At 68.7% G+C, this 44,711-nt stretch carries 41 protein-coding genes; 17 read left to right on the top strand and 24 right to left on the bottom strand.

The window, feature by feature from the left end; genetic code table 11:
- From D7W82_RS14940 to D7W82_RS14895, 10 genes are all read left to right on the top strand, one after another.
- Positions 1 to 1,499, top strand: a 1,499-nt coding sequence (locus D7W82_RS14940) for an NAD(P)/FAD-dependent oxidoreductase (protein ID WP_120618998.1), incomplete at its 5' end; no start/stop codon positions are given.
- Positions 1,496 to 2,530 carry a phytoene/squalene synthase family protein gene (locus D7W82_RS14935; RefSeq protein WP_120618997.1) on the top strand — a complete coding sequence of 345 codons (1,035 nt, stop codon included), beginning with the start codon at positions 1,496 to 1,498 and terminating at the stop codon, positions 2,528 to 2,530. The genes D7W82_RS14940 and D7W82_RS14935, both read left to right, overlap by 4 nt.
- Entirely contained in the window at positions 2,527 to 3,978 is a 1,452-nt protein-coding gene (locus D7W82_RS14930; RefSeq protein WP_120618996.1) for an NAD(P)/FAD-dependent oxidoreductase, read from the top strand. Before D7W82_RS14935 ends, D7W82_RS14930 begins: the two co-directional genes overlap by 4 nt.
- Positions 3,975 to 4,934: a carotenoid 1,2-hydratase gene (locus D7W82_RS14925; RefSeq protein ID WP_120618995.1), complete on the top strand. Its 960-nt coding sequence runs from the start codon at positions 3,975 to 3,977 to the stop codon at positions 4,932 to 4,934. Before D7W82_RS14930 ends, D7W82_RS14925 begins: the two co-directional genes overlap by 4 nt.
- Entirely contained in the window at positions 4,931 to 6,049 is a 1,119-nt protein-coding gene (locus D7W82_RS14920) for a glycosyltransferase (protein WP_120618994.1), read from the top strand. The genes D7W82_RS14925 and D7W82_RS14920 overlap by 4 nt, the downstream gene beginning before the upstream one ends.
- A complete protein-coding gene (locus D7W82_RS14915) occupies positions 6,046 to 6,429 on the top strand; it encodes a lycopene cyclase domain-containing protein (protein WP_120618993.1) in 384 nt (127 codons plus the stop codon). Before D7W82_RS14920 ends, D7W82_RS14915 begins: the two co-directional genes overlap by 4 nt.
- A complete protein-coding gene (locus D7W82_RS14910) occupies positions 6,426 to 6,773 on the top strand; it encodes a lycopene cyclase domain-containing protein (RefSeq protein ID WP_120618992.1) in 348 nt (115 codons plus the stop codon). The genes D7W82_RS14915 and D7W82_RS14910 overlap by 4 nt, the downstream gene beginning before the upstream one ends.
- Entirely contained in the window at positions 6,770 to 7,447 is a 678-nt protein-coding gene (locus D7W82_RS14905; RefSeq protein ID WP_120618991.1) for a lysophospholipid acyltransferase family protein, read from the top strand. Before D7W82_RS14910 ends, D7W82_RS14905 begins: the two co-directional genes overlap by 4 nt.
- Positions 7,444 to 8,304, top strand: a complete 861-nt coding sequence (locus tag D7W82_RS42180) for a MerR family transcriptional regulator (protein WP_120618990.1) — start codon at positions 7,444 to 7,446, stop codon at positions 8,302 to 8,304. The genes D7W82_RS14905 and D7W82_RS42180 overlap by 4 nt, the downstream gene beginning before the upstream one ends.
- Positions 8,305 to 8,316: 12 nt before the next feature.
- Positions 8,317 to 9,219: a MerR family transcriptional regulator gene (locus D7W82_RS14895; protein ID WP_120618989.1), complete on the top strand. Its 903-nt coding sequence runs from the start codon at positions 8,317 to 8,319 to the stop codon at positions 9,217 to 9,219.
- A gap of 12 nt (positions 9,220 to 9,231) precedes the next feature.
- On the opposite strand, the gene D7W82_RS14890 is transcribed toward D7W82_RS14895, so the two are convergent.
- From D7W82_RS14890 to D7W82_RS14800, 19 genes are all read right to left on the bottom strand, one after another.
- A complete protein-coding gene (locus D7W82_RS14890; RefSeq protein ID WP_199727757.1) occupies positions 9,232 to 9,582 on the bottom strand; it encodes a DUF2019 domain-containing protein in 351 nt (116 codons plus the stop codon).
- Between the two features lie 72 nt (positions 9,583 to 9,654).
- A complete protein-coding gene (locus D7W82_RS14885; protein ID WP_120618987.1) occupies positions 9,655 to 10,029 on the bottom strand; it encodes a DUF2019 domain-containing protein in 375 nt (124 codons plus the stop codon).
- A complete protein-coding gene (locus D7W82_RS14880; RefSeq protein WP_120619003.1) occupies positions 10,026 to 11,348 on the bottom strand; it encodes a hypothetical protein in 1,323 nt (440 codons plus the stop codon). The genes D7W82_RS14885 and D7W82_RS14880 overlap by 4 nt, the downstream gene beginning before the upstream one ends.
- A 25-nt stretch (positions 11,349 to 11,373) precedes the next feature.
- A complete protein-coding gene (locus tag D7W82_RS14875; protein ID WP_120618986.1) occupies positions 11,374 to 14,493 on the bottom strand; it encodes a type I restriction endonuclease subunit R in 3,120 nt (1,039 codons plus the stop codon).
- The gene (locus tag D7W82_RS14870; protein WP_120618985.1) at positions 14,490 to 15,848 is read right to left on the bottom strand and encodes a restriction endonuclease subunit S; all 1,359 of its coding nucleotides are present in this window, start codon (positions 15,846 to 15,848) and stop codon (positions 14,490 to 14,492) included. Before D7W82_RS14870 ends, D7W82_RS14875 begins: the two co-directional genes overlap by 4 nt.
- Positions 15,845 to 17,587 (bottom strand): class I SAM-dependent DNA methyltransferase, encoded by a 1,743-nt coding sequence (locus D7W82_RS14865; protein ID WP_120618984.1) that lies wholly within the window; start codon positions 17,585 to 17,587, stop codon positions 15,845 to 15,847. Before D7W82_RS14865 ends, D7W82_RS14870 begins: the two co-directional genes overlap by 4 nt.
- Positions 17,588 to 17,865: 278 nt before the next feature.
- Positions 17,866 to 18,513, bottom strand: a complete 648-nt coding sequence (locus tag D7W82_RS40950) for a hypothetical protein (RefSeq protein WP_199727756.1) — start codon at positions 18,511 to 18,513, stop codon at positions 17,866 to 17,868.
- Complete coding sequence (locus D7W82_RS14855; protein ID WP_120618983.1) at positions 18,510 to 19,001, bottom strand: AHH domain-containing protein; 492 nt, start codon at positions 18,999 to 19,001, stop codon at positions 18,510 to 18,512. The genes D7W82_RS40950 and D7W82_RS14855 overlap by 4 nt, the downstream gene beginning before the upstream one ends.
- Positions 19,002 to 19,039: 38 nt before the next feature.
- Complete coding sequence (locus D7W82_RS40945; RefSeq protein WP_199727755.1) at positions 19,040 to 19,942, bottom strand: hypothetical protein; 903 nt, start codon at positions 19,940 to 19,942, stop codon at positions 19,040 to 19,042.
- Between the two features lie 85 nt (positions 19,943 to 20,027).
- Positions 20,028 to 20,618 carry an imm11 family protein gene (locus D7W82_RS14845; protein WP_120618982.1) on the bottom strand — a complete coding sequence of 197 codons (591 nt, stop codon included), beginning with the start codon at positions 20,616 to 20,618 and terminating at the stop codon, positions 20,028 to 20,030.
- Positions 20,619 to 20,621: 3 nt separating this feature from the next.
- On the bottom strand, positions 20,622 to 21,926 hold the full coding sequence (locus tag D7W82_RS14840; RefSeq protein ID WP_120618981.1) for an AHH domain-containing protein: 1,305 nt from the start codon (positions 21,924 to 21,926) through the stop codon (positions 20,622 to 20,624).
- A 36-nt stretch (positions 21,927 to 21,962) separates the two neighbouring features.
- Positions 21,963 to 23,438 carry a DUF2252 domain-containing protein gene (locus D7W82_RS14835; protein WP_120618980.1) on the bottom strand — a complete coding sequence of 492 codons (1,476 nt, stop codon included), beginning with the start codon at positions 23,436 to 23,438 and terminating at the stop codon, positions 21,963 to 21,965.
- Positions 23,439 to 23,544: 106 nt separating this feature from the next.
- A complete protein-coding gene (locus tag D7W82_RS14830; RefSeq protein ID WP_120618979.1) occupies positions 23,545 to 24,909 on the bottom strand; it encodes a cytochrome P450 in 1,365 nt (454 codons plus the stop codon).
- A 94-nt stretch (positions 24,910 to 25,003) separates the two neighbouring features.
- Positions 25,004 to 28,498 (bottom strand): hypothetical protein, encoded by a 3,495-nt coding sequence (locus D7W82_RS14825; RefSeq protein ID WP_120618978.1) that lies wholly within the window; start codon positions 28,496 to 28,498, stop codon positions 25,004 to 25,006.
- A gap of 40 nt (positions 28,499 to 28,538) precedes the next feature.
- The gene (locus tag D7W82_RS14820) at positions 28,539 to 30,398 is read right to left on the bottom strand and encodes a hypothetical protein (RefSeq protein WP_120618977.1); all 1,860 of its coding nucleotides are present in this window, start codon (positions 30,396 to 30,398) and stop codon (positions 28,539 to 28,541) included.
- 174 nt (positions 30,399 to 30,572) lie between these two features.
- The gene (locus D7W82_RS14815) at positions 30,573 to 31,079 is read right to left on the bottom strand and encodes a hypothetical protein (RefSeq protein WP_120618976.1); all 507 of its coding nucleotides are present in this window, start codon (positions 31,077 to 31,079) and stop codon (positions 30,573 to 30,575) included.
- Between the two features lie 35 nt (positions 31,080 to 31,114).
- Positions 31,115 to 31,513 carry a hypothetical protein gene (locus D7W82_RS14810; RefSeq protein ID WP_120618975.1) on the bottom strand — a complete coding sequence of 133 codons (399 nt, stop codon included), beginning with the start codon at positions 31,511 to 31,513 and terminating at the stop codon, positions 31,115 to 31,117.
- Between the two features lie 200 nt (positions 31,514 to 31,713).
- A complete protein-coding gene (locus D7W82_RS14805; protein ID WP_120618974.1) occupies positions 31,714 to 33,504 on the bottom strand; it encodes a M4 family metallopeptidase in 1,791 nt (596 codons plus the stop codon).
- A gap of 117 nt (positions 33,505 to 33,621) precedes the next feature.
- Positions 33,622 to 34,263 carry a TetR/AcrR family transcriptional regulator gene (locus D7W82_RS14800; protein ID WP_233587574.1) on the bottom strand — a complete coding sequence of 214 codons (642 nt, stop codon included), beginning with the start codon at positions 34,261 to 34,263 and terminating at the stop codon, positions 33,622 to 33,624.
- 128 nt (positions 34,264 to 34,391) lie between these two features.
- Between D7W82_RS14800 and D7W82_RS14795 the strand changes: the two genes are divergently transcribed.
- The gene (locus D7W82_RS14795) at positions 34,392 to 35,048 is read left to right on the top strand and encodes a hemolysin III family protein (RefSeq protein WP_370451000.1); all 657 of its coding nucleotides are present in this window, start codon (positions 34,392 to 34,394) and stop codon (positions 35,046 to 35,048) included.
- 12 nt (positions 35,049 to 35,060) lie between these two features.
- Here D7W82_RS14795 and D7W82_RS14790 read toward each other — a convergent pair whose 3' ends face one another.
- A complete protein-coding gene (locus D7W82_RS14790) occupies positions 35,061 to 35,453 on the bottom strand; it encodes a helix-turn-helix domain-containing protein (protein WP_120562211.1) in 393 nt (130 codons plus the stop codon).
- An 87-nt stretch (positions 35,454 to 35,540) separates the two neighbouring features.
- Between D7W82_RS14790 and D7W82_RS14785 the strand changes: the two genes are divergently transcribed.
- The 5 genes from D7W82_RS14785 to D7W82_RS14765 all read left to right on the top strand — a co-directional run bounded on the left by D7W82_RS14785 (position 35,541) and on the right by D7W82_RS14765 (position 40,167).
- On the top strand, positions 35,541 to 36,560 hold the full coding sequence (locus D7W82_RS14785; protein ID WP_120618973.1) for a zinc-binding alcohol dehydrogenase family protein: 1,020 nt from the start codon (positions 35,541 to 35,543) through the stop codon (positions 36,558 to 36,560).
- A 123-nt stretch (positions 36,561 to 36,683) separates the two neighbouring features.
- Entirely contained in the window at positions 36,684 to 38,420 is a 1,737-nt protein-coding gene (poxB, locus tag D7W82_RS14780; RefSeq protein ID WP_120618972.1) for a ubiquinone-dependent pyruvate dehydrogenase, read from the top strand.
- A gap of 126 nt (positions 38,421 to 38,546) precedes the next feature.
- On the top strand, positions 38,547 to 39,065 hold the full coding sequence (locus tag D7W82_RS14775; RefSeq protein WP_120618971.1) for an RNA polymerase sigma factor: 519 nt from the start codon (positions 38,547 to 38,549) through the stop codon (positions 39,063 to 39,065).
- A gap of 30 nt (positions 39,066 to 39,095) precedes the next feature.
- Positions 39,096 to 39,611 (top strand): hypothetical protein, encoded by a 516-nt coding sequence (locus D7W82_RS14770; RefSeq protein ID WP_120618970.1) that lies wholly within the window; start codon positions 39,096 to 39,098, stop codon positions 39,609 to 39,611.
- A gap of 82 nt (positions 39,612 to 39,693) precedes the next feature.
- Positions 39,694 to 40,167: a DoxX family membrane protein gene (locus D7W82_RS14765; RefSeq protein WP_120618969.1), complete on the top strand. Its 474-nt coding sequence runs from the start codon at positions 39,694 to 39,696 to the stop codon at positions 40,165 to 40,167.
- Positions 40,168 to 40,274: 107 nt separating this feature from the next.
- On the opposite strand, the gene D7W82_RS14760 is transcribed toward D7W82_RS14765, so the two are convergent.
- Complete coding sequence (locus D7W82_RS14760) at positions 40,275 to 41,753, bottom strand: S28 family serine protease (protein WP_120618968.1); 1,479 nt, start codon at positions 41,751 to 41,753, stop codon at positions 40,275 to 40,277.
- A gap of 87 nt (positions 41,754 to 41,840) precedes the next feature.
- A complete protein-coding gene (locus tag D7W82_RS14755; protein ID WP_120618967.1) occupies positions 41,841 to 42,473 on the bottom strand; it encodes a hypothetical protein in 633 nt (210 codons plus the stop codon).
- A gap of 47 nt (positions 42,474 to 42,520) precedes the next feature.
- Here D7W82_RS14755 and D7W82_RS14750 point away from each other — a divergent pair, with 47 nt between their 5' ends.
- Positions 42,521 to 43,534 carry an NAD(P)-dependent alcohol dehydrogenase gene (locus D7W82_RS14750; RefSeq protein ID WP_120618966.1) on the top strand — a complete coding sequence of 338 codons (1,014 nt, stop codon included), beginning with the start codon at positions 42,521 to 42,523 and terminating at the stop codon, positions 43,532 to 43,534.
- Here the strand turns inward: D7W82_RS14750 and D7W82_RS14745 are convergent.
- Together D7W82_RS14745 and D7W82_RS14740 are read right to left on the bottom strand one after the other, a co-directional pair.
- A complete protein-coding gene (locus tag D7W82_RS14745) occupies positions 43,521 to 43,922 on the bottom strand; it encodes a TonB family protein (protein WP_120618965.1) in 402 nt (133 codons plus the stop codon). The genes D7W82_RS14750 and D7W82_RS14745 overlap by 14 nt on opposite strands.
- A 20-nt stretch (positions 43,923 to 43,942) precedes the next feature.
- Entirely contained in the window at positions 43,943 to 44,551 is a 609-nt protein-coding gene (locus tag D7W82_RS14740; protein WP_120618999.1) for a DUF2378 family protein, read from the bottom strand.
- Positions 44,552 to 44,711: the final 160 nt, after the last annotated feature.

Raw genomic sequence — 44,711 nt, 5'->3', positions numbered from 1 at the left:
AGGTAGTCCTCGATGCGGCGGCGAGGCTCGCGCGGCAGGGGTTCGACGTCCAGGTCTTCGAGAAGACGCACGGCCCGGGAGGCCGGTGCAACCAGCTCCAGGTGGATGGCTTTACGTGGGACGTGGGCCCCACCATCGTGCTGATGCCGGAGGTGTTCGAGGAGACCTTCCGCGCGCTGGGCCGCCGCATCGAGGACTACCTCACGCTGGTGCGGTGCGACCCGAACTACCGGGTGCACTTCCGCGACGGCTCGGACGTCACCTTCACGTCCGAGCTGTGCACCATGGGCCGCGAACTGGAGCGCGTGGAGCCGGGCAGCTTCCAGCGCTACCTGGCCTTCATGGCGCAGGGCCGTGAGCAGTACCGCATCAGCCTGGACCACTTCGTGGGCCGCAACTTCAACGGCGTGAGCGACTACTTCTCCCCCGGGGTGCTGGCGAAGATCTTCAAGGCCCGCGCGCACCGCCGCATGTACGCGGACGTCAGCCGCTACTTCCAGGATGACCGCCTGCGCGCGGCGATGACGTTCCAGACCATGTACCTGGGCGTGTCTCCCTTTGAATCGCCCGCGGTGTATGGCCTGTTGCCCTTCACGGAGCTGGGCGTGGGCATCTGGTTCCCGAAGGGCGGCCTGTATGCCATTCCGCTCGCGCTGGAGCGGCTGGCGCGAGAGGAGGGCGTGATGCTGCACTACGGCCAGTCCGTGGAGCGCATCCTCACCGAAGGCGGGCGCACCACGGGCGTGCGGCTCGCGGGCGGCGAGGTGGTGTCCGCGGACGCCGTGCTGTGCAACGCGGACCTGCCGTACGCGTACGAGAAGCTGCTCGACCCGAAGGACGCGCCGTTCAAGCGCGGGGAGAAGCTTCGCTTCACCTCCAGCGGCTACATGCTCTACCTGGGCATGAAGAAGAAGGTGCCGGGCCTCTTGCATCACAACGTGATGTTCGGCCGGGACTACGCGGGCTCGTTCGACGACATCTTCCAGCGCTTCCGCGTGCCGGAGGACCCCAGCTTCTACATCAACGTGCCCTCGCGCACGGACCCGTCGCTGGCGCCGGAGGGGAAGGACTCGCTCTACGTGCTGGTGCCGGTGCCGCACCAGCACGCGGACCTGGACTGGAGGGTGGAGGGCCCCAAGGTGCGCGCGAAGGTGTTCCAGCGCATGGCGGAGCTGGGCTACCCGGACCTGGAGAAGGACATCGAAGTGGAGCGCGTCTTCACCCCGGATGACTGGGCGGGCACGTACAACCTGGCGCGCGGGAGCGCGTTCGGGCTGGCGCAGAACTTCTTCCAGATTGGCCCCTTCCGTCCGGCCAACGTGGACCCTCGCGTGAAGAACCTCTTCTTCGTGGGCGCCTCCACGCAGCCAGGCACGGGCCTGCCCACGGTGCTCATCTCCGCGCGGCTCGTCACCGAGCGGCTGACGGAGTGGGCGCGGAAGCAGGGTGTGGCGCTGTCGCCTCGCGCGGGCGCCCCGGCGGTGGAGGTGGCGGCATGAGCGCCACCACCTCTCCAGAGCTCATCGCGCGGGGCTACCGGCGCGCGCGGGTCGTCACGCGCCACCACGCCAAGAGCTTCTTCTTCGCGTCGTACCTCCTCTTCGGACAGCGGCGGAAGGCGGCCTTCGCGCTGTATGCCTTCTGCCGGCGGCTGGATGACCTGGTGGACGCGGGCGAGAGCGCGCTGCCGGGCGAAGCCCCCATGGCCCTGGCGACGCGGCTGGCCCGGGCTCGCGAGCGCGTGGCGGAGGTGTACCTGCCGCTGCCGGAGCTGGCCTCGAAGGAGCTGGGCCCGCCGTCCGCGCGCCAGCCCTCCGCGGAGGCGCCGTCGCCGTGGGATCCGAGCGAGTTCGCGGCGCTGCGCCACACCATCCACCACTACCGGATCCCGGAGCAGCCCTTCCAGGACCTCATCTCCGGCATGGAGATGGACCTGACGAAGGTGCGCTACGACACGTGGGAGGAGCTGGACCTGTACTGCTACCGCGTCGCGGGCGTGGTCGGGTTGATGCTGACGCCGGTGCTGGGCTGCGAGGACGCTCGCGCGGTGGAGCCGGCGGCGGACCTGGGCCGCGCGATGCAGCTCACCAACATCCTGCGCGACGTGCGCGAGGACCTGGAGCGCGGCCGGGTGTACCTGCCCTCGGAGGAGCTGCGCGCCTTCGGCATCACCGAGGACGACCTGCGCGCGGGGCGGGTGGACGCGAAGTGGCGCGACTTCATGCGCTTCCAAATCCAGCGCGCGCGGGCGTACTACGCGCGGGCGGCGGCGGGCGTGCGCTACCTCACCGGCTTTGGCAGCCAGCGCATGGTGCGGCTGATGGGCGCCATCTACGGCGACATCCTGCGGGACATCGAGGCGCGGGACTACGACGTGTTCAGCGGCCGGGCCCACACGACGACGGGGCGCAAGCTGGAGCTGACGGCGACCGTATTCCTTCGGCCCCGGGCCGCGCTGCCGGAGGCGCCCCTGGCCCTGCCGTCCGCGCCGGCGCCGCTGTTGCCCACGGGCACGGGAGGCTCGCGATGAAGGCCTCTCGCGTGGCGGTGATTGGCGGCGGCATTGGTGGGCTGACGGCCGCGGGCCTCCTGGCGAAGGAGGGCCACGCGGTGACGCTGTTCGAAGGCGGCCCGTCGCTGGGCGGCAAGGCGCAGGCGGTGTCGGTGGAGGGGCTCACGCTGGACACGGGCCCCACGCTGCTCACGTTGCCGGCGCTGGTGCGCGGCACCTTCGAGCAGCTGGGCGCGGTGGATCTGCTGCCGCCGTTCACGGAGCTGGAGCCGCAGTGCACCTACCACTTCACGGATGGGTGCGGCTTCACGGCGTACAAGGACCTGGAGCGCATGGCGGAGAGCGCCGCGGAGCTGCGCCCCATCGAGCGCAAGGGCGTGCGCTCCTTCTACGCGGAGGCCGCGGCCATCTGGCGCGCGGCGGGCGAGCCCTACCTGGAGGCCCCCTTCGAGGGCATGGCCGGCTTCATGGCGCGCGTGGCGCGCAGGGGCATTGGCGCGATGCTGGCGGGGATGAAGCTGGACACGCTGCACGCGCTGGCGGCGAAGCACTTCCAGACGCACCACCTGCGGCAGTACGTGGGGCGCTTCGCCACCTACGCGGGCGGGTCGCCGTATGCGTCCAGCGCGGCGTTCGCGCTCATCCCGCACATCGAGCATGCGTATGGCGTGCACCACGTGCGCGGCGGCATTGGCGCGCTGGTGGAGGCGCTGGGGCAGGCGGTGCGGCGGCTGGGCGTGACGGTGCACCTGGACACGCGCGCGCGCTTCGAGCGCATCACCGAGGGCTACCGCGTGGAGCCGGTCGCGGAGGTGTTCGACAGCGTGGTGGTGAACGCGGATCCGCTGGCGTCGCTGCGCCGGGAGTCGGAGCCGCTGTCGCTGTCCGGCTTCGTGCTGCTCCTGGAGGTGGAGGGGCGCACGGCGGTGCCGCACCACGCGGTGATGTTCGGCGGGGACTACCGGAAGGAGTTCGATGAGCTCTTCGCGGGTCAGCTCGCCACGGACCCCACGGTGTATGTCTGCAACCCGTCCGCCACGGATTCGAGCATGGCGCCGCCGGGCCGCACGGGGCTGTTCGTGATGGTGAACGCGCCGGCCATGCCGCTGGAGGAGGGCAGGGCGGAGCAGGCCCGGCGTGATTGGGAAGCCAGCGCGGAGCGCGTGCGTGAGCAGATGTTCGAGAAGCTCGTCCGGCACTACCCGGCGTTGAAGGGGCGCGTGCGCGTGGTGGGGCAGCGCTCGCCGGTGGACCTGGCGGCGCGCGGGGCTCCGGGCGGTTCCATCTACGGCTTCCTGCCGCATGGCCGCTTCGGTCCGTTCCGCAGGCCGCGCATCCGGGGCGGCACGCCGGGGTTGTTCTTCGCGGGCGGCGGCACGCATCCGGGCGGTGGGGTGCCGCTGGTGATGCTGTCGGGCCGGTTCGCGGCCCAGATGGCGTCCGCGCACCTGCGGGAGGTCGCATGAAGTCCGTCCTCGCCCAGAACCTCCTGTCCGGCGCGGCGGAGTCGTGCGCGCTGCCCGCGCTGCCGGACCTGGCGGGGGCGTACCGCTGGTTCTACGCGGACGTGACCGCCGGGCCGTACAGCGCGGTGTGCATCTTCATGCTGGGGTCGTTGTTCTCGCCGCGCTACTCCGTCGCGGCGCGACGTGGGGGCCATCCGCTGGCGTACAGCGCGGTGAACTTCGCGCTCTACCACCAGGGTGTGCGCAAGTTGTGGGTGCTGAGCGAGTACCCGCGCGTGGAGTTGCAGGGGCCGGGGCGGCTGCGCATCGGCCGCTCCACGTTGACGCACGCGGTGGATGGCACGGTGCGCATGGAGGTGGATGACGGGACGGCGCCGTGGGGCCGTCCGGTGCGCGCCAGCCTGACGTTGCGTCCGCTGACGGGGCGGGGCACGGAGGTGCAGCTCATGCCGGGCCTGCCGCACTACTGGCAGGCCCTGGCGCCCCGGTCGGAGGCGCGGCTGGAGGTGTCCACCCTGGGCGTGACGGCGGAGGGGATGGGCTACCACGACACGAACCACGGCCAGGAGCTGCTGGGCGCGCGGCTGTCCGGCTGGCATTGGGCGCGCACGCACCACGCGAACCACACGGTGGTGGACTACCACCTGCCGGACGGCGTGGCGCCGGTGCGCATGGTGGCGGGGGCGAATGGCGTGGTGTGCGAGCGCGGCCCGAACCCCGAGGCGCGTCCCACGAACCTGACGGGCTGGGGGCTGCGCGTCCCGTCGAAGCTGCACACGGGCAACGAGGTGGTGGGCGTACCGCACCTGCTGGAGTCGTCGCCCTTCTACGCGCGGCTGGAGTCGAGGCGGGACACGCTGGACACGATGGGCGAGGTGGCGGACTTCCGCCGCTTCCATTCCCCGTTCATCCGCTGGATGGCGCACTTCCGCACGCGCATGGGGAGGGCGGCATGACCGCGCTCGGCCTCTTCACGCTCGGGTGGACGGTGATGGCCGGTGGCTTCAGCGCGGTGGCGCTGGCGCGGCTGTATCGCCGTGCACCCGTGACGGCCGGGGGCGCGCTGCCCTCCGTGCTGCTCCTGCGCCCCGTGGACGCGCCCACGCCGCTGGAGCTGGACAACCTGGAGCTCCCCATCGACTACGCGGGGCCGCTGGAGCAGGTGGTGCTGTCTCCTTACCGGCCGCGCCTGGCCGAGGGCGTGCGCTGGCTTCCGAGCGACCCCGTGTGTCCCAACCGCAAGGTGGGCCACCTGCTCTACGCGCTGGAGACGCTCGATGTTCGCGGGCGGGTGGTGCTCGCGGTGGACGCGGACGTGGCGGTGACGGGCGCGCTGGTGGAGGGCCTCGCCGCTCCGCTCGTGGCCGGCGCCGCCTTGAGCACCGCCGCTCCCACGCCCGTGGGCGCGGTGGACGCCGCGGGCCGCGCGATGGCGGGCTTGCTTCGCTACACGCATCACAGCTTCCGCGCGCTGCACGCGATGAGCGCGGGCGCGCAGGCCGTGTGCGGCAAGGCGCTCGGGCTGTCACCGCGCGCGGCGGAGGAGCTGGCCGGACTGTCGGACCACATCGGCGAGGACCTGGAGCTGGCGAAGCGGCTGCACGCGCGGGGACTGGCCGTGGCGCTGAGCCCCGCGCCCGCGTGGGTGCCTGTCGCCAACGGGACGTCCTGGCGCGTGCCGCTGGAGCGCTTCACGCGCTGGATGCAGGTGCTCGCGAGCCACCGGCCCGGTCTGTATCCCACCGTGCCGCTGCTCTTCACGCCCACCGTGCCGCTGCTGCTGCTCGCCGCGTGGCTCCAGGAGCCTGCCGTGTGGCTCGCGGTGGCGGCGCTCGTCGCCGTGCGCACGTCGCTGTCGCTGCGCCTCGCCGCGCTGAGCCGCGTGCCCTCGGAAGCGGACCGGGGCCACGCCCTGACGGACTGGGTGCAGGGGGAGTTGCTGCTGCTCGCGGCCTTCGCGGCCTCTCTGACGCGGCAGGGAAGGGTGACCTGGCGCGGCCATACCTACGCGCTGGAGGCTGGGGGACGCATGATTCGGGTGGCGCCGCGGTGGAGTGGAGGCCCGGGATGACCTACGCGCGCTTCCTGGGGCTCTTCGTCGTCCTGCCCATCCTGTTCCTGCTCGTGCGCTACCGCCGCACGCTGTCGTGGCGCGGGCTGGCGCCCATGGGCCTGCTGTTCATCGTCGTCTACGCGGCCACGTCGCCGTGGGACAACATGGCCGTGAAGTGGGGCCTGTGGGGCTTCGACCCGGAGCGCATCTGGGGCGTGAAGCTGGGCTACCTGCCGCTGGAGGAGTACCTCTTCTTCGGCCTCCAGACGCTGCTCGTGGGCCTGTGGGCGCGCGACCGGCTGGAGCGCGTGCTGGCGAAGAAGCCCGGGCCCGTGGCTCAGGAGCCGAAGCGCGTCCGCGAGGAGCGGACCCTGGAGCCTTCCGAGGTATCGCCATGATGGAGACGCGCTGGGCGTACCTCATCCACCTGCTGGCGTGGACGCTGCCTGTCATCGCCATCCAGCTGGCGGTGCTCGTGAACCACTACAAGTCCCGCTCGGGCGAGGTGCTGCGCGCGGTGCTGCCTCCAGCCCTGGTCGTGGGCGTGTACCTGTCCATCGCGGATCACCTGGCCATCTCCACCGGCATCTGGAACTTCGGAGAGGGACGCCACGTGGGCGTGTACATCGGCGCCGTGCCGCTGGAGGAGATCCTCTTCTTCCTCATCACGAGCGTGCTGGTGTCGCTGGGGCTCGCGCTGTTCACGGCGCTGCTGCGGCTCCGGGAGGCGCGGGCGTCGTGATTCGCGCGGCCAAGGGTGGGCCCTTCGGGTGGGCGGTGGACCGGTACATCGGGTGGAAGGTCCGCTCGACGTTCCGGGGCCTGTGGGTGCGCGGCGAACTGCCCGCGGACGGCGTGGGCCGGCTCGTCTACCTGAACCACTCCAACTGGTGGGACGGCTTCGTGCTGCACCAGCTCTGCCAGGCCGCGAACTGGGACGGGTACTGCCTCATGGACGAGGACAACCTGCGCCGCTACCCCTTCCACACGAAGATGGGCGCCTTCAGCATCCGCAAGCAGGACGCGGTGTCGTCCCTGTCCTCGCTGCGGTACGCGAAGGAGCTGCTGCGCAAGCCGCGCGCGGCCGTGTGTGTCTTTCCGGAAGGCGAGCACCGGCCCTTTGGTGTCCACCCGCTGAAGCTGGAGCGCGGCGTGGAGTTGCTCGCCCGCGCGGCGAAGGCGGAGTGCGTGCCCATCGCCATCCGCTACGCCTTCTTCGAGCACGAGCGGCCGGACGTGTTGCTGGAGGTGGGCGAGGTCCACGAGGCCGGACCGCTGGAGCGCTTCCAGAGCGGGTTGGAGGCGGTGGTGCGGCGCGTGTCGGAGGCCACGAGCCTGGAGGGCTTCACGCGGAAGGTGTCGGGGGCGCGAGGCGTGGCGGAGCGCTGGGACCGCGCGCGAGGCCTGGGCCCATGAGCCTGCGCATCCGCACCATCGCCCGGCTCACGGGCATCCGCGAGGCCACCCTGCGCGCCTGGGAGCGCCGCCATGGCTTCCCGCGTCCGGAGCGCAGCGAGAACAACTACCGCGTCTATTCACGCGACGAGGTGGAGGCCGTCCGCCGGGTGGCGAAGCTGATGGAGGAGGGCCTCTCGGTGAGCGAGGCCATCGCCCAGGTGCGCGACGAGCCCCGGACGGTTGTTCCGCCGGAGGCGCGGCACCTGGAGCGCTTCTGGGCGGCGGTGCTGGTGCTGGACGCGGAAGGAGCGGACGCGGCGCTGTCCGCGGCCCAGGTGGGGCTGGGCGCGACCCCGTATTGCGACACGGTCCTCATCCCGCTGCTGCGCGAGATGGCCTCCCGCCTGGACGTGGCGCGCGAGCACATGGCGTCCGCGCTGGTGCGGCAGCGGCTGCGCATGCTGCTGGCGGGGATGGAGCGCGTGGGCGACGGGCCCCGGGCGCTGCTGGCGTGTCCGGCGAGGGACCACCACGAGGGGGGGCTGCTCGCGCTGGGCGTGCACCTGAAGGCGCGGGGGTGGCGGGTGACGCTGCTGGGCGCGGACACGCCCTCGGAGGCGCTGGAGGGGGCGTGCATGCAGGTGCGCCCGGACCTGGTGGCGCTGTCGTTCATCCGCCGCCGGGATGCGGACGACTTCGTCGCGGTGTTGTCCGGAGCGATGCATGCGTGCGCGCCCGCGCCGGTGGTGGTAGGCGGGCCCGGGGCGAGGGAGCACCTGAAGACGCTGTTCACCCTGGGCGCGCAGTACGCGGAGTCCGCGGAGGAGCTCATCGCCGTCTGGCAGCAAGCGCGAAACGCGCAGAACCGACCGTGAAGCACGCACACCATGGCTGAGCGCACCTATCGCATCCACATCGCCGCGGAGCTGTCGGGGGTCCGGGTGGAGCTCATCCGGGCCTGGGAGCGCCGCTACGGGGTGCTCGAGCCGGAGCGCACGCCCGCGGGCTACCGCGTCTACACCGACCGCGACGTGGCCCTGCTCAAGCGGCTCAAGGCGCTGACGGACGAAGGCGTGGCCATCAGCGAGGCGGCGAAGCTCTTGCCCCAGCTGCGCGCGGAGCTGGACGCCGCGGCTTCCCCGTCCGCCGAGCGCCCCGAGGCGCGGCTCGGTACGCAGCCGGAGACGTGGCGCGCGGCGGTGCTGGAGGCGGCCGAGGCGTATGACCAGCCCCGCGTCGTGCGCATCCTGGACGAGGTGCTGGCGGCGCTACCGCCCCTGAGGGCCTTCGAGGACGTGCTGGTGCCGGTGCAGCGCGAGGTGGGCGATCGCTGGCATGCGGGCACGTTGACGGTGGCGCAGGAGCACCTGGTGACGCAGGTGGTGCGCGAGCGGCTGGTGAGCCTGCTGCACGGTGCACCCCGGGGAGGACGCAAGCACGCGGTGCTGGCGTGCTTCCCGGAGGAGGAGCACGAGATTGGCCTGTTGGGAGTGGCGCTGAGGCTGCGGTACGCGGGCGTGCGCGTGACGCTCTTGGGGCAGCGCGTGCCAGCGGAAGGGCTGGGCGAGACGGTGGCCCGGGCAAAGCCAGACGTGGTGGGCCTGTCGGCGGTGACGAACCGGGGCGCCACGGTGTTCGAGGACGTCCTCAAACGCATCATGGATGCGCTGCCCAAGGGCCTGCCCCTCTGGGTGGGAGGCCCCGCCGCCCAGGCGCACGCGGACATCTGCGAACGCCTGGGCGTGAGGCTCTTCGCTCACGAGGACGACTGGACGCGGATGGTGGGCTGAGGGCTTTCGTCGCTATTCCGGGTCCAGGGCCCAGGTGCCCTCTTCCCAGCGTTTCAAGGTCTGCCCTGCCTTGAAAGGCACGAGTCCTTCGCCCCTGGCCGCCTCCATCAAGACCTCGCGTGCCTCATGCGTCCGGTAGCGAAGCAGGTAGGCCGCGGCCATGACTCGCACATCCATCCTTGGATGACTGAAAAGCACCGTAAGCGCTTCGCGGCCTGCATCCCCATGCGCCCGGAGTTGCTCGAAAGCGGAGATGTATTTCCTCGCGCATCGGTTCCCGGCCTTCGCGTCGCCCTGCCAGATCGCATCGGTCTGGGCGGCGACGTTGTCCGCGAAATGCCTGACCCATGTACCCAAGCTCACGCCGGCACCTTTTCCTGCTGCTCCCAACTGCGCGGGAACGTCCTCGCACTCGGCCTATCAATTGGAACGGTTCTATTCTACCGGAGGAAGCGTTCCGTCCTTCCACGCGCGCAGGGTCATCGCCGCACTCACACTCAGCAGCGTCGGTGGCGGCTCCGCCAACAGGGCAAGCGCACGTTCTGCTTCGCTGGGCGCGAAGCCCAGGGCGGCCGTCGCGGCCCAATACCGCGTCCCTGGCTCCGGATCGGTCAGCAATACCAGCAGGCGTTTCTCCGCATCGGGCCCGCGGGTACGCAACTCTTTCCTGGCGGCTGCCGCGAGAAGGTAGTCCTTGTTCGCAGCCCGAGTGTCGCGCGCATTCAGTAAGCGCCCGTGCCTGGCTGACACCTCGCGAAAACGCGCAATCAACTCCTCGGTCCCTAGCACCTTGAGGTCACGTGCTTTCATGGGATGGCTCCGAAGTCCTTCAGGGTTTGCAGTCCAAATGCGCGCTGCTGCTCGTAGGATTGCGTCCGAAGCCACTCCCGGACGATCTGACCTCCGGAGACAGTCTGTCTGGACGAGTAGTATGAGCTGACGAGCTTGTGGAGTTGCTCGTCGATTGCGATGACATTCTCGGTGTTGTGAAGCGCATCGAGTCCAAAGCGCTGCGCATTTCCGGGCGTCTGCTCGACGATGTGATGCCATTGTTTCCCGCTGCCTGCGGGCCCCATCGCTTTCTTGAACCCACTGAAGGACTTCCACGCCCTCAAGCGAGACTTCGCCGGGCCGTTCGATGACATGGCCACGGCACCCGGCGCGAGGCCAACCGTGAAGCCGTCAGCGGCCACAGCGACGGATTCAACGCTGCCCACGACTGCGTAGACCACGCCGGCCTCCGCCTCGGCCCGGACCGCTGCCTGGGCTGCCCCTGGCAGGCCCGGGAGCTTCGCCCCCAGCGTCGCGCCCGTGCTTCCGATGGCCGCCGTCGCCAGCATCACGAACGCTCGCGCCGCCTGCCGGCCCATCACCTTGCCGAATCGCTCTCCCGCTCCGCGCAGTTCGTCGAACGTCAGCGCCGCGTCCGACTCCGCCATCAGGTACCGGAAGCCCTGGATGAGCGCCCAGAACGTGTCGATGCCCACGTAGGCGATGAGCCCTGCCGAAATCACCGCCGCCACGCCCTTCGTCGCGGGCTCAGGCACCGTCCATAGCAGCGCATACGTGACCGCTGTCCACAGAGCGGCCTGCATCAGCGCTTCGGGATTCGCCATGTCCTTCACGGCGTCCCACAGCTCGTCCAACACCGCCCCCTTCGCCATCGCGAGCGCCAGGGCGAAGCGCGCGTCCCCAGAGACAACCGGGCTCTCCTTCAGCAAACCCAGACAGTCACCGGCCCGGCCGGTCCGTCCGCACCAGCGCAAGTAGGCGCGGGTCAGCTCCACGTCTGGCTGCGCCTGTTCGGAGGACAGGTGCTCCCCCGGCCCGAGCGGCGTGATGCGGCGGCGCTGCACATCCATCAGGTACGAACCGCTCCGGGGCTCCACCTCGAAGAGGCGCCGGGCGGCTTCCTGGGCACGCGGTGACAACCGAAGCCCCGGGGTCAGCCGCGCCACGGCCTCCTTCAGCGCCCCCGCATCCAGCGGGACCGGCCGGGCCGCTCCCTCCTCGCGGGGCACGTGGACGACAGGCGCCCCGCGCCCCGTGTCGAGCCGGACGGCCTTCGTCGCGCCGCTACACCCGACCAGCGCCCAGAACAGGGACAGCACCAGCCATGGAAGCCGCATCAGGAACTCGCTCCGCCGCAAGCTGTCACGTGTCGCTTGCTCCTCTGGAGCGCAGGGCCTCCCACAGCATCGAGTGGTTGAGCAGGATGTCCTTGAGGCCATCCCGGACCGCCTTGGAGTCCAACGCCTGCTTGCTCATCAGCGCGTGTGCGTCGAGCGCGGCGATGATGGCGCTCATGAGCTCCTCCTGGAGGTCCGGCGAGTTCGCGAACTGCTCCTTGGTGTTGTTCGCGGCCTGCTGGGCCAGCGTGGTGGACTCCAGCAGCTTCCCCAGCAAGACGTTGTTCACGTAGACGAGCTTGTCCTGGATCGACAGCTCCCCCGCGAACAGCGTGTTCAGCTTCTCGATGATCTCCTGAAGCCTCGCACGCTCCCGCTCCTGCACGCTGCCCGCGCCCGCCTCTGTCGCCGGGTAGAGCGTCGGCTTCTCTCCCACGGAGAGCAGCATCGGGGCCTTGGCCTTCTCCTTCAGGGTGTAGTGCGTGAGCTTGACCTTCGACAGGTCGATGTCCTCGCGCTCGCGCCCGAACTCGAGGAGCGGCAGCAGGCGCTTGTAGAAGATGGCCCGCTTCTCGATGGCGGTGCTGCCGTAGTCGAAGATCTGCGAGAGGAAGGTGTAGAGCCGCAGGAACGCGCCCATGTCCGACTTGAAGAGGACCAGCGCATCCAGCTCGGCCTTGGCGTCCTTGCGGGCCTTCGCGTTGGCGCTCTCCTCCGCTGCCCTGAAGGCCGCCTGTGCGGCCCTGAAACTCTTCATCAGACGGTCGAGCACCGGCTCGACGGCCTTGACGAGGTCGCTCTGTTTCGAGGCGGGGTTCAGCTCCACTCCCACCACCCGCTCGACCTCGAAGTCGTCGTAGTAGCCAGCGGCGTCGAGCTTCGCGCGCAGGTTGAACACCACGTTCGGGTCGGTCGTGGCCGCCAGCTCCGCCGTCGTGTAGTACGTCTTGAAGGCTTCGAGGATGTCGGCCGCGTCGTTGACGAAATCAACGATGTACGTCGTGTCCTTGCCCGGGTGCGCCCGGTTCAGCCGGGAGAGTGTCTGGACCGCCTGGATTCCCGCCAGCCGCTTGTCCACGTACATGCCGCAGAGCAGCGGCTGGTCGAACCCGGTCTGGAACTTGTTGGCCACGAGCAGCACCTGGTACTCGCCGCCCTTGAACGCCTCCCGGATGTCGCGTCCCTTCAGGTGGGGATTCAGCGTCCGGCTGTTCTCCGTGAACGGCTCCGGGCCGGACTCCGGGTCCACGACCTCCCCGGAGAACGCCACCAGCGTTCCCATCTTGTAGCCATGCTCCTGGATGTATTTCTCGATGGCGAGCTGCCAGCGCACGGCTTCGAGCCGGCTGGCGACGACGACCATCGCCTTGGCCTTGCCGTCGAGCAGGGGAGCCACGTGCGCGCGGTAGTGCTCCACCACGACCCGCACCTTCTCCGCGATGTTGTAGGGGTGGAGCCTCACCCAGCCCATGATCCGCTTCAGCGCGGCGCCCTTCTCCACCTCCTTCTCGTCCACCGCCTTGCCTTCGTGGGCGAGCTTGAAGGCCATGCTGTAGGGCGTGTAGTTCTTCAGCACGTCGAGGATGAACTTCTCCTCGATGGCCTGCCGCATGGAGTAGACGTGGAAGGGCACCGGGACGTTGTCGGGCGCGGGCTTGCGCGACGGGTCCGGCCGGGTGCCGAAGATCTCCAGGGTCTTGCTCTTCGGCGTGGCCGTGAACGCGACGAACGTGATGCTCGAATCATTGGCGCGTGAGGACATCTGCGCCGTGAGGAGGTCCTCGCTGCTCACCTCGCCGCCGTCGTTGAGCTCCGCCAGCTCCGCGGGGGAGAGGACGGCCTTGAGCTTGGAGGCGGTCTCTCCAGTCTGTGAGCTGTGGGCCTCGTCGGCGATGACCGCGAAGCGCTTGCCCTGCGTCGCGGCCAGCCGCCGCACTTCCTCGATGGCGAAGGGGAACGTCTGGACGGTGCAGACGACGATCTTCTTCTTGCCGGAGAGCGCCTCGGCGAGCTTGCTGCTCTTGCTCCCGTCCTTGTGGGTGATGGTCGCCACCACGCCGGTCGTGCGCTCGAAGTCGAAGATGGCCTCCTGGAGCTGGGTGTCGATGACGTTGCGGTCGGAGACGACCAGCACCGTGTCGAAGACCTTCTGGTGCTGGGCGTCGTGCAGCTCGGCCAGGAAGTGTGCCGTCCAGGCGATGGAGTTCGTCTTCCCCGAACCGGCCGAGTGCTGGACGAGGTACTTCGTGCCGGGCCCATCCGCGAGCACTGCGGCCTGGAGCTTCCGGGTGACGACCAACTGGTGGTAGCGCGGGAAGAGGATCCGGGTGAGCTGCTTCTTGGCATCACGCTGGCCAATCAGGTAGCGCCCCAGGATTTCGAGCCAGCTCTCGCGCGCCCAGACCTGCTCCCACAGGTATGCCGTGCGGTGGCCGCCGGAAGGGTTCACCGGGTTGCCCGCGCCGCCGTCGTCGCCCTGGTTGAAGGGCAGGAAGCTGGTCGCCGGGCCATCGAGCCGCGTCACCATGTGGACTTCGCTGTTGCTCACGGCGAAGTGCACCAGCGCGCCGCTCGGGAAGGAGAGCAGCGGTTCGGCGGCTTGGCCCTTGGGGTGCGGCAGGCGGTCGAAGCGGTACTGGTCGATGGCGTCCGTGACGCTCTGGGTGAAGTCGGTCTTCAGCTCGGCCGTCGCTACAGGGACTCCGTTGAGGAAGAGCACCAGGTCGATGCTGTTCTCGTTGTGGACGGAGTAGCGCACCTGCCGCACCACGCGCAGCCGGTTGGCTTCATAGCGCGCGAGGATGTCGGGGTTGATGGCGAGCGCGGGTTTGAACTCGGCCAGCTTGAGCGGCTGTTTGAGGCCCAGCAGCTCGATGCCGTGGCGCAGGACGTCGAGCGTGCCACGTTGGTTGAGCTGGTCACGCAGGCGGTTGAGCAGCGTCTCCCTGGCATTGCCGCCGTGGTTCTTCGTCAGCGTCTCCCAGGCCTTGGGTTGAGTGGTCTGCACCCAGGCAAGGATGTCGGCGGGGAAGAGCGCGCGTTGACGGTCGTAGTCGGCTGCGTCTCCGTCCGTGTGGTGCCAACCGTGAGCCGCGAGGTGGGCGCAGATCTCGGACTCGAAGCTGATTTCCTTGTGGAGGCTCACGCCGCGGCCTTTCCGGCGATGGCACGAACATCGATCTGTCCGGTGACAGCGGCGGATATCAGTGCGGTGCGACGCTCTCCAAGAAGCTGCTCGGCACGCATCGCCTCATGAATCAAATCGTCGAATTTTCCGACTTGGGAATCAATCGTCTCTGCGATTTTAAGCTGTTCCTCAATAGGCGGGACGGCAAGCGGTATCCTGCGAAGCTCATCCAAGGTTATCTCCAAAAAAGTGGTGCCCTTGGCCGCGATGCGGATGCTGGTCTGGCAGTAGTCGCTATTGAACGCCCTGAGCAAGAATTTCGGAAGCAACTCCGCGCCAGGGGAAACTCGAGCAGTTCCCTGCGTAAGATTGGCGCCCTCAAGATGGTCAGGAACAAGCAGGCCCTTTCCAAGGCTTGCTCGGATCGCGACCACCAAATCATTACGGATCACCTTGGACCTTCGGTAGGCAGCATCAATCTCATGCGTAGTTCGCAGATATCCGGACTTAGGCAGCGATTCACCAGACATATCCGAAGTGCGGATGTACGGCACGCCACCCTCCGTGTCTGGGCCGGCCTGTACAATTCCATAGGTGATAGTTGTTTCTGCCTTGATTAAGTGGCGAAGTTCGCGGAGGGACCAGTGGGAAGGAATCTGTCCGAGCCAATCGATGCCTGAGCCTTTCATTGGCGCGCTGGGATTCAACCCCTTTGTGACGGCGTGGGAGATGACGGCTTCGCGCTTTTCCTTCAGTAACTCGATCAGTCGATGCTGCTCGGCCACCAACTCATCGACCTTTGTGGTCTCTCTGTCGAGGAACGCAGCGATAGCGGCTTGCTCACTTGGTGGCGGCAGAACAAGCACCGTCGCTGATAGGGGACCGAGATTCAATGCTCGAAAGGTAGCGCCACCGACAGAACTCTCCCACTGCGCTATTGTGCTCTCAGAACGGAGAACCCAGAATACGTAGCGTGATGAGTTTGACGCGGCGACGGCAATGCGCGCCGTTCCTTGTGTCAAGTTCGCGCCGTTAAGCCAAGCTGGTGTGACCATTACCTTCCCAAAACTAGGGCCGATTGAACACACTAGGTCACCAGTCTTGATTGTGCTTCGACTATACGCCCTCGCAACTTCCGCGCTTGCTCGAAGGATTTCGTCTTGAGATCGAACGCCCTCTTCTTCTGACATGTCGGCTGGGCGTACATAAGGGATACCATCCGGCACATGGGGGCCTGCCTGAACAATCCCGTAGGTAATCGGTCGATGGGGTGTGACTATTCGACTAAGCTTCGTTACGGCCCAATGCGCGGGCACCTCGCCCAGCCATTCGACACCGCTGTCCTTGTACTCCGGGTAGCGAGGGAAGCTCATTTCGACAGCCCTCCGATCATCGTGAGGATGCGGTCGGTAACGCCCTTCAACTCAGCATCGATCTCCGCGAGCGGACGCGGCGGCTTGAAGACATAGAAGTGCCGGTTGAAGGGAATCTCGTAGCCCACCTTCGTCTTCTCGTGGTCAATCCAGGCATCCGGCGCATGGGGCACCACCTCGCGCTGGAAATACGTCTCTACATCCTCGGAGAGCGGGACGTTCTCCGTGTCGCGCAGGTTCGCGTCCGCCACGGGCTTGCCCTTGCCCTTCCCCTTCGTGCCCAGCACCGGACGCCCCTTGTCGTCACGCTCGGGACGCTCGACCGTGATGGCGCGGTATCCAAAGTCCTCGTTCTTGAAGATGCGGCTGATAGGCACCCCCGCCCGCGTCAGCTTCTTGAACGCGCCGAAGATGTTCGTGATGTCCTCGATGTGCTCGGGACTCAGCTCCTTGCGCTTGCTACCGAGGCTCTTCCGCATCTTCTGGAAGAAGCTGCTCGCGTCGATGAGCTGGACCTTGCCCTTGCGCTGGGCAGGCTTGCGGTTGCTCACGATCCATACATAGGTGCTGATGCCTGTGTTGTAGAACATGTCCGTGGGCAGGCCGATGATGGCCTCCACCAGGTCGTTCTCCAACATGTAGCGGCGGATCTCGCTCTCACCCGACCCCGCCCCACCCGTGAAGAGCGGCGAGCCGTTGAGGACGATGCCGAAGCGGCTCCCCCCGTCCTTCTCCGGCCGCATCTTCGACACCAGGTGCAGGAGGAACAGCAGCGAGCCATCGCTCACGCGCGGCAGGCCCGGGCCGAATCGGCCGTTGAAGCCCTGCTGCTCGGCCTCCTTGCGGACCTCCTTCTCGATCTTCTTCCACTCCACGCCAAACGGCGGATTCGACAGCATGTAGTCGAAGTGCTTGCCGGGATGCCCATCCGCGGAGAGCGTGTTGCCGAAGACGATGTTGGCGACGTCCTGCCCCTTGATGAGCATGTCCGCCTTGCAGATGGCATAGGACTCGGGGTTCAGCTCCTGCCCATACATGACGAGGCGGGCCTTTGGATTCATCCCGGCCAGGTGCTCGCCGGCCACGCTCAGCATGCCGCCCGTGCCCGCCGTCGGGTCGTACAGGTGGCGCACGATGCCCGGCTTCACGAGCGCGTCGTCGTCCTCGATGAAGAGGAGGTTGACCATCAGCCGGATGACCTCGCGGGGTGTGAAGTGCTCTCCGGCGGTCTCGTTCGACAGTTCAGCGAACTTGCGGATCAGTTCCTCGAACACCGAACCCATCTGGGCGTTGTTCACGACGTCCGGGTGCAGGTCGATGTTCGCGAACTTCTCCGTCACCAGGTACAGCAGCCCGGCCTTCGACAACCGGTCGATCTGCGCGTGGAACTCGAAGCGCTCGAAGATGTCCCGTACGGAGGGGGAGAACTCCTGCACGTAGGCGCGCAGGTTCTCGCCAATGTTGTGCTGGTCGCCCATGAGCTTCTTCAGGTCGAGCGGCGACGTGTTGAAGAAGTGCTGGCCGGACTTCTTGAGCAGGAAGGGCTCGGGGTTGAGCTTCGCCTTCTCGCGGGCCACCTTCTCCGCGAGGACGGCGGCCTTCGTGGGTTCGAGCACGCAGTCGAGGCGCCGCAGCACCGTGAACGGGAGGATGACCTTCCCGTATTCGGACTGCTTGTAGTCGCCGCGCAGCAAGTCCGCGACCGACCAGATGAAGGAGGAGAGGTTCGGCTCACTCATGAAGGCATTCTCTCTGGGCACCCGGAGCGAAGGGGGGAGCGGGTCGAGGCAGGTGCATGCCGCTCCGGGGCAATCCCGGTCATGGTAGCAGCGGCCGTTCAGGGACGGCCATCGCCAAGAGAGGCACTTCAGGCCCGCTGGCCCGTGGAGCGCTCCTCACTCAGGGTGCGCTTCGTGGGCCCGTCATTCGCACGCTTGAGCCCCGCCGATGCGGTGAGCGCGAAGGGATATCGTGTATGCGAAAGACCTGGGCGCCCTGTCCAGGGCCGTTCCCGGGCTCAAGGCTGGGGACGCCACCACAGCCCTTTCAATCCCGCCTGCTCACACGCCTGACGTGCCTCCTCGGTGTAGCAGTAGTAGAGCAGCTCGGGGACGGAGAACACGGGCGGGAAGCCTCCGGGCGGAGGGCGGAGCACGAGCGGCTCGGCCTCCTCCTGACCCAGGAACTCTTCCCCGCATTGGTGGAAGGGCACGCCCTTCACGAGGGTGCGCTCCCGGTCGAGACAATCGGTCCGCTCCAGCAACTGGAGGATGACGAAGTCCTCGTTCTTCAGCGCAGGGTCCGTCACCGAATGCCAGGTTCGCCTCCGGGGGTACCCTTTGCTCACGAGGTGCTTGATGCGTTCCGAGTAGATGACGGTGGGGATGAGGCGGTGGCGGAACGGGCCCACCGCTTCGAGCACGCGCACCATGCGCCGGGAGATCAGCAACCACCCCCGGGGCGCGGTGAACAGGTGGTCGAGCCAGGCGGCGTTCTCCAGGTTGCCGATGAACTCCATGACGCCGGGCGCGCCCTGCTGGCGCTGATAGTCAATGCCGGGGTCGCGGAACGTCGCGCACTCGAAGCCGTCGAACTCGATGAGCTCGGCGTCATGGATACCCTCCTCATCAATGTGGGAGCTGTCCGCCGTCAATGCATACATCATGTGGTGTGTGACTCCCCGTGGAAGGACAGCTCCAGCAAGGCCAGCTTCTTCCCCGTGAGCACCCTACCGCCGCGCTCCTCCTGGATCACCTTGATGATTGGCTCCTTCAGGCTTCCGGATTGGATGGTCTGGCGCAGCTCGTTCTCGACCTTGAGGATGGCCTCCTCGATGGCCTTGGGCGTCCAGTTGGAGGGAGGGCCCTTCGCGCTCAGCCTATCCCAGGCGAGGTCAAGCCGGGCCTCCACGAACTCGCTGTAGCGCGGGTGGCTGCCCGAGTGGATGAGCCGGCCCTCCACGTTGATCCCGGAGTGCATGTCGAGGATGTTCGACCCCCGGTCAATCGTGTAGCCCTTGAGCCGCTCCATGGCCGTGCGGAGCAGCAGGTGTTTCTGGACGACCGCGTCGGGGATGAGGTGGTGCATGGGATGGCCGGCGGAGAGCCGGACCTCCGCCGCCGCCCGCGCCGCCGGGCCCTGGGTCTTCTCCACCCAGTCCAGGTAGTTCTTGCGGTAGCGGGTGAAGACGCTCAGGCGGGGCGTGCCCTTGCCAGCCTAAGGAAGGACTTGCTGGCCTCCTTCCGCTTCTCCGGTGAGCCGTTGGCCTCCCAGGCCTGGGTGAGCCACAGCTGCGCGTGCTTCAGGGCCTCCCCTCCGGCCTCGATGAGGCCATATGCGCCAAAGGCAGCCAGGCCCAGCTGGATGAGCGCCGCCGCGAGCTGCCCCACCCCCGTGGGCGTCGCCGCCAGGAAGGTGGACAGCGCCTCCGCGGCGATGAAGCCCACCACCATCGCGGAGATTTCGAGCCAGTTGTCCAGGATGGCCTTGCCGTACTGGCCAGTCACTTCTCCGAAGTACCGGTCCGCCTGCCTCACGGAGGTGAGGACGTCCTCCAGGTGCCGGGCGGCCTTGCGCGCCTGGGCCATCGCCTCGTGGGTGATGGAGCCGCTCGACACGATTCCCTGGAGCTGGTTGGCGAAGGCAATGCTCACCAGCCAGATGCGCTCGCCCGCGACCAGCCGCACGTCACCGTCGAGGTGCTGGACCCCCTTGCGGCCACTCTTCACGTTCACGTGATGAATGACCTTCTCGTAGAAGCGCAGGTCCCTTCCCGGCTGGATGGCCTGCCGGTAGAGGCGTGCGGCGATGGGCTCCAGGCGGTCCCCTGGACGGACCTGATAGAGCGTCGCCGCGGGCTCCGGAAGCTGGGTCGTGATGCGCAAGGTCTGCATGAAGCCTTGCAGCAGGTATCCCCCCGCCACGGTGGAGACGTAGGACCAGCCAGGCGCCTGGGCATGGTCCCGGATGACGCTCACCCGCGTGCCCGGAGGCAGGGGCGCCGGAGTCAGGCAGGTGGAGCCCTTCATCTCCGCGGGGAGCGTCCGCAGGTTGGCGCCATCACCCTGGTCGATGAGCCCGAGCTGAATCGTCATGTCCCCTCCCGACTCTGGACTGACAGGATTCAGCCACCCAGGCCGAGAGTGAACGACTGGCCGGGTGGGACTGACAAAGACTTACTCAGGGGGCGCCTTGCGGCCCCGTCACGCGAGTGAAGAACACTCCCAGGTTCCCGACCTCCTCCAGCGCACTCTTGATCTCTGCCGATACGATGAGCGCGGAGAGATATCCTTGTATGCGGAAGACCCGGGCGCCTTCTGTCCTGGCAGGGTTGATACGCAAGCCGTAAATCGCACGGTAGGTTCCGGCCCTTTCCGGCGCTACTCCATCTGAAGGATAGACTTGCACTTCCTTGGAGTTCTCTTCGTCAACGCACCTGAAACTTCTGGTTGCGTTGATGATGTAGAGGTTTCTGCTTTCCCCTTCGACCTTGATGGGGAAGGTCTGGACGTCGTCGGGCGCCAGCTTGCGAAAGACATTCGCGACCTGCTCGTCCGCGATGGGGGTTCTCCCCGAATTCGCCACGGAGAAGGAGCGCCGCGGCCCCTCATGGAAAGGTTTGCTCGTGAGAGGTCCGGGGTCTGGCAGGTGTCTTCCGTCACCGAACATCCAGGGATCATCCAGCTCACCGCCAGATGCCAGGGCAGGCAACTCCAGAGCCCACTGAGGAACGTCCGCGATCCCTATGTCGTAGAAGTTTTCGTCGGTCATCCACTACCCCTTTCTTGGCGCGATGAGGAGTCGAAGCTCGGAGCCTGGCGTCAGAAGGTCATTCGCGATCTTCGCAAGCTCCTCGAGCAATCGCTCTCGGCACGTGTCCTGGGTCCTGCATTTTCCCAGTGCGTCATTCAGCCTTCGCAAAACAGCCTCATGATACTTGCTCGGATGCGGCCCCTGATGTCCACCCAGACGTACCTTGTTGGCGACATCGTCCAAGGACAGCCCAGCACGAGCGAAGATTTCTTCGCACAACGGCGTCCAAGGCCCTCCGGACACAGCGGAGACCAGGTTCTTGTTCGTGCAGATGTGGTGAACCGGCCCTTCGGCGTCACCTGGAATCTGGCCGTTCGAGTACATCGCGAGAGCAGCCGCTGCCCCAGGAGCCAACGCGACGTTGAGCACGCCCGCGGCGGGCATCGCGATGGAAGTCACACCCCCGTTCAGCGCTGCCCCGAGTGAGAACCCCGCCTCGGCTTGTCCCCGGAGCGCGGCCTGGGGGAAGCCCGGGAGCTTGGGGCCCTGGGCCGCCATTGCGTTCTTCCCGCCAAGCGCCGCCGTGACGAGCAGCACCAGGACGCGCGTGCCGTTCGTCCCCAGTACCCGCCCGAACCGGTGACCGATGTCCTGCAACTCAAGGACGCTCGTTGCCGTCCCTGCCTCGTCCCACAGCTGCACGAAGCCCCGGCCCATCTCCCAGACCGGCACGATGCCCAGGTAGGCCACCATGGCGGCCGTCAGCGCCACGGCGATGACCTTGGTGACAGGCTCGGGTAGCGTCATGGTGAGAAGCACGCTCAGCGCGGCGGACGTCACCACGGCCTTGAGCGCGGCCGGGTTCAGCAGCTTGCCAACCTCGGCCTCGACGCTCTCCCACACGTTATCGAGCGCGAAGGACAAGGCCATGAGCGTCCGGTCCTTGCGCGAGAACGTCAGCCCCGTCCCGCCCACCAGGGTCAGGCAGTCATCCGCGTCGGGGCAGAGGCGCGCGTACAAAGATTCAGGCGAACTCCGCGAGCCGGAATCCGCGAGGCCCTCCGAGGAGGCGAGCAGCGTCCTGGACCGCACCCACGCTCGCGCATCCGTCGCTTCCATCTCACGGAAGGCAACGTCCATGCGCATGTCCAGGATGAGTTGGGTGAGGGCGGACGTGAATGCGTCCTCGCTCACCTGGACCGGGGCAACCTCCACCGGCTCGTGGGCAACCCGTGGTCCGCTCCCGGTATCGATATGGACGACGCGGCGGGTCGCACACCCCGTCGCGAGCAGCAGCAACAGCGTGATGGCTCCGGCCAGCCTCATGGCGCTCCCAAGAACAGGAAGCGCGGCATTCTGACCTCAGTGCGTCAGCGCTTCCAATGCCTTCGCCTGCGCGTCGATGAAGTGCCCGTAGTCCGAGTCCACCTGGTCTGAATAGGCGCAGGCGAACTCGGTGACGGCTTCGTCGAAGTGGTCATTGCTGCCCAGGTATCCCGCGATGAGCGCGGCGTCGCCGGTGCGCGCGTGGGCACGGGCCAGCGTCGCGCCACAGGCGTCCGCGTAGTCCAGGAACACCGGCGCATCCATCTTCTCCGCGTCCAGCGAGCCCTTCATGTCGCGCAGCTGGCGCACGTAGAACGCGCCCATGCCCTCCACCTCCGTCCAACCGAGGAACAGGTCGGAGAAGGCCTGCATGCGCCGCTGGCCCACCACCACGCGCTCGCCCGCGCTGTGGAACTCGCTGGGGCCCAGGTAGGGCTCCAGCACGGAGGCCTTCGCCTCCTTGAGCTGCAACACCAGCGGGTCCTCTCCGCCATTTCCTTCACACAGCACGACGTAGGCCTGCAGCCCCACGCTGCCCACGCCCACGACCTTGAAGCCCCACTCCTTGCGCTGGTAGCGCAGGCACAGGTCCCTCACCGCGCCGTCCAGCGACTCCAGGTAGCCCACCGTGAGCCGCTTGATGCGCCGCTCCAGCTCCGCGGGCGTCACGTCCATCTTCACCGCGCTGAGCGGGAACAACAGCGGCGGCTGGTAGGCCAGGTGCCGCTGGCCGTTGCGCTCCACGGTGAGCTTCTCCACCGCGTGCGCGCTGGTGTGGCGTTTCGCCTTCTCCACCGCCTCGGCGGCGAGCTTCGCGGTGTCGTCGGAGTCGGAGTTCTTCAGCTCCTTCGCGTCCACGTGGAGCGACCAGACCTCCAGCAGGCTCCGGGTCGTCAGTTCACGCATCGTGAGCCGGTAGGACTCCACGGCCTTGCGCGCGGCCTTCTTGCCGCAGCGGGCGCCCAGGCCGTTCTGCTTCGCGGCCACGACGAAGCTCGCGGCCAGGCGCTTCACGTCCCATTCGAAGGGGCCGGGCAGCGTCTCGTCGAAGTCGTTGAGGTCGAAGATGAGGTTGCGCTCGGGCGTGCCGAAGAGGCCGAAGTTGGCCAGGTGCGCGTCGCCGCAAATCTGACTGCGCAGGCCGCTGTGCGGCGTGTGGGCCAGGTCGCGCGCCATGACGAAGGGCGTGCCGCGCAGGAAGGCGAACGGGGACTCCGACATGCGCTCATGGCGCACGGGCACCAGCCACGGCAGCCGCGTGGCGTCGGACTCCTTGAGCTGCGCGAGCGGGTCGCGCCCCCGGAAGGGCTTCCACCGGGCGTGGCTGCTCCGGGGACAGCGCTTGCGAAAGGCGCGGCCCGCGTCCATGCGCTCCTCCACGGAGCGGAAGTCCACGGCCTGCAGCCGTGAGGGCTTCAGCTTCCGGGGCGTGCGCCGCGTGCGCTGCTGTTTCTGGTTGGATACGAGGGGAACCTTCGCGGCTCCCAGCTCGGAAGTACCTTCCGCATCCATGGGGTGTGTGACTCCTCACCTCCAAAGGTGGATACGTCTCCCCGGAACCGGAAGCGTCCAGGTCCGGAATGTCCCCGGCCCCCGGGAACATGGATGGATGGAGTGTTCACTCCCGAAGGGACGCCCTCCGCGGCGTGAGCGGGATGCCGCCCTTCGGGCGCAGGGTGATGGCGGGGAGGACCTCCGGCGCGGGCCCTGGCCCGGCTTCGAACTGGAAGCGCTGGAGCACCGTGGCCAGCACCAGGCGGATGACCATCAGCGCGGAGCCCGCGCCGATGCAGAGCCGGGGTCCTCCTCCGAAAGGACAGTATGCGAAGCGTGGGATGCGGCGCTCCAGCCCGTCCGCCCAGCGCTCGGGACGGAAGGCCTCTGGCTCCGGGAAGTGACTCGCGTCGCGGTGCAGCGCCCACTGGGACCACGCGACCACCGTTCCGGCGGGGACCCGCACGCCGTCCATCCGGTCGTCCTGCTCCGCCACCCGGCTCATGCCCCACGCGGGCGGATACAGACGCAGCGACTCCTTCACCACCTGCTCGCAGTACGGCAGTAACGGCAGGTCCGCCACCGTGGGCTCGCGGCCTCCCAGCACCGTGGCCAGCTCCTGCCGCAGCGTGGCCTGCGCTTCGGGATGGCGCGCCAGCAACCACAGGCTGAGCGCCAGCGCGGCGGCGGTCGTCTCATGCCCGGCGATCATCAATGTCAGACATTCGTCGCGCAGCTGCGCGTCCGTCAGGTGCTCGCCGTCCCCGGCCTGCGCCTCCAGCATCAGGCCCAGCAGGTCGTCTCCCGGACCTCCCAGCCTCCTCCGGCGCTCCACCACGTCGTCCACGACGGCGTGCAGGGCGCGCAGGCCGGCCCTGAACCGCCGCTGGCCCGGCGTGGGCACCCAGGCGGGCAGCGAGATGGGCGTGTCGAAGAGGTGCTGGGCGTGCAGCATCACCGCCTCCATCGCCTGTCCCAGCTCCCGCGCCTGCGCGGAGAGGTCCGCGCCGAAGAGCGTCTCCGCCACCACGTCCAACGTCAGCGCCATCATCTCCGGGTACGCGTCGAAGGACGCGCCCTCCCGCCGTGACGCCATCCAGGTGTTCGCGGCCTTCACCGCCACGCTCCCGTGCGCGGTCAGCAGGTTCTTGTGGAAGGCCGGCTGCATCATCCGCCGCCGCCGCATCCAGAAGTCGCCGTGGCTGGTGAACAGGCCTTGGCCCACCACCGCCTCCAGCGCGCGCCGCTGGAAGGCGTCCTTCGGGTAGTTGCGGAAGTTCTTCACCAACACGTGCTCGATGGCCTCCGACGTGTTGAGCAGGTAGACGTCCGTCCCCACGAAGCGCGTCCGCACCACCGCGCCCCGGTCCGCGTAGCGCAGGAAGAAGCCCAGCGGATCCCTCCGGTACTCCAGCCCCTGTCCCACCCACGGCAGCCCCGCGGGAAGCGGGGGCGGAAGGACCGCGGAGTCGGAAGGGGCGGCGTGCATGCGGTGGCTCCTGGACGGGGCACGATACAAGCCCGGGAGCCGGTGAAACACCTCCCGTCCCGGGCTTCGTGCCAGGGGACGGGGGCGTGTGGCTTCACCAGAGCTGGAAGAGCTTCTTGTCCGTGCCGTCACCGAAGTTGTTGTAGAGGACGGCGTCCGCCCAGCGCGTGACGTCGAGCAGGAGCGCGCCCCACTCCGCGACCGCCGAGCCCGCGAGGATGAGCGCCTTGTCGGTCTCACCCGGGATGAGGCCCGCGACGCCTTCGCCCGTCATGCCGCCGAAGCCCAGGACGTTGGCGCCGAACTTCTCCGTGTCCCAGAGCTTGGAGTGGTAGGGCGCGGAAGCGGGAATCTCCCCATCCAGCTCCAGGACGTAGCTGACGACCGACAGCACCAGGCTCACGAGCCCCATGAACGTGAGCAGCGTGTTGTCCGTCATCTCCAGGGCCTTCGCCAGCCCCCGGGCCTTCACGTCCGCGCCCCGCGTCCAGCTCGCCAGGCACACGAGCCCGGTGACCACGGCCTCCAGGGAATAGAGCGCCCAGACCATCCGGTCCAGCTGCTGCGAGGGCACGTCCTCGTCGAAGGGGAAGCTCCCCGCCACCCCCGTCCAGGTGGAGACGGTCTGCCCGGTGGAGAACCAGCGCTGCGCGACCGCGCTCTTCGTGAGCTGCCCTCCCGACAGGAAGAGCGTGTAGAAGAACGAGGAGACGATCGACAGCGCGCCGCCGATGACCGAGTAGTTGTGGGCGGAGTCTCCAATCACGTTGTCGCCGTTGTCGTCCTTCGACTCGGGCAGCGCCACCAGCGACGTCGTCCGCCAGGGCGTCATGACCCGCATGAAGCTGGACGGCTGCTGCTCGGGGATGGGCGCCTTCCCCGTCAGCAGCTTGAAGACAATCGTGACGGGAATGGCCGCGAGCAGGCTGAGGGCGCCCAGCATCGTCAGCGAGTCCTCGCCCGTGAGCTTCTTGTACAGCCAGCTCAGGACCGGGATGTTGAACGGGCGCAGGAGTACGTCATCCAGGATGGCCTGGCTCACGTCCGCGATGATCTCGCACAGGCCCACCAGCAGGTCCCTGGCGGCGGCGAGCAGCGTCTTCGCGGCCTCGCCCATGAGCAACTGGACGATGGCGTGCAGGCTGACGGTGCCCTGCTGAACCATCGTCTGGAGCCCCTGGCACAGCTCCTTCACGGAGTCCGCGACGCCCGAGAGGATGTTCCCCACCATCTGGAGGAAGTCGGTGACGGCCTGGGCCACCGGCGCGCCGGAGTCCTCGGCCGTGCTGTCGCCGATGCCGCCGTGGGACACCTGGTAGGTGGAGAAGGTCGCGCCGGGGCTGGTGGTGAGGCAGTCGGTGGCGGACTTCTGCTCCGGCGTCTGCTCGGCCTGCGTCTGCGTCACCACCTGCTGCGTCGTCACGTCCGGCAGGCCCAGCGCCTGCTTGCAGACGTCGTCCCACTTCGCGATGAGGCCGTCGAAGTACTCCGTGATGGAGGACTCCATGCCCTTCATGCGGCCCGCGAGCGCCAGGACGACGTCCTTCGTCATCGCCTCCATCACGCGCTGGGTGGCCAGGATGTCGTCCCACGCGAACAGGAAGCCCAGCAGCGCGATGATGTCTTCAATCAGCACCGCCAGCTGCTGGAACAGCCAGCTGATGAGCTGGAGCGCCTCCTTGAGGGTGCGCACGACGAACGTCACCACCTGCTCGCCAATCTTCACGAAGAACTGGAGCAGCGTCTTCGTGCCGCTGAGGATGGGCTGGAGGACGTAATCATAGACGGCGCCCGCGGCGCTCTTGAGCGCCTGGAGCACGTCGCCCGCCGCCGTCTCGATGGCGTTCGTCACGTTGCCCAGCACCCTGAAGGACGGCTGGGTCCTGGCCATCGCCGTCGTCGCCGCGGGCTCGATGGGCGCCGACGAGCCATCCGCGGGCAGGCTGTCCATGTTGTCCATCAGCTGCTGGAGCGACGCCTGCACCTGCGCCACCAGGTCCGGGTCCGCGCCGGGGGGCACCACGGGCGTGCCGTCCGGCTTCTTCCACTGGGACAGGTCCTGGCCCTTGAGCTTCGCGGCCAGGTTCGCGCGCAGCTCCGCGCTGGGGTCCGCCGTCACGTCCTGCGCGAGGAACGGCGCGCTGAAGCGGAACACGGGCGTGCCCACGTCGGACACCTTGTTGATGAGCGTCACCGTGCCGGCGGCGTCCGTCTTCACCTCCACGCGCGTGCTGGAGTCCAGGTCCGTCCAGTAGCCGTTCACCATCACGCGGGACCACTCGGAGGCGTTCACCTGCACCGTCTGGCCCACGACGGGCTTGCCCTGCGCGTCCGTGAAGCGCACCACCGTGGTGTAGCTGGGGAACTCCTGCCCGTTGGCCTGCGTGGGCAGCACCATGTCCGTGTTCTGCCAGGTGGTGGTGTCCGGGTCCTGCCACAGGTACGTGATGAGGCTGTTGTCCGAGGAGCTCACGAACAGCTCCCCCGTGGAGCGCTTCTGGTTGCGGCGCGGGGCCAGCCGGGCCACGTGCTCGCGCTGCTGGAGCGGCGCGGACCAGCCGGCCGTGGCGCCCACCGCGTTGTTCAGGGAGAACAAACGCTGGCTGCCGTCCACCGCCCATACGCTGACGCGCTGGGAGTCCTGCTGCGCCAGCACCGTGGTGACGCCGGACAGCAGGTCCGAGGAGGCGATGGCCAGCGCGGTGCTCTTCGCGTTCTTCAGGCCCGTGGAGGGGAACCACGACAGCCCGTCACCGCCCACGTACAGCGCGCTCAGCCCCTGGTTCTGGCGGTCCTCCAGCGCCCACAGGCAGCGCGCTCCGGACGGCGCCGTCACCGACAGCGTATGCGTGGTGCTGGTGGACGGGTCCAGGAGGCTGCTGAAGGTGAGGCACCGCTTGCCGGTGTTGTCGTCGTACAGCGACCAGGTGCCCCGGTAGGAGATTCCGGTGATGGACGCGCGGGCCACCACCACGTCGTGCAGCGTCGCCATGTCCTTGGGCGGCGCCCAGTTCACCCACGCGCTGGCGGTGTTGCTCGTGGACGCGTCCACGAAGTAGCGGCCGGTGGTGCCGTCCGTGTTCTTCACCTCCGCCACCAGCAGCGGCGCTTCGCCCGCGCTGACGAAGTCGCCCAGCAGCAGCCGCTGCACGGGCCGCTTGCCGGGGGCGCCGCTGCGCTGGACCCACGCGCTGTTGAGCGTGCTCCACGGCGCTCCGTCCGGCGTGGGCGTGAGGGCGGGGGAGACGAACACGCGGCTGCCGCTGTCGCCGTCATCCACCGCCACGGCGATGATGACCTGGCCCGAGGGCGCCTGGACCACCGCGTAGCCCTGCACGTCGTGGTTGGCGTCCGGGCTGAGCTCGACCTGGCGCCAGCCGGTCGTCACGGTGGTGTCGCGCAACATCACCCACAGCGTCTTGCGCGCGGTGTTCGCGGTGGACGCGCCCACGCTGAACAGCAGCGGTGAGCCGCCGGTGTCCTCCGCGGAGGCCAGGGGATAGGCCGCGTCCACGGAGGTGGCGGCCAGGTAGTTGTACATCAGGCTGGAGGAAACGGTCGCCGAGCCCGTCTGGGGAGTCTGGGACATGGATGGGTTCCTGGGATGTCTTGGGGAGGGAGGGGCCGCTTCAGCCGGGGAAGGTCACGTCCACCTGGGCGGCGCCATCGGTGTTGAAGACGAACTGGCTGTAGGAGCGCGCGACGCCCGTGGGCAGCACGACGCAATCCTCGACGTCCAGCGACATGGAGGCGTTGTCGCGGAAGGTGTTGGCCAGGTCGCTGGCGAACTTCTGAGCCTGGGCCGTGATGGCGTCCTGCGGCGACGTGGAGGACCAGTTGAACAGCTTGTCCAACGCGTTGAAGACCCAGCCATCCAGGGTCTTGTCCACGGTCGGCGCCGGGGCCTTGCCCAGCACGATGCTCACGGACGTCACCAGCTTGCCGCCGTCTCCGGCCGCGAGGGTGATGGTGCCCGTCCAGGGCTGCACGTAGGTGGCCTTCCCCAGGACGTCCTTCATGCCCAGGCCGATGAAGTCGAGCGGATACTGGCTGACCTCGATGTTCACCTGGAACTGGCCGCTCATGGACAGCGTGCAGCGGTCGGTCTGGGTGAGGTTGGGCTGGGTGGTGAAGACGATGGCCTCCGTGCCGAACACGTACTGGTCGAAGCCGTTGTTCACCTGGACGAACTCACCGCGCCCGTCGTTCTTGCTGGAGTTGTCGCGCGTGCCGACGCACTCGTACATCAGCGGCGCCAGCCGCATGATGCTGCCGGGGATGCCGGAGGCCTTCAGGATGGCGGGCAGCACCGTCGGCTTGAGGTAGCCCTCGCCCAGCGTGTCCTGGCTGAGGAACAGCCGCGCACGGGCCTCCGCCAGGGTGCCGTCCGGGTTGGTGGTGGCGGCCAGCGGCGCGGTGAAGCCGAAGCGCGAGCTCCAGTTGGGCTCCTTCCGGCCCCGGCTCATCATGCACACGTTGAGCGTGCTGAAGTTCCCGTTGGCGCTGTAGCGGGTGGTGCGCTCCTTCGCGAGCGTGGGGACGATGCTCGCGGGGCTGCCCGGCGCCTGCGTCGTGTACGCCACGTCCATGTGGCCCACGCCGGCCAGCGTGGCCTGGAGCGCGCTCTGCGCGGCCTGGCTGAGCGCCACGGGCTGGTTGCTCGCGTTCACCACCTGGAGCGAGCGGAACAGCGACGGGTTGGCCAGGTCCAGGAAGAGGCGGTAGACGGAGTAGTTGAGCGACTGGAGCCCCTGGATGTGCTGCTTCGCCTCCGTCGTGGCGGCCAGCGTGTTGGGGTCCGTCACCTGCGCCTGCGACAGGTCCAGCGACACGATGACCGTCGTCCCCGACAGGTCCTGCGTCTTCGTCGCGCCGGACTCCACGTACTGGAGGGTCGCGGTGCTGAAGGCCAGGTGCACGTCCAGGTGGGTCGTCTGGTCGTCGGGCACCGACACGGTCGGGACGCCCATCGTCGCCACGGTGAGCTGGGCTCCGCCGCTGGCGGCCTGCGTGAAGGAGGACGGGAGGAGCTGGTAGTAGAGCAGCGCGTTCAGCTGCTTGTTGATGAGCCCCACGGACAGCGCCCACACCAGGTCCCACTCATGGGGGGCGCGCGGCTTGAAGTCCACCCGGTAGGTGGTCGCGTGGTGGTCCCCGTCCGTGTCCGTCTGGGTGATGACCACCGGCGCCAGGCTGTCGTTCGTGGTGGCGGTATAGGACTCGTGGTGCTGCGCGCCGCTGGAGTAGTTCCAGTAGAAGGAGAGCGGCACCTGCTCGTTCCCCGTCTCCAGCTTGTACGTCACCGTGCCTTCAGGACCCGGGGAGATGGAGTTGTTCTGCTCGACCTTGAAGGTCGTGCTGGAGCCCGCGGCGATGCTGCTCGCGGGCGCGCTGCCGCTGAGCGAGCCGTCCTGGTAGTCGGGCCCGCCGAGGTCATCGATGGGGCAGCCGGAGTTGTTCTGGATGGTGAGGGACGTGGAGATCGTCATGGCAGGATCTGGCGGGTGAGGGGGCACGCGCCGTGAAACACAACCTGTTTCACGGCCACGCTCTCTCCAGCTGCAAGGCCAGGACCAGACCGCAACCTCGCGGGATCACATCCGCGGCCCGCGCACGCTCGCGAAGCTGCGTGCCGCGCGGACGCAGCTGCGTCGCTTCGCGCGCTACCGCTCTTCGCCCAGAACTGGACGGAGCTGACCGCTGTTGATGGCCACGGACAGCTCGCGCTCCATCGCCTCGACCTCTTCGCGCGGGCCGGCGCCGAGGGCCTGGTGGAAGCGCCGCTGATCATCGTCCGTCCAGCGGCCTCGCGTGATGGCGTCGTCCAGGACCTGCTGTCCCTGGCGGGAGGCCTCCCATTGTTCGGGCGTGGGGGCAGGACGCGCCAGCTCCACGGGCGGTGCGGGTGGGGCCGCCACGGGCTCCCTCGCCGCGAGCACGGCGAGCTGTTCGCGGATGAGCCGCAGCTCCTCGCGGGAGTCCTGCGTCCGCGTCACCCCGGAGGTGGGGGCGGGACAGGACTGCGCGAGCCCGCGAAGCTGGCGGGTCTGCACGTCGAGCATCCGCTCCACGCGGGACTCCAGGGTGGCGAAGGTCAGCGCCACGCCCCCGGTGATGCCGAGCGCGATGCCCGGGACCTGTGACAACAGTGTCTGGAGGAAGGTCTTCATCGAGAGGCTCCGGGGGCGCGGCGCAAGCAGCGGGACTACGGCGCCTTCGGCTCCAGGTGCGAGCCCTTGAGCACGTCGATGGACTGACAGACGCCGCTCGTGTCCCAGGTGAAATAGATGAAGGACGCGTCGCCAGCGGACTGCACGCTGCGCACGTGCGCGGGCAGGGTGGAGAAGCAGGTCGCGGACACGCTCGCCGCGGACACGGCGAAGCACCGCACGGACTCATTTCCCGCCGAGTCCGCGAACGTGCGGCAGTAGATGCGCTGGACGGTGTCGGAGCTGTTGCGCGCCGTGCCCTGCGCCCCTTCCGCGTAACGGAGGGAGGTGTTCACGTTCACGTTGAATGCCGACTTCGACCCTGCGTACGCCACGGGTACGGCCAGCAGAACCAGCGCGACGGACGTTCCCAACGCCTGCGTGAAACGCTTCATGGTGTGGACTCCCCTTCAGTGGAAAAGCTGATGGGGTTACGCCCGCCGCGCTGATTATTCCCGGGCACCTTCGCTTCATCGAAGCGCCGGGCGCGCTGGAGGGCATCCAGGCCGCGCTCAAGGCGCGGCCCCCGAAGGCTTGATGCGGATGAAAAGCCCGGCGCGGCCCCCAGGGCCGTGGAGGCCGCGCCGGCATACAACTACTGCCCGGAGCTCACCGTGAAGGTGGCGCCGGAGAAGGCGCTGTAGCCGCGGATGAGCACGTAGTACGTACCCGACTGCGCGCCGTTGATGGTGCAGGTCTCGTCGCTGCTGGCGCCCGCGGAGCGGCAGTCGTAGCTGGACGTCGTGGGCGCGCTGCCGAACTTCACGTAGAGGTCCGCGTCACCCGTGCCGCCGGCCAGCGCGAAGCGCATCGCGGTGGCGCCGGAGGGCTTCACGTAGCTCAGGTTGGTGTTGCTGTTGCGGGCCCCGGAGACGTTGGTCAGCGTGGTGAGGGTCGTCCAGACCGGCGGCGCGGCCACGCCCACGGCGCTCCAGGCCTCGTTGACGGACGTGACGGCGCTGGCGCCGTACAGGTCCGAGGCCGCCTGCGCGGTGGCGCCGCGCGCGTCGGCGAAGGTGCTGCCCGGCGTCAGGTAGACGGTGTTCGCGCGGTAGAAGATGGCCGCGCCCTTCATGATGCTGGCGTAGGTGTTGGCGTCGAGCGCGGGCACCACGTTGCTCGTCTTGCCGCGCGGGTGCGTGCCGCCGTTGACCATCAGGTGGAACGCCAGGTTCGCGATGCCGGAGTTCCAGTGCACGCCGCCGCTGTCCGACGTGCCGGTGTAGCGCGTGGGGTAGTAGTCGTAGTCCCCCGCGATGGCCGGGTCGTTCATGTAGCGAAGCGCGTCGCCCGGGGTGGCCGGCGTCCAGCACTCCTCGCCAATCTTCCAGGTGTTGGCGCTGACGGCGCCGTCCCGGTACGCCTCGATGGCGGCGCCGAAGACGTCCGACATGGCCTCGTTCAGCGCGCCGGACTCGTTGGCGTAGATGAGCTCCGAGGACGTGTCCGTGACGGCGTGGGTCAGCTCGTGGCCCACGACGTCCAGCACCGTGAGCGCGCTGGACTGCGAGCCGTCACCGTCGCCGTAGACCATCTGCGTCCCGTTCCAGAACGCGTTCACGTAGTTCTTGCTGTAGTGGACGCTGGAGGTGAGCGCGGTGCCCAGCCCGTCGTAGCTGTCCCGGCCGAACACGTTGGCGTAGAAGTCGTACGTGAAGCCCGCGTTGTCGTGGGCCTGGTCCAGCACCGCGTCGCCAGAGGCGCCCTGGCCCTCGCCGCGCACCAGCGTCCCGGGCAGCGTGGTGCGGTTCTTCGCCGTGTAGGTCTTCCGGTTGCGGCTCGTCTGGAGGTTGTCGAAGCTCCAGACGGAGTCACCGGTGCGCGCGTCGATGAAGACGTTCGGCATGGAGGGCAGGCCGTCCACGTCCACCGTCTCCAACTGCACGCGCCACGTCAGGCGGGTGTCCTTGCTGTCGGCGAGGATCTGCAGGTCCGCGCGGGGCGCGCCCGAAATCACACTGCCCGCGGCCTCCAGCCCGGACACGGCGCGCTGGATGGCCTCCTGGGCCCGCAGCCGGGGCGTGGTGTCCACCTTGAGGTCGCGCACGAGCTTGTCCGTCACGCCCGCGACCGCGCCGTTCGCGTCCAGGTGGACGATGGCCGCCGCGCCAAAGACAGGCACGCCCTGGAACGTCTGCGTGAGGCGCTCATGCGCCTGGCCGCGCCCGTCCACGTGGAAGCGCCGCGAGGTCAGCTCGCCCGCTCCCTTGAGGAAGCCGGGGCGCTGCGCCTGGAGCTGGCGGAGGCCGTCGCCGCGCACGGGCTTCGCGGCCAGCGCGCTGGTCTGCGCCTCCGTCTGGGAGGTGTCTTCAGCGGTGTCGGTGGGACCACAGGCGCTTCCCAGCAGCAGGAAGGACGCGAGCGAGGCGTAGTGACGGATGCGCATGGGGGACTCCGGTTCGCGCGAGGGGCGCTTTCCAGGGGGTGTGCTTTCACCCAGAAAAGAAATTTCCTGGGCAATTCAGGAGACCCGGGTTCCCGCGAAGCGGCCACTGCGGGGGCTTCAGCCCTTGCGCAGCTTCACCTCGCGCTTCACGCCGGGTGCCGCCGGGTCCTTGGGCAGGTGTCTCAAACCCATCCACCCGAGCGCGGCGACATGGCGGGCCACGTTCTCCGTGGAGAAGGACTTGCCCTCCGCGGCCCACCAGTGGCCCACCTGCGTCACCATGCCCACCAGCGCGTTGGCGTAGATGGGCGCCACCTTGGGCGGGTAGCCGGCGCGCTCGAACTCGCTGCGGAAGACGTCGCTCACGCGCTGGGCCAGGTCGTCGATGACGCGCGTCAGGCCGCGCCGCGCCGCCGCCGTGGGCGAGTCCCGCGTGAGCACCGCGAAGCCCGCAGGCTCCTCCTTCACGTAGGCCATGAACGCCAGCACCGCGTCCTCGAAGCGCTGCCGGGGCGTGCCCTGCGCGATGCTCGCGGACACGCGCACCACCAGGTCCTCCAGCTCCCGGTCCACGATGGCCGCGTACAGGCCCTCCTTCGCGCCGAAGTGCTCGTAGACGATGGGCTTGGACACACCCGCCCGCTGGGCGACCTCTTCAATCGAGGTCGCCTCGTAGCCCTTCGAGGCGAAGACCGACCGGCCGATCTCCATCAACTGGACCCGGCGTTCCGCGCCCGTGAGCCGCTGTTTCTTCTTCAAGTTGACCTCTAACCTACCCGTCAGTAACTTACCGGACCGAAACCTACCATCCCGTAGGGAAGGCGTGGAGTCGCCACCGTCATGAAATGCTTCGTTCCGAAGGGTGTCGAGTCCGCAATGGGGCGCGCGTGAGCGCGGCGGTGCCGGGCATGGAGAAGCCGAAGCTGCGGGGCGTGTTGCACCAGTGGGCGGCGGCGTTCGCGGTGGGAGCGGGGGTGGTGCTGGTGGCGATGGCGCCCACGCAGCGCACGGCGGTGGCATCCGCGCTGTACGCGCTGAGCCTGGTGGGGCTGTTCACCATCAGCGCGACGTACCACCGGGTGAACTGGTCACCGAAGGCCCGCGCGTGGATGCGCCGGGCGGACCACGCGGCCATCTTCCTGCTCATCGCGGGGACGTACACGCCGGTCATCCTGCTGGGGCTGCCTCCGGAGGTGGGCAACCCGCTGATGGCGTGGCTCTACGCGGGGGCGTTGCTGGGCATCCTGCAGTCGCTGTTCTGGGTGGGCGCGCCCAAGTGGGTGACGGCGGCGCTGGCCATCGGGGTGGGGTGGACGATGATGCCGTACTTCGGCGACGTCTTCCGCGCGGTGGGGCCTTCCGCCATCGCGCTCATCATCGCCGGGGGGCTGGCGTACACGCTGGGCGCGCTCGCGTATGCCTTCAAGCGGCCCAACCCCCGGCCCGGCGTCTTCGGCTACCACGAGGTGTTCCACGCCATGACGCTGGTGGGCGCGGGGCTGCACTTCGTGCTGGTGCTGCGCCTGGTGCGCGCGGCGGGGTAGGGCGTCGCGCTTTCATCGACCCGCGACGGCGAGCCGGCGTTTCGAGGCCGCGGGCTCCGGGGCCTGCTTCGGAGCCTTCCGGCCCAGGTAGGTCTCTCCCCAGGACTTGAGCGCGGCAATCACGCCTCGCAGCGTCTGGCCCTGCGGGGTGAGGCTGTATTCGACGCGCGGAGGCACCTCCGCGTACACCTGCCGGTGCACGAGCCCGCTCTCCTCCAGCTCGCGCAGGTGCTGCGTGAGCATCCGCTGGGTGACGTCCGGGATGCGCTTGCGCAGCTCGCCGAAGCGCAGCGTGCCTTCGAGCAGGTGGTAGAGGATGAGCCCCTTCCACTTGCCGCCAATCACATCCAGCGTCGCGGACACCGGACAACCGGCGGAGCAGTCATACGTCTTGTGCCGGGCCATGGTTCCCTTTTCGTGCGTATGGGCGGAAATCCTGCGTACTTGTCCGTTCCAACCTTCGGGACGATGTTGCACGCAAAGGAGCCCCCAATGCGAGCCGTCGCCCTCACGAAGTACCTCCCCAGTGACCATCCCGAAGCCTTCGTCGACGTGGAACTGCCGGACCCCACGCCCGGTCCTGGAGACCTGCTGGTGCGCGTGCGCGCCGTGTCCGTGAACCCCGTGGACGTGAAGGTGCGCGCGCCCAAGGACAAGGTGGAGCCCTCGCCGCGCGTGCTCGGCTGGGATGCGGCCGGCGTGGTGGAGGCCGTGGGGAGGGACGTGAAACACTTCCGCCCCGGCGATGAGGTGTTCTACGCGGGCTCCATCGCGAAGCCGGGGACGAATTCCGAGCTGCACGTGGTGGACGCGCGCATCGTCGGCCGCAAGCCGAGGGGGCTGACCTTCGCCCAGGCGGCCGCGATGCCGCTCACCTCCATCACCGCGTGGGAGCTGCTGTTCGAGCGCCTGGGCGTGCCACGGCACAAGACGGGCACCCGGAAGGATGAGCTTCTCGTGGTGGGCGGCGCGGGGGGCGTGGGCTCCATGGCCATCCAGATCGCCAGCAAGCTGACGGACCTCACGGTCATCGCCACGGCGTCGCGGCCGGAGACGGTGGAGTGGTGCAAGTCCCTGGGCGCGCACCACGTGGTGGACCACCGCCAGCCCCTGGCCGAGCAGGTGAAGGCGCTGGTGCCGGGCGGCGTGCGCTACGTGATGGCGCTTACCGCGACGGAGCAGCACTTCGCGCAGCTGGTGGAGCTGATGGCGCCCTTCGGGCACCTGGGCATCATCGACGATCCTCAGACGCCGCTCGACGTGAACGCGATGAAGCGCAAGAGCCTGGCGCTCCACTGGGAGCTGATGTTCACGCGCGCGCTCTACGACGCGGATCCGCTCTCCCAGCAGCGGCTGCTCGACACGGTGGCGGACCTGGTGGAGGGCGGCACGCTGCGGACCACCATGACCCAGGACTTCGGGCCGCTCACCGCCGCGAACCTCCGGCGCGCGCATGCGGCGGTGGAGACGGGCCGCACGCTGGGCAAGATCGTGCTCAGCGGCTTCCCCTGAGCGCCCCTCCGCCTGCACCGGGCAGCCAGCCTTGCTTGGGGCCTGGCCGCACGGCCGGTCGCAGGCCAGCGGGACGGTGCACATCTTCGCCCGGGGTGAACCGGCCCTGGCGAGGGATGGACCATGAAGAAGACGGTGGCGGACCAGTTCGCGGAGGTCCTCGCGCTCGCGGGGGTGAAGCGCATCTATGGCGTGGTGGGTGACAGCCTGAACGCCCTCACGGAGTCGCTGCGCCGCCGGGGTGACATCGAATGGGTGCCCATGCGCAACGAGGAGGCCGCCGCCTTCGCCGCGGGCGCGGAGGCGCACCTCACCGGGCAGCTCGCCGTGTGCGCGGGGAGCTGCGGCCCCGGCAACCTGCACCTCATCAATGGCCTGTACGACTGCCACCGCAGCCGGGCGCCGGTGCTGGCCATCGCCGCGCAGATCCCCTCCGTGGAGCTGGGCACCGGCTACTTCCAGGAGACCCATCCGGAGTCGCTCTTCAAGGAGTGCAGCCACTACTGCGAGCTGGTCTCCGGGCCCAACCAGATGCAGCGCACCGCGGAGATCGCCGTCCGCAGCGCGGTGGGCAAGGGCGGCGTGGCCGTGGTGGTGCTCCCCGGCGACATCGCCATGCTGAAGGCGGAGGACGCTCGCGCCCCCACGCCGGAGTCGCTGCGCGCGTCGCCGTCCCAGTTGATGCCCTCCTCCGCGCAGGTGGAGCAGATGGCCGCGCTGCTCAACCGAGGTGGGCGCGTGACGCTGCTGTGCGGCGCGGGCTGCGAGGGCGCGGGCGCGCAGGTGGTGGAGCTGGCGAAGCGCCTCCAGGCGCCCGTCGTCTCCGCGCTCCGGGGCAAGGAGTTCGTGGAGAAGGACAACCCCCACTTCGTGGGGCTCACGGGGCTCATCGGCTACGCGTCCGGATACTGGGCGATGATCGACTGCGACGTGCTCCTGATGCTGGGCACGGACTTCCCCTACCGGCAGTTCTACCCGGACAGCGCCGATACGCGGATCATCCAGGTGGACGTGCGCGCGGAGAACATCGGCAAGCGCACGCGGGTGGACCTGGGCGTGGTGGGCAGCGTGTCCGCCATCGTCCAGGCGCTCCTGCCTCGCATCGAAACGAAGCGCGACACGAAGCACCTGGAGCGCGCGCTCGCGCACTACCGCAAGACGCGCGAGGAGCTGGACTCGCTGGGGCAGGGCACGGTGGGCAAGAAGCCCATCCACCCGCCGCAGGTGGCCCGCGCGTTCGACCTCCAGGCGGCGGACGACGCCATCTTCACCTGTGACGTGGGCCTGCCCACGGTGTGGGCCGCGCGCTACGCGACCATGCGGGGCGGCCGGCGGCTGGTGGGCTCCTTCAACCACGGCTCCATGGCGAGCGCCCTCGCGCAGGCCATTGGCGCGCAGAAGGCCTTCCCGGACCGGCAGGTCATCGCCTTCTCCGGTGACGGCGGCTTCACGATGTTGATGGGGGACTTCATCGGCCTGGTGCAGCTGGGGCTGCCCATCAAGGTCGTGGTGTTCAACAACAGCTCCCTGGGCTTCGTGGCCATGGAGCAGCAGGTGGGCGGCATGCTCGACGTGGGCACGGCGCTCCAGAACCCGAACTTCGCCGCGCTGGCGGAGGCCGTGGGCATCAAGGGCCTGCGCGTGGAGGACCCGGGGCACGTGGATGAAGCCGTCCAGCTGGCGCTCTCGACGCCCGGGCCCGTGCTGGTGGACGCCGTGGTCAGCAAGGCGGAGCTGGTGATGCCACCGCGCATCACCGCGTCCATGGCCGCGGGCTTCACCCTGTTCGGCATCAAGGCCCTGCTCAACGGCCGCACCAACGAGGTGCTGGAATTGGCGCGCACCAACCTCTGGCGCTGAAACCCCTGGCATTTCCAGCGGTTGGGCAGGGCCCAAGAAAAATCAGCAGGGCCGCGAATCCATTCGCCCCGTGGCCACCTCTTATCCCGCGAACGGGGATTTTCCCCGCCGCACGAGGCAGGTTCCATGGGCTCGACTCCGACTCCCGACGCGCTGTTGCTCGCGGCCCATGCCGGTGACCGCGACGCGATGGTGCACCTGCTCCAGCTCCAGCAGCCGAATCTCCGGCGCTACGCGCAGAAGCGCTGCCTCATCAGCGACGTGGACGACGCGGTCCAGGAGGCCCTGCTGGTGATGTCCCGCCAGCTGTCCGCCGTGCGCCAACTGAAGTCGTTCTCCGGGTGGATGTTCCGCATCGTCCAGCGCGAGTGCCGCCGCCTGGCCCGCACGGTGCTGAAGCAGGACCCCTACGAGGAGGCGCTCGTGGACCAGTGGATGTCCGCGCACACGCCGGACTCGCTGCGGCTGGACATGGCGTCCGCGCTGGAGTCGCTGCCGCCGCGGTACCTGGAGGTCGTCGTGCTGCGCGACTTCGAAGCGCTCTCCATCCGCGAGATGGCCGAGCGCCTGTCGCTGGACCCGGCGGCGGTGAAGAGCCGCCTGCACCGCGCCCGCGTGATGATCCGCGAATACCTGCTGGCCTGAAGCCTCATCCCTCTCAGCTGGAGTCCTGTCATGGCGAACCCCCTGTCCCTCCTGGGCATCATCCACACGCTCGTGAGCGTGCCTCCCATCGTCTTCGGCGTCTGGGCCTTCGTGCGCGACGGGCGCATCGACCCGGGGACGCGCGTCGGCAAGGCGTATGTCGCCAGCATGGTGACGTCGGTGGTGACGTCGTTCGGCCTGTCCAGCACGGGCGGCTTCAACCCGGGCCACGCGCTGGGGCTCGTGGCGCTGCTGCTCATGGCGGTGGGCGCGGCGGCGCCGGGCCTGGGCGTGTTCGGCCGCGCCACGGAATACGTGCGGACCCTCACGTACTCCGCCAGCTTCATGGTGCTGCTGGTGCCGGGCATCAACGAGACGCTGACCCGGCTGCCCGCGGACAAGCCCCTGGCGGACAGCCCGCAGTCCCCGGTGGTGCAGGCAGCCCTGGCGACGCTGCTGGGCCTGTTCCTCTGCGGCGCCACGTACCAGGTGCTGCGGCTGCGCGCCCGGACGTACGGCCATGTAGGCGGACTGCCGAACCGCTGAAAAGCGCGGCACGTGTCGATTCGTGGGGCCCTGAATCGACGTGGAGTAGAAGGCCCGCGATTTCACCTGAACGGAGCACGCCATGGACGCCACCCTCTCCTCCACCACCCCCGGGGTGGACGCCTCCCCGAAGAAGAAGTCATTCGCCCGTTTCCTGCCGACGGCGGCCCGCGTGTTCATGGGGCTGGTGTTCTTCGTCTTCGGGCTGAACGGGTTCCTGGAGTTCATTCCCATGCCCAAGGACCTGGACCCGGCGGATCCGGCGGTGGCCTTCGGCATCGCGATGAAGGCGACGGGCTTCCTGTTCGCGCTGGTGAAGGGCACGGAGACGGTGGTGGGCCTGCTGCTGCTGGCCAACCGCTTCGTCCCGCTGGCGCTGGCGCTCATCGCGCCGGTCATCGTGAACATCTTCCTGACGCACGCCTTCCTGGCGCCGTCAGGCCTGGGCATGGCGGTGATGCTCCTGGCGGCGGAAATCTTCCTGGCCTGGTCCTACCGGGCGGCGTACCGCCCGATGCTCGCCATGAAGGTCAACCCAGGCTCTGGAGGTCGATGACGAAGCGGTACTTCACGTCGCCGTTCCCCAGCCGCGCCCAGGTGTCCCCCGCGTTCCGCGCCTTCCTGGACGTGGACCGCGAGGTGACGGCTGAACGGCCCTGAAGGTCAGTCGCGCGGCGGGCCGCGGCGGCGGTCCACCACGCCCGTGGTGACGGGCAGCTCCGCGGACTCCTCGCTGTGGGCCCGCAGGCTCATGGACCGGGCGCTCTCCGCGGGCAGCCCCGCCCAGGTCCGCAGCCGCTCCAGCGCCACGGCCTGCTCCGCCTCCGGCAGGGCCGTGATGCGGGAGCCGTGGTTGCCGCCCGGCTGGAAGAACCGGTACGAGTCATTGCGCGCGCTCACGCTGAACGCGCCCGTGGACCACGGGTCGTTCTCTCCGTAGACGAGCAGGATGCGCTCGCCGAGCGCCTTCACCCAGCCCTCCACGATGGGCATCACGAAGGGGTTGAAGGGGTACGGCCGCATGTCGAAGGGCACGAGCGCCCGCGGGTCGTAGCCCCGGGGATAGCGCTGGACGCCGCGCAGGTGGGCTTCGTCGGACGCGTAGCTGCCCAGCTGGGTCGCGGCCTGGAAGTCGTAGGGCGCGTAGTAGTCCAGGTCCCCGTCGCTCATGTACGAGAGGCCGACCACCTCATCCATGAAGTCCACCAGCCCCTGCGCGGGGCCTCCCCGCGGAGGAATCGCGTCACACCCCGACGCGTTGCCGTACTGCCAGAAGGCGAAGGGGAGCTCGAGGGTGCTGAACTCCAGCGCCTTGTCCACGCCCAGGAAGTCGTAGGTGCTGCCGTAATACGCCGCGGCCGTCGCCTGGAAGAGCGGCTCCACCTCCGCGCGCCGCTCCAGCACCTCACGCTGGAAGCCGCGGATGCTCTCGCGGCACGCGGGCGTGCCCAGCTTGCTCAGGAACTTCACGTAGCGCGGGTCCTGCGTGCCGTAGCTGTTGGGCGCCACGTAGGCCACGGTGGCGTCCACGTCCCGCGGGAAGAACGCCCGGTGGTAGAGCGACGTCATGCCGCCCTTGCTGCCGCCGGTGCTGATCCACTTGCCCGGGAAGAGCGGCTTGAACGCCTGGACGATGCGGTGGTGGTCCGCCGCTGCCTGCTCGATGCTGAGCAGCCTCCAGTTCGCGGGCTGCGGAATGGAGGGCCCGAAGAAGCGGTGCTCCACCTGCAACTGGTTGCCCTGCAAGAGGAAGGTGGGCTCCGTCTGGCCGGGGTTCGTGCTGATGCCATAGCCCGTGCTGGCCAGCACCATGGGCGCCTCCGCGTTCCGGAAGATCAGCGTCATCCGCTGCTGGAAGCGCGTGCCATTCGGGTGCAGGTGGTCCGCCGGCTGGTCATAGGCGAGCACGAAGATGCGCGCGCCCGTGGAGGTCGGCGGCCGCTCCAGCAGCACCGTGAGGCCGGGAACCGCCTGCAATTGCGCCAGGATGTCCGGCGCCGCGTCCTGTGTCAGGGATTGCGCCTGGACCTCTGGCGCGCTCGGGGTGATGGACTCGGGGGGAAGCTCGCTGCCGCCACAGGCCTGGAGCCCCAGCGCCAGCGCGCACGCCAGCACCGCGGGACGACCGAAGAAACGTGACATGGGTAAAGCCCTCCTTGGGCGAAAGACAGAACGAACATGCCGTTCATGTATTTCCGGAAGAAGGACGTCCCAGGTGCTTCCCGGCAATTACTTGCGCCGTGGAGCTGGGTCGCGCAGCAAAGGCTGACCCTGGCGCAGATGTCTGGCCAGCGCGGCGTAGGAGCCCTCCTGGTACCTGTCCCACGCGTCGGGGTGCAGCAGTTGCTCCAGCGCTCCCTCGATGACCCGGGCGTGCCCTTCCAGGTGCGTGTCCGCGTGGACCTGATCCACGGCGTCCGCGCGGTCGTCGGCCACCACCGCGCGAGCCGTCAGTGTGTCCGCGTAGGTGGAGTAATCATTGTAATAGGTCCAGGCCGCGCCGCGCAGGGTGAGGCCTCCCAGTGTGACGAGCTCGCCGTGGAAGAGGAGGTTGTCCGCCTGGATGGAGCCGCCCGCGAAGAGCAGGGCGTAGTCGAACCCTTCGTGGAGGATGTTGCCCTCCACCACCAGGTCCCCCGCGACCAGCAGGCGGGACTGGTCCTCCAGGAGGAGGTGGCCCTTCACGTGGACGCGGCCCTCTTCGAAGACGAGGTCCGTTCCCTCCGTCAGCGTCAGGTCTCCATCCACCTGCTTCGTCGCGGCGGAGGCTGGGAGTCCGGCCTTGAGTTGGGCCCGCTTCCCGGCCGTCCCGCAGGGCTCATGGAGCGAGGCGTGTTCCATCAACTTCTGGAGCAGTGACATGGTGGGACCCTGTTCGGAGAGAGGCCCTGGCTCTAAGTTCTTGAGCCATGAACGTCTACGAGATTCGCGGAGCCTTCGGCCTGGACAACCTGGTGCGCGCGGAGCGGCCGGATCCCGTGCCTGGACCGTTCCAGGTGCGCGTGCGCGTGAAGGCCACGAGCCTCAACTCGCGCGACCTGATGATGGTGGAGGGCCGCTACAACCCGCGCCAGAAGCTGCCGCTGGTGCCCAACTCGGACGGCGCGGGCGTGGTGGACGCGGTGGGGCCGGGCGTCACCCGCGTGAAGCCTGGCGACCGGGTGATGACGCTGTTCGCGCAGGGCTGGCAGGCCGGTGAGCCGACGAAGGCCATCACCGCCACCACGCTGGGCGGGCCGCTGGATGGCGCGCTCGCGGACACGATGCTGCTGCACGAGGACGGCGTGGTGCCCACGCCCGCGTACCTGTCCGACGAAGAGGCCGCCACGCTGCCGTGCGCGGCGGTGACGGCGTGGAGCGCGCTCGTCACCCATGGCGCGCTCAAGGCCGGAGACACGGTGCTGGTCCAGGGCACGGGCGGCGTGTCCATCTTCGCGTTGCAGATTGCCCGGCTGTTCGGCGCGCACGTCATCGCCACGTCCAGCCGCGACGACAAGCTGGCGCGGGCCCTGAAGCTGGGCGCCCACGAGGGCATCAACTACGTCACCACGCCGGACTGGGAGAAGGCGGCGCGCACGCTCACCGGCGGCGTGGGCGTGGACCACGTGGTGGAGGTGGGCGGCTCGGGGACGTTCGAGAAGTCACTCAAGGCGCTGCGCGTGGGCGGCACCGTGTCCGTCATCGGCGTGCTGTCCGGCGGGGCGGGCACCGTGTCGCTGGTCCCCATCCTGATGCAGAACCTGCGCGTGCAGGGCGTGTTCGTGGGGCACCGTCAGTCCTTCGAGGCGCTGACGCGCGCGTTCACGCTCAATGACATCCACCCGGTGGTGGACCGCGTGTTCCCCTTCGCGGAGGCGCGCGCCGCCTTCGAGCACCTGAAGCAGGGCGCGCACTTCGGGAAGATCGTCATCAAGGTGAGCTGACCCACGCGAAGTGGAAGTGGGCCTCCACCGTGGCCGTGGCGGTGCTCTTGGGCAGCGGGGGGAAGGGCGCCGCCTTCTTCACCGCGGCGAGCGCGGCGGCGTCCCACGCCTTGGCGCCGGACCCGGTGAGGATGGCGGTGGAGACCAGCTTGCCGTCCTTGTCGAGCACGGCCTGGACGATGGTCTTCTTGCCCAGGGCCGGCGTGCCCTTGGGGCCCGGCTGCTTCCAGGCCTTCGCCACGCGCTGGAAGGCCTGCTGCTGGTAGGTGGGGCTGTCCACCGAGCCCTGGAAGTAGGTCTGCAGCTGCGGACTGCCGCTCGCGGCCAGGGCCCCGGATGCGAGGGCCAGCGCGAGCACCACCACGGCGGTTTTCGGGAAACGGAGCATGGGCCGAATATAGGGCCCGCTCAGCTCCTCGGCTGGGGGCCTCGGGGGGGCAGGGGCTTCGCTTCGGGGGGCTTGCTGACGCCCTTCTCCGGCAGCCAGGACAGGTCGTACACCGCCGCGTCGCCCGCGGCGCGCATCAGCACCACGGAGGCGCCGTGCGCGCCGCTCATCTCCAGGCCGGCGGAGAAGAGGCCCCGGTAGAAGCCGGCGATCACCACCGGGCGACAGGTGAGCACGTAGCGCGTGGGCCCTGTCTGCTCCAGCCGCGCCTCCAGGTAGTTGGTGCCGGTGCGCAGGTTGCGCGTCATCCGCTCCAGCATCCGGTGCGGCCCCAGGAGCCGCACGCCCGCCAGGAGCGCGCTGCCGATGAGCGTGGCGCCGTAGCCCTCCAGGAAGCGCCGGCCCACCACCTCCGCGCCGTCGTCCAGCGTGGCCTCGGGCGCGAGCACGGACGACGCCAGCTTCAGCGACTCCACCCACACCTCCAGCGGATAGGCCACCGCCAGCTTTCCGCGAGGGTCGATGCCGGCCGCGCGCAGCTGCTGCGCGCACGGCTCGTCCAGGTGGTCACCCAGGGCGCGAATCAGCCCTTCGAAGCTCTGCTGGAAGACAAGGCGTTCGGGGGTCATCGGCATGTCCGCCCACGCTACCCGTGTGCGCGGGGCCGCCTCAACCCGGTAGGTTCCCAGGTCTCAAGAAGTCCGCGCGGAGTGTCCGAAAACGCAGTGCGGCAGAAGCGCCGACAGGTCGGCCGGCGTGGCTCGACGCGTCGAAAGGGGGCGGGGAGGG

Origin of the sequence: Corallococcus sp. CA049B (genome assembly GCF_003611685.1) — a bacterium.
GTDB lineage: Bacteria > Myxococcota > Myxococcia > Myxococcales > Myxococcaceae > Corallococcus > Corallococcus coralloides.
This window is presented reverse-complemented; position numbering and strand designations above follow the sequence as displayed.

Excerpts from the sequence above, each read along its gene's own strand:
- poxB (WP_120618972.1), top strand. The coding sequence starts at position 36,684 with ATGAAGAAGACGGTGGCGGACCAGTTCGCGGAGGTCCTCGCGCTCGCG.
- D7W82_RS14870 (WP_120618985.1), bottom strand. The coding sequence starts at position 15,848 with ATGAGCTTCCCTCGCTACCCGGAGTACAAGGACAGCGGTGTCGAATGG.
- D7W82_RS14815 (WP_120618976.1), bottom strand. The coding sequence starts at position 31,079 with ATGAAGACCTTCCTCCAGACACTGTTGTCACAGGTCCCGGGCATCGCG.
- D7W82_RS40945 (WP_199727755.1), bottom strand. The coding sequence starts at position 19,942 with ATGACGATTCAGCTCGGGCTCATCGACCAGGGTGATGGCGCCAACCTG.
- D7W82_RS14930 (WP_120618996.1), top strand. The coding sequence starts at position 2,527 with ATGAAGGCCTCTCGCGTGGCGGTGATTGGCGGCGGCATTGGTGGGCTG.
- D7W82_RS14810 (WP_120618975.1), bottom strand. The coding sequence starts at position 31,513 with ATGAAGCGTTTCACGCAGGCGTTGGGAACGTCCGTCGCGCTGGTTCTG.
- D7W82_RS14835 (WP_120618980.1), bottom strand. The coding sequence starts at position 23,438 with ATGGATGCGGAAGGTACTTCCGAGCTGGGAGCCGCGAAGGTTCCCCTC.
- D7W82_RS14895 (WP_120618989.1), top strand. The coding sequence starts at position 8,317 with ATGGCTGAGCGCACCTATCGCATCCACATCGCCGCGGAGCTGTCGGGG.
- D7W82_RS14840 (WP_120618981.1), bottom strand. The coding sequence starts at position 21,926 with ATGAGGCTGGCCGGAGCCATCACGCTGTTGCTGCTGCTCGCGACGGGG.
- D7W82_RS14770 (WP_120618970.1), top strand. The coding sequence starts at position 39,096 with ATGGCGAACCCCCTGTCCCTCCTGGGCATCATCCACACGCTCGTGAGC.
- D7W82_RS14745 (WP_120618965.1), bottom strand. The coding sequence starts at position 43,922 with ATGCTCCGTTTCCCGAAAACCGCCGTGGTGGTGCTCGCGCTGGCCCTC.
- D7W82_RS14935 (WP_120618997.1), top strand. The coding sequence starts at position 1,496 with ATGAGCGCCACCACCTCTCCAGAGCTCATCGCGCGGGGCTACCGGCGC.
- D7W82_RS14910 (WP_120618992.1), top strand. The coding sequence starts at position 6,426 with ATGATGGAGACGCGCTGGGCGTACCTCATCCACCTGCTGGCGTGGACG.
- D7W82_RS14920 (WP_120618994.1), top strand. The coding sequence starts at position 4,931 with ATGACCGCGCTCGGCCTCTTCACGCTCGGGTGGACGGTGATGGCCGGT.
- D7W82_RS42180 (WP_120618990.1), top strand. The coding sequence starts at position 7,444 with ATGAGCCTGCGCATCCGCACCATCGCCCGGCTCACGGGCATCCGCGAG.
- D7W82_RS14750 (WP_120618966.1), top strand. The coding sequence starts at position 42,521 with ATGAACGTCTACGAGATTCGCGGAGCCTTCGGCCTGGACAACCTGGTG.
- D7W82_RS14820 (WP_120618977.1), bottom strand. The coding sequence starts at position 30,398 with ATGACGATCTCCACGTCCCTCACCATCCAGAACAACTCCGGCTGCCCC.
- D7W82_RS14925 (WP_120618995.1), top strand. The coding sequence starts at position 3,975 with ATGAAGTCCGTCCTCGCCCAGAACCTCCTGTCCGGCGCGGCGGAGTCG.
- D7W82_RS14740 (WP_120618999.1), bottom strand. The coding sequence starts at position 44,551 with ATGACCCCCGAACGCCTTGTCTTCCAGCAGAGCTTCGAAGGGCTGATT.
- D7W82_RS14845 (WP_120618982.1), bottom strand. The coding sequence starts at position 20,618 with ATGACCGACGAAAACTTCTACGACATAGGGATCGCGGACGTTCCTCAG.
- D7W82_RS14865 (WP_120618984.1), bottom strand. The coding sequence starts at position 17,587 with ATGAGTGAGCCGAACCTCTCCTCCTTCATCTGGTCGGTCGCGGACTTG.
- D7W82_RS40950 (WP_199727756.1), bottom strand. The coding sequence starts at position 18,513 with ATGATGTATGCATTGACGGCGGACAGCTCCCACATTGATGAGGAGGGT.
- D7W82_RS14885 (WP_120618987.1), bottom strand. The coding sequence starts at position 10,029 with ATGAAAGCACGTGACCTCAAGGTGCTAGGGACCGAGGAGTTGATTGCG.
- D7W82_RS14790 (WP_120562211.1), bottom strand. The coding sequence starts at position 35,453 with ATGGCCCGGCACAAGACGTATGACTGCTCCGCCGGTTGTCCGGTGTCC.
- D7W82_RS14830 (WP_120618979.1), bottom strand. The coding sequence starts at position 24,909 with ATGCACGCCGCCCCTTCCGACTCCGCGGTCCTTCCGCCCCCGCTTCCC.
- D7W82_RS14785 (WP_120618973.1), top strand. The coding sequence starts at position 35,541 with ATGCGAGCCGTCGCCCTCACGAAGTACCTCCCCAGTGACCATCCCGAA.
- D7W82_RS14775 (WP_120618971.1), top strand. The coding sequence starts at position 38,547 with ATGGGCTCGACTCCGACTCCCGACGCGCTGTTGCTCGCGGCCCATGCC.
- D7W82_RS14805 (WP_120618974.1), bottom strand. The coding sequence starts at position 33,504 with ATGCGCATCCGTCACTACGCCTCGCTCGCGTCCTTCCTGCTGCTGGGA.
- D7W82_RS14915 (WP_120618993.1), top strand. The coding sequence starts at position 6,046 with ATGACCTACGCGCGCTTCCTGGGGCTCTTCGTCGTCCTGCCCATCCTG.
- D7W82_RS14755 (WP_120618967.1), bottom strand. The coding sequence starts at position 42,473 with ATGTCACTGCTCCAGAAGTTGATGGAACACGCCTCGCTCCATGAGCCC.
- D7W82_RS14880 (WP_120619003.1), bottom strand. The coding sequence starts at position 11,348 with ATGCGGCTTCCATGGCTGGTGCTGTCCCTGTTCTGGGCGCTGGTCGGG.
- D7W82_RS14825 (WP_120618978.1), bottom strand. The coding sequence starts at position 28,498 with ATGTCCCAGACTCCCCAGACGGGCTCGGCGACCGTTTCCTCCAGCCTG.
- D7W82_RS14765 (WP_120618969.1), top strand. The coding sequence starts at position 39,694 with ATGGACGCCACCCTCTCCTCCACCACCCCCGGGGTGGACGCCTCCCCG.
- D7W82_RS14760 (WP_120618968.1), bottom strand. The coding sequence starts at position 41,753 with ATGTCACGTTTCTTCGGTCGTCCCGCGGTGCTGGCGTGCGCGCTGGCG.